This is a genomic window from Corallococcus sp. CA041A, from assembly GCF_003612075.1.
GTDB lineage: Bacteria > Myxococcota > Myxococcia > Myxococcales > Myxococcaceae > Corallococcus > Corallococcus exiguus.
Genome location: NZ_RAWF01000053.1, coordinates 1 through 41,355, shown reverse-complemented (window position 1 = coordinate 41,355; position 41,355 = coordinate 1). Strand labels below are relative to the sequence as shown.

The 41,355-nt window shown below is 68.5% G+C and carries 33 protein-coding genes; 15 read left to right on the top strand and 18 right to left on the bottom strand.

Annotated elements, in window-relative coordinates; genetic code table 11:
* Nucleotides 1–3: 3 nt before the first annotated feature.
* Nucleotides 4–597, bottom strand: a complete 594-nt coding sequence (locus D7V77_RS12065; protein ID WP_120576420.1) for a TetR/AcrR family transcriptional regulator — start codon at nucleotides 595–597, stop codon at nucleotides 4–6.
* Between the two features lie 92 nt (nucleotides 598–689).
* On the opposite strand from D7V77_RS12065, the gene D7V77_RS12060 reads away from it, so the two are divergent.
* Nucleotides 690–1,067: a DUF1304 domain-containing protein gene (locus D7V77_RS12060; protein ID WP_120576419.1), complete on the top strand. Its 378-nt coding sequence runs from the start codon at nucleotides 690–692 to the stop codon at nucleotides 1,065–1,067.
* 12 nt (nucleotides 1,068–1,079) lie between these two features.
* Here D7V77_RS12060 and D7V77_RS12055 read toward each other — a convergent pair whose 3' ends face one another.
* The 4 genes from D7V77_RS12055 to D7V77_RS12040 form a co-directional block, all read right to left on the bottom strand.
* On the bottom strand, nucleotides 1,080–1,604 hold the full coding sequence (locus D7V77_RS12055; protein ID WP_120576418.1) for an FmdE family protein: 525 nt from the start codon (nucleotides 1,602–1,604) through the stop codon (nucleotides 1,080–1,082).
* A gap of 85 nt (nucleotides 1,605–1,689) precedes the next feature.
* Complete coding sequence (locus D7V77_RS12050) at nucleotides 1,690–3,315, bottom strand: caspase family protein (protein WP_120576417.1); 1,626 nt, start codon at nucleotides 3,313–3,315, stop codon at nucleotides 1,690–1,692.
* Nucleotides 3,312–4,031, bottom strand: coding sequence for a hypothetical protein (locus D7V77_RS12045; protein WP_120576416.1), 720 nt, complete (start codon nucleotides 4,029–4,031; stop codon nucleotides 3,312–3,314). The genes D7V77_RS12050 and D7V77_RS12045 overlap by 4 nt, the downstream gene beginning before the upstream one ends.
* On the bottom strand, nucleotides 4,024–4,536 hold the full coding sequence (locus D7V77_RS12040; protein ID WP_120576415.1) for a sigma-70 family RNA polymerase sigma factor: 513 nt from the start codon (nucleotides 4,534–4,536) through the stop codon (nucleotides 4,024–4,026). The genes D7V77_RS12045 and D7V77_RS12040 overlap by 8 nt, the downstream gene beginning before the upstream one ends.
* Nucleotides 4,537–4,682: 146 nt before the next feature.
* Here D7V77_RS12040 and D7V77_RS12035 point away from each other — a divergent pair, with 146 nt between their 5' ends.
* Together D7V77_RS12035 and D7V77_RS12030 are read left to right on the top strand one after the other, a co-directional pair.
* Nucleotides 4,683–5,243 (top strand): hypothetical protein, encoded by a 561-nt coding sequence (locus D7V77_RS12035; RefSeq protein WP_120576414.1) that lies wholly within the window; start codon nucleotides 4,683–4,685, stop codon nucleotides 5,241–5,243.
* 13 nt (nucleotides 5,244–5,256) lie between these two features.
* Nucleotides 5,257–6,474, top strand: a complete 1,218-nt coding sequence (locus D7V77_RS12030; RefSeq protein WP_120576413.1) for an MFS transporter — start codon at nucleotides 5,257–5,259, stop codon at nucleotides 6,472–6,474.
* Here the strand turns inward: D7V77_RS12030 and D7V77_RS12025 are convergent.
* The 3 genes from D7V77_RS12025 to D7V77_RS12015 all read right to left on the bottom strand — a co-directional run bounded on the left by D7V77_RS12025 (nucleotide 6,455) and on the right by D7V77_RS12015 (nucleotide 9,785).
* Nucleotides 6,455–7,267: an SAM-dependent methyltransferase gene (locus D7V77_RS12025; protein ID WP_120576412.1), complete on the bottom strand. Its 813-nt coding sequence runs from the start codon at nucleotides 7,265–7,267 to the stop codon at nucleotides 6,455–6,457. The genes D7V77_RS12030 and D7V77_RS12025 overlap by 20 nt on opposite strands.
* A gap of 114 nt (nucleotides 7,268–7,381) precedes the next feature.
* Entirely contained in the window at nucleotides 7,382–8,245 is an 864-nt protein-coding gene (locus tag D7V77_RS12020; protein ID WP_120576411.1) for an ATP adenylyltransferase, read from the bottom strand.
* Between the two features lie 94 nt (nucleotides 8,246–8,339).
* Complete coding sequence (locus D7V77_RS12015) at nucleotides 8,340–9,785, bottom strand: hypothetical protein (RefSeq protein WP_120576410.1); 1,446 nt, start codon at nucleotides 9,783–9,785, stop codon at nucleotides 8,340–8,342.
* A 231-nt stretch (nucleotides 9,786–10,016) separates the two neighbouring features.
* On the opposite strand from D7V77_RS12015, the gene D7V77_RS12010 reads away from it, so the two are divergent.
* The 3 genes from D7V77_RS12010 (at nucleotide 10,017) to D7V77_RS12000 (ending at nucleotide 14,102) form a co-directional block, all read left to right on the top strand.
* Nucleotides 10,017–10,577, top strand: a complete 561-nt coding sequence (locus D7V77_RS12010; RefSeq protein ID WP_120576409.1) for a DUF2378 family protein — start codon at nucleotides 10,017–10,019, stop codon at nucleotides 10,575–10,577.
* A gap of 134 nt (nucleotides 10,578–10,711) precedes the next feature.
* Complete coding sequence (locus D7V77_RS12005) at nucleotides 10,712–11,791, top strand: hypothetical protein (RefSeq protein ID WP_120576408.1); 1,080 nt, start codon at nucleotides 10,712–10,714, stop codon at nucleotides 11,789–11,791.
* A 169-nt stretch (nucleotides 11,792–11,960) separates the two neighbouring features.
* A complete protein-coding gene (locus tag D7V77_RS12000) occupies nucleotides 11,961–14,102 on the top strand; it encodes an FUSC family protein (protein WP_120576407.1) in 2,142 nt (713 codons plus the stop codon).
* Here D7V77_RS12000 and D7V77_RS43685 read toward each other — a convergent pair.
* Nucleotides 14,077–15,168, bottom strand: coding sequence for an energy transducer TonB (locus D7V77_RS43685; protein WP_158624385.1), 1,092 nt, complete (start codon nucleotides 15,166–15,168; stop codon nucleotides 14,077–14,079). The genes D7V77_RS12000 and D7V77_RS43685 overlap by 26 nt on opposite strands.
* Nucleotides 15,169–16,087: 919 nt before the next feature.
* On the opposite strand from D7V77_RS43685, the gene D7V77_RS11990 reads away from it, so the two are divergent.
* Entirely contained in the window at nucleotides 16,088–17,791 is a 1,704-nt protein-coding gene (locus D7V77_RS11990) for a hypothetical protein (RefSeq protein WP_120576405.1), read from the top strand.
* 169 nt (nucleotides 17,792–17,960) lie between these two features.
* Nucleotides 17,961–20,426, top strand: coding sequence for a hypothetical protein (locus D7V77_RS11985; RefSeq protein ID WP_147452051.1), 2,466 nt, complete (start codon nucleotides 17,961–17,963; stop codon nucleotides 20,424–20,426).
* Nucleotides 20,427–20,436: 10 nt separating this feature from the next.
* On the opposite strand, the gene D7V77_RS11980 is transcribed toward D7V77_RS11985, so the two are convergent.
* Genes D7V77_RS11980 through D7V77_RS11965 form a run of 4 tightly spaced genes read right to left on the bottom strand, consistent with a single transcriptional unit; the run spans nucleotide 20,437 to nucleotide 23,583 of the window.
* On the bottom strand, nucleotides 20,437–21,561 hold the full coding sequence (locus D7V77_RS11980) for a hypothetical protein (protein ID WP_126933897.1): 1,125 nt from the start codon (nucleotides 21,559–21,561) through the stop codon (nucleotides 20,437–20,439).
* A gap of 24 nt (nucleotides 21,562–21,585) precedes the next feature.
* A complete protein-coding gene (locus tag D7V77_RS11975) occupies nucleotides 21,586–22,890 on the bottom strand; it encodes a glycoside hydrolase family 2 TIM barrel-domain containing protein (RefSeq protein ID WP_120576402.1) in 1,305 nt (434 codons plus the stop codon).
* 49 nt (nucleotides 22,891–22,939) lie between these two features.
* Nucleotides 22,940–23,269 (bottom strand): hypothetical protein, encoded by a 330-nt coding sequence (locus tag D7V77_RS11970; RefSeq protein ID WP_147452050.1) that lies wholly within the window; start codon nucleotides 23,267–23,269, stop codon nucleotides 22,940–22,942.
* Between the two features lie 8 nt (nucleotides 23,270–23,277).
* Nucleotides 23,278–23,583 (bottom strand): hypothetical protein, encoded by a 306-nt coding sequence (locus D7V77_RS11965; protein ID WP_120576400.1) that lies wholly within the window; start codon nucleotides 23,581–23,583, stop codon nucleotides 23,278–23,280.
* Between the two features lie 95 nt (nucleotides 23,584–23,678).
* On the opposite strand from D7V77_RS11965, the gene D7V77_RS11960 reads away from it, so the two are divergent.
* Nucleotides 23,679–23,990 (top strand): hypothetical protein, encoded by a 312-nt coding sequence (locus D7V77_RS11960; protein ID WP_147452049.1) that lies wholly within the window; start codon nucleotides 23,679–23,681, stop codon nucleotides 23,988–23,990.
* Between the two features lie 42 nt (nucleotides 23,991–24,032).
* Complete coding sequence (locus D7V77_RS11955) at nucleotides 24,033–25,712, top strand: RluA family pseudouridine synthase (protein WP_233596889.1); 1,680 nt, start codon at nucleotides 24,033–24,035, stop codon at nucleotides 25,710–25,712.
* A 9-nt stretch (nucleotides 25,713–25,721) separates the two neighbouring features.
* Here the strand turns inward: D7V77_RS11955 and D7V77_RS11950 are convergent, their stop codons facing one another.
* The 4 genes from D7V77_RS11950 to D7V77_RS11935 form a co-directional block, all read right to left on the bottom strand.
* Nucleotides 25,722–26,627, bottom strand: a complete 906-nt coding sequence (locus D7V77_RS11950) for an NADP-dependent oxidoreductase (protein WP_120576398.1) — start codon at nucleotides 26,625–26,627, stop codon at nucleotides 25,722–25,724.
* A gap of 131 nt (nucleotides 26,628–26,758) precedes the next feature.
* Nucleotides 26,759–27,865: an alpha/beta fold hydrolase gene (locus D7V77_RS11945; RefSeq protein ID WP_120576397.1), complete on the bottom strand. Its 1,107-nt coding sequence runs from the start codon at nucleotides 27,863–27,865 to the stop codon at nucleotides 26,759–26,761.
* Nucleotides 27,855–29,402, bottom strand: coding sequence for an FAD-dependent oxidoreductase (locus tag D7V77_RS11940; RefSeq protein WP_199733770.1), 1,548 nt, complete (start codon nucleotides 29,400–29,402; stop codon nucleotides 27,855–27,857). The genes D7V77_RS11945 and D7V77_RS11940 overlap by 11 nt, the downstream gene beginning before the upstream one ends.
* A gap of 12 nt (nucleotides 29,403–29,414) precedes the next feature.
* Nucleotides 29,415–31,775 carry a GMC oxidoreductase gene (locus D7V77_RS11935; RefSeq protein ID WP_120576396.1) on the bottom strand — a complete coding sequence of 787 codons (2,361 nt, stop codon included), beginning with the start codon at nucleotides 31,773–31,775 and terminating at the stop codon, nucleotides 29,415–29,417.
* Nucleotides 31,776–32,055: 280 nt separating this feature from the next.
* Here D7V77_RS11935 and D7V77_RS11930 point away from each other — a divergent pair, with 280 nt between their 5' ends.
* The 5 genes from D7V77_RS11930 (at nucleotide 32,056) to D7V77_RS43245 (ending at nucleotide 39,962) form a co-directional block, all read left to right on the top strand.
* The gene (locus D7V77_RS11930) at nucleotides 32,056–33,879 is read left to right on the top strand and encodes a serine/threonine-protein kinase (protein ID WP_233596882.1); all 1,824 of its coding nucleotides are present in this window, start codon (nucleotides 32,056–32,058) and stop codon (nucleotides 33,877–33,879) included.
* Nucleotides 33,880–34,114: 235 nt separating this feature from the next.
* Complete coding sequence (locus D7V77_RS11925) at nucleotides 34,115–35,959, top strand: serine/threonine-protein kinase (RefSeq protein ID WP_120576394.1); 1,845 nt, start codon at nucleotides 34,115–34,117, stop codon at nucleotides 35,957–35,959.
* Nucleotides 35,960–36,411: 452 nt separating this feature from the next.
* A complete protein-coding gene (locus tag D7V77_RS43255) occupies nucleotides 36,412–37,419 on the top strand; it encodes a hypothetical protein (RefSeq protein WP_147452048.1) in 1,008 nt (335 codons plus the stop codon).
* Nucleotides 37,420–37,959, top strand: coding sequence for a hypothetical protein (locus D7V77_RS43250; RefSeq protein ID WP_147452047.1), 540 nt, complete (start codon nucleotides 37,420–37,422; stop codon nucleotides 37,957–37,959).
* Nucleotides 37,960–38,024: 65 nt separating this feature from the next.
* Nucleotides 38,025–39,962, top strand: coding sequence for a hypothetical protein (locus tag D7V77_RS43245; RefSeq protein ID WP_147452046.1), 1,938 nt, complete (start codon nucleotides 38,025–38,027; stop codon nucleotides 39,960–39,962).
* 32 nt (nucleotides 39,963–39,994) lie between these two features.
* Here the strand turns inward: D7V77_RS43245 and D7V77_RS11920 are convergent, their stop codons facing one another.
* Nucleotides 39,995–41,233, bottom strand: a complete 1,239-nt coding sequence (locus tag D7V77_RS11920) for a nitronate monooxygenase family protein (RefSeq protein WP_233596866.1) — start codon at nucleotides 41,231–41,233, stop codon at nucleotides 39,995–39,997.
* Between the last annotated feature and the right edge of the window lie 122 nt (nucleotides 41,234–41,355).

The following is a 41,355-nucleotide window of genomic DNA, read 5'->3' as shown; positions in this document are numbered from 1 at the left end:
CCCCTACCCCGCCCAGCCCGCCACCTCGCTCGCCGTCGCCTGGGCCAACTTCGCCGCGGCCGCCGGGTCCACGCGCGCCGTGACGAGCACCCCGATGACCGCGCCCAGGAGCAGCTCCACCCGGCGCGCCACCGTCTTGCGCGGCAACACGCCCGCCCGGGCCGCGCCCTCCAGGGCCCGCGTCAGGTGGCCTCGCAGGAGCGCCCGGTAGTCCTCCACCGCCTGCTTTGCCTCCGCGTCATGCGGGCCCAGCTCCGTGGCCGTGTTCACCAGCAGGCACCCCCGCCGGGTCAGCGCTGGCGGCGCGGTGGCCATGGTCGCCGCGAGCGACTCGAAGTACTCCGTCACCTGTGCGAGGCCCGGCGCGTCCTTCGCGAAGACGCCCAGCCGGGGCCCGATGACCTCCTGGAGGTACAGCGCGATGGTCCGCGCGAACAGCCCGCGCTTGCTGTCGAACGTCTGGTACAGGCTGGAGCGGTTCAGCCCCGTCGCGGCCTCCAGGTCCGACAGCGACGTCGCCTCGTAGCCGCGCGACCAGAACACTCCCAACGCCGCCCGCACCGCCTCTGTCTCGTCGAACGCCCGCGTCCGCGCCACGTCACCCTCCTTGACAATTCTGAACTGACCGTTTCAATATGAATTCGGAACTGACTGATTCAGAATATCCCAACCCCGGAGGGGGAGTCATCATGTCGCCACTGGCACAGGTCTTCGCGGTCATCGCCGCGCTCATCCACGTGTTGTTCTTCGTGATGGAGAGCATCGTCTTCTCGCAGCCGAAGGTGTGGAAGCGCTTCGGGCTGAAGTCGCAGGCGGACGCGGACGTGGTGAAGCCGATGGCGCTCAACCAGGGCTTCTACAACCTGTTCCTCGCCGTGGGCGTGCTGGTGGGCGTGGCGGTGGTGCACTCGGGCGCGGTGGCGTCGGGCGTGGCGGCGGTGGTGTTCGGCTGCGGGTGCATGCTGGCGGCGGCGGTGGTGCTGGTGAGCAGCAACCGGAAGTTCCTCCTGGCCAGCATCGTCCAGGGCGCGCTGCCGGCGCTGGCCATCTCGCTCGTCGTCCTCTGAGCGGCGTTCCGCTCAGGGCGTGACGGTCTCGAAGACTTCGGCGTCTGGCAGGGTGAGGACGGCCCGGCCCGCTTCGCCCAGCTTCTCGCGCGGGACGTCCCGGAAGCGCTGCACGAAGCTGGCGGACGGGCGGAGCGTGAGGGACTGGCCGGTGTCGCGGTTGCGGAACGTGGTCGCGACATCCTCCGGCGAGGGTGTGGTCTCCAGCGACAGGTTGAGCTTGCCCAGGCTGGCGCCGGTGGCCGCCGCCGCGCCGTCCGCGACGCAGGTGTATTGGACCTTCGCCGGGCTGTGATGGACGACCTCCAGCTTGAAGCTGCCCCGGGGCAGGCCCAGTTGCTGGAGCGCGTAATCGCCCATCCGGTAGCCCGCGACCGCCCACGGCCCCGCGCCACCATGCACCAGCGCCACCCGTTCCAGCGCCACCCGTTCCAGCGCACCCGGCTCAGCGGACGGGGTCGCGGTGGGCTTCGCGCCCGCGCAGCCCAGGGTGAGGCCCAGCGTGACTGTGAGCAGGAGGTGGCGGCGCAGGGTCATCGGTGGCTCCGGTGAAAGACAGACGGAGCGTTCTACCCGCAAGCGGCGAGCCATGGCGACACATGGCTCCGGCCATACCGTCTGCTCAGAGCGCGTAGCCGACCATCAGTGACGCGGAGGCCCTGGGTACCAGCGCCGTGCCGGAGTCTCGCTTCGCCATGACGCCTCCGGCGGAGGCGCTCAGCAGCATCGACAGGCGGCTTCGCACGTCCAGCCGCACGCCCCCGGTGACGAGCCCCAGAGGCTCCAGCCCGAAGCGCGCATCTTCGTCCGGGATGCGCGACTGAAAGACGGCCAGTGCCCCGGCCTCCAGCGCGCCGCTGAACGTCCAGGCTCCGAGCTTCCAGTGCGGCCCCGCGCCCAGCCTCAACTCCAGCTCCGTCTGCTGAAAGGACACCCTGCTGCCCGTCCCCCTCCGCACCGCGAGCCCCAGGCCTGATGTGTCCACGCCCGGGAACAGCCGCCCTTCGCGAACCAGGCGCACGTCCAGGCCCGCGAGCGACGACAGGCCCGACACGATGCCCGACGTCAGCGATGGCCCTACCGCGACCAGCAGCGCCGACCCCGCGCCACCCTTTCGCGCGAGCCTCATCCTCGCGGCCTGCTCCAGGGGCTCGCCACCCACCGACACGGTTCCGTCGAGCGGCACCCTCACCGACCGCTCCAGGTATCCGTCCTCTGCTCGCAGCAGCAGCCGGTACGCGCCGGGCGCCACGGCCAGCGTCGTGGGGCCTTCTCCCTTCTCCAGCTCCGCCACCAGCGCGCCACTCTCCGACGCCATGACAAGCCAGCGCCCCGGGGCCTTCACGTCGAGCGTCAGGCGGCCTCGTGCGCGCTGGGGCTCGGAGAGGATCAACTCTCCGCGGCCGCTCAGGTCCATGCGGAACGTGGGGCGTTGCATGCCTCCCGGTGAGACGAGCGTGGACTCCAGCGTCCTCGCGTAGGCGTAGCGGTAGGCCTCTTCCAGCGTGACGCGACCATCTCGCGAAGCATCGGCCGCTCCGCGCAGGCCCACCGCCAGGTGGTGCGTGAAGAAGGAGCCCTGCAACGCATCCGACTCCTGCGCGTACTCATCCGCGCCAGACGCGCTGATGACGACCCGGCCCTCCAGGTCCGAGGCCTCCATCGTGATGGGCGCGGCCACCGGCTTCAGGCCCTTCAATCGCGTGGCGACACCGGAGCGGCACGAGTCCAGGATGAGCAACCCCACGCCCACCGGCGCACCCTTGAGGAAGTCCATCAGCTCGCGCATCGGCAGCTCGGTGCCGCGCAGGTGCAGGCTGCCATCTCCCGCGTGCGACGACACGTAGAGCAGGAGCCAATCCCTCGGCGAGGCTTCCACGGCCAGCCGCGCCCGGAAGCGCGCCAGGGCTTCGCGCAGCTTCGCGGCATCCGTGCCCAGCAGCGTCATCGTGCGCTCCGGAGGCACGGTGCCCACTTCCTGGAGCACCTCGCGCATCCGCTGCGCGTCCGTCTCCGCGAAGCGCAGCCGCTCCTCGTTGGCCAGGCCCTGGTTCTCTCCCACGACCAGCGCCCAGCGGCGCGGCGCTTCCTCCGCGGCGACGCCCGGAAGCGGTCCCAGCACCATCAACAGCACCGCGAGCAGCCGCCCACACACGCCCAGAGCCCAGCGGCGCAGCGCCTCCGCCTCACTCCGGAGCGGGAGCGATACCGCGAACACCCGAACGCCCAGGCCCACCGCGCGGCTCACGGCACGACCCTCAGCAGCGTGCGCGCCTGCGCCTTCCCGATGGCCTCCGGCGTCGCAACCTCCAGCGGGCCCTGCCCCTTCCCGCGCGCTTCGGCGACACGCGACGTGAGCGCCTCGCGCGCCTGCCCCACGTCCAGCGGCGCATCCGAGAAGAACGCATGCAACGCCACCGACCCTGGCGTCACTTCCAACGCGGGGAACAACCGGACCTCCGCCCCCGGCTCCACCGTGCCGCTCGTCTGGCCTTCCCTCGGCCAGAGCGGATCCACCGCGCCCGCTTCATCCACCGCGAGCACCAGCACGTTCCGGTACGGCCCCGTGCCCACCGCCAGCGTCACCTGCTCGCCGGGCCTCGCGTCCTGCACCGGCGTGCCCTGCACGGACAGCAGCCGCAGCGCCACGGGCCCCTTCAGCCGCACGCCGTCCTCCGCGCCTCGCGGCACGTAGACGACCAGCGCGAGCCCCACCGCCAGCGCGGTCACCAGCGGCACGCCCCAGCTCCACCAGGGCCTCGCGGACCGGGCGCGCTTCTCCTCCAGCCTCGCCAGCACCGCCTTCGCGCGGGGCTGGGACAGGCTCGACGCTCGCGCCTGCCGCATCCGCTCGGCGATCATCCCGCAGGCCGGGCAGGCGGCCACGTGCCGCTCCGCGCGCCCCGAGGCATCCAGTCCCGACAGCCACTCGTCCAACTCCAGCCGTGTCAGGTGCTCAGCCACGCTCTGCCTCCAACGCTTCCGGCAGCCGCCCCAGCTCCGCCGCCTTCTTCCGGATGGAGTCCAGGTCGCGGACGATGGTCTTTCGCGACACGTCCAGCATCCCGGCGATCTCCTCCTGGGTCAGCCCGTCGAAGAAGTGCAGCGTGGCCACTTCCAGCTCGCGCTCTCCCATCCGCCCCACGAGGTGGCGGATGAAGTCCGCGGCCTCCCACTGGCTGGGCGTGAGCGCCGCGGCCTCCGGCGCCTCCAGGAGCACCGGCTCCCGCAGCTGGCGCGAGCGCAGCGCGTTGAGACACAGGTTGGTGGTGACGCGGTACACGTACGTCATGGGACGGGCCTCCCGTCGGAACCGCGCGCCAGCCGTCAACATGCGCTCGAAGACCTCCTGGACGATGTCCCAGGCGTCGGCATCGCGTCCCAGCAGCGCGAGCGCGCGACGGTGCACCACGGGCGCGAAGCGCTCGTAGAGCTCCCTGAGCTCCTCCGCACCGAGCCCGCTCGCCATCCGATGGGTCCGACCTTCCTTTTCGTCCTTGAGACACCCGGCCCCGGCGGCCTGGGACATCGCATCGCATCCGCGATGGGCTGTGGGATACTAGTCGTACCCCGTCGGCATGTCCCAGGCCGGCCGCACCGGGTGTCCCAACCGCCGTGAAACGACTCGCCATCGCCATCCTCGTCGCGCTCCTGGGCGCCTGCTTCGACCCGCTCTACGAGGACCCCGACGAACCAGGCGAAGAGTCCTGGGCCGTCTGCTGCGTCCGCAACCAGGTGGACACCTGTCTCTGCGAGGACTCCAACGGCTGTGAGATCCGCTTCCAGGCGTGCTCGGCCGGCACCTGCACGCCGTCGCTCCGGGACAGCTGCGAGACCCTCCACGGCAGCCAGGACGGCGGCACGAGCTTCGACGGAGGCGCCGACGTCGACGCGGGCGTGGAGGCCGACGCGGGCACCGGAATCGAAGATGGCGGCGTCAGCACCGACGCGGGCACCGGAATAGAAGACGGCGGCGTCAGCACCGACGCGGGCACCAGCACCGACGCGGGCACCAGCACCGACGCGGGCACGCCGCCGGTGTCCTACGCGCCGTGCTGCGACCCGTCCACCCACCGGGTCACCACCTGCCGCTGCGAGGCCACGGGCTGCTCCAGCGCTTCCTTCACGCCCTGCGCGTCCGGCCGCTGCGCACCCAACGGGGAGTCATGCGGATAAGGTCTCCCGCGGAATGAAGGGCACCTTCCATTCGCTGCGCGGCTACAACTACCGGACGTGGGCAGCCGGGGCTCTCGTGTCCAACGTGGGCACGTGGATGCAGCGCACCGCCCAGGACTGGCTCGTCCTCACCCAGCTCACCCACAACAACGCCACGGCCGTGGGCGTGGTCATGGCGCTCCAGTTCGCGCCGCCGCTGTTGTTCCTTCCCCTGACGGGCTTCGCGGCGGATCACTTCGACCGGCGCAAGCTCCTGTTCGCCACGCAGGCGGCCCTGGGCGCGCTGGCGCTGGGCCTGGGGCTGCTCACGCTCTCCGGACACATCCGGCTGTGGCACGTGAACGTGTTCGCGTTCCTCCTGGGATGCGTCACCGCGTTCGATGCCCCCGCGCGCCAGACGTTCGTATCGGAGCTGGTGGGCGAGGAGGACCTCGCCAACGCCGTGGCGCTCAACTCCACCTCGTTCCACGCCGCGCGCATGCTCGGCCCTGCCATCGCGGGGCTGCTCATCTCCGCCGTGGGCTCCGGGTGGATGTTCGTCCTCAACGCGGCCTCGTTCGGCGCCGTGCTCTGCTCGCTGAGCCTGCTTCGCGTGAATGAGTTGCACGTGAGGGACCGGGCGCTCCACACGCGCGGAGGACTGATGGAGGGCTTCGTCTACGTCGGGAAGCGGCCCGACCTGGTGGCGGTGCTGACCATGTTCTTCCTCATCGGCACCTTCGGCCTCAACTTCCCCATCTTCATCTCCACCATGGCCGTGCGCGTCTTCGGCCAGGGCGCCAGCGGCTACGGGCTCCTCACGTCCATCATGGCCATCGGCTCGGTGACGGGCGCGCTGCTCTCCGCCCGGCGCGCGCAGCCTCGCATCGGACTGCTGGTGACGGGGGCCGCGGTCTTCGGAGCGGGGCTCACGCTCGCGGCGCTGATGCCCGTCTACGCCCTCTTCGCCATCACGCTCGTCGTCATCGGCGTGTCCGCGCAGACGTTCACCACCACCGCGAACAGCCTGGTGCAGCTGTCCACCGATCCGTCCATGCGCGGGCGCGTGCTCGCCATCCTCCTGGCCATCGCGCTGGGCGGCACGCCGCTGGGGGCCCCCATCGTCGGGTGGGTCGCGGACACGTTCGGTCCCCGCCAGGCGTTGGGCGTGGGCGCCGCGGCGGGCTTCGTCGCGGCGCTCATCGGACTGCGCTACCGCGCGAAGGCGGCGGCTACTTCTTCTCCAGGATGACGGCGTAGAACTCGATGCCCACGCCCTGCCGGTCCTCCTCGGTGATGGAGTCGTCCGGCAGCCCCAGGAACCGGCTCACGGTCTGCACGCCACCGGGGCCCGGCGTCCACGGCTTGCAGAGTTCCAGGTACTCCGGCAGGGAGAACAGCTCGAAGCTCTCCCCCATCTTCTGGAACATGCCCACGAACTGCTCCCACTGGGGCGTCGTCTTCGCGGGGTCCTTGGTCTCGAACGTGGTGAAGAGCCGGGAGCCCGGCGCGGCCCAGTCGTAGAGGTCGCGGAAGAACTTCTGGTTCTCCTCCGCCTTGAGGAACACGGTGATGCCGTTGGCGCCCAGGGCCACCTTGCGCTCGCCGCCCAGGAAGTCGCGCACGTCCGGGCGCTCCAGGAAGGACTTCGCCTGGCGGATGTCGCACTCCAGGTAGCGCACGCGCGGCTCGTTCCCCAACAGCACGCGCGCCTGCGCCATCGTCAGCGGATTGATGTCCGAGTACAGCACCTTCACGTCCGGCGGCAGCACGCCGTGCACATGGTCGTTGGTGGGCAGGCCGGACGCGAAGTCCACCCAGTGCGTGAAGCCCTCCGCGGACAGCCGCTTCGCCGCGCCCTGGAGGCATGCGCGCAACATCCGCACCCACTTCCGCGTGGAGGGCAGCAGCGAGAACATGTACTCCGCCGCCTGCCGGTCCGCGTCGAAGTTGTGACTGCCGCCCAGCGTGTAGTCGTAGATGCGTGCCGCGTCGGGAACCTGGGGATTCACGCCCGGCACGCGGGCCAGCTCGTTCACATCCATGGTCGTCGCTCCATACGGTTCGGGCCCCCCACCCGCGTCGTGCGACTGCCCGTGTCGACGGGTGAGCCTGCTGCCCGGGCATTGTGCCGGTCCGCTCGCGCGGTTGCACACTTCCTACGGAGTGACGCCCGCGACCTGGCGCAGCAATTCCAGCGGCCCCAGCGCGGCGACCGCGTCGAACTGCTCGGGCGTGCGCACCAGCAGCGACCCCGCGAAGCCCAGCGCGTTGACGTTGACGCCCAGGTGCTCCGCGCGGCTCCGAGGCACGAGCAGCATCCAGTCCCGGGTGACGAGCAGGTTGTACGGCGCGTGCTCCGCCAGGCCCAGCCCGTCCCGCAGGAGCCGGTACGCCGCCAGCATCCGCGCGCCCTGCCCCGGCGCGCCCCACGGCCCCAGGCCCGCCAGCAGGTGCGCGAACGGCAGTGACTCCGCGGCCACCACGCGGCCCGGCCCCGGCAGCACGGGGAACAGCGCCTCCACGGGCGCGCGCAGGCGGTCTGGCCCCAGCGGCGGCACCAGCTGCAGGTGCTTGTGGCGCTGGCTGGCGCCGGCCGTCTCCCCCGCGTTGTAGAAGGCCAGCCCGTCCAGCCCCTCCAGGCACGTGGAGAGCGCGTCGAAGTCCGCGGGCGTCAGCAGCGCGTCCTGCGACTCGAAGGCCCGCGTCACCAGCAGCAGGTGGTGCTCCACGACGTTGAACTTGTTGAGCAGGCACACGTGCGCGGGCGCCACGTCCCCCAGCACCAGGTCCGGCTCCGGGTTCGCGAACGGGTTGAACGGCTCCGAGCCAGACGGCGCCGGACGCTTGCGCTCCTTGAGCGCCACCCGCCCCAGCACGCGCACCTGGAACTCCGTGCTCGCGGCCGGCACCGTGCGCGCTTCCGTGGCGATGGGCTGGAGCGCCCCGGTCTCCAACGCGTGGCGGGTGACATCCAGCGTGCGGGGCCACAGGGCGGCGTGCGTCAGCGGTGTGGCGTTCACGGGCGGGCTCCTGGCGCGAGACCTTCCAGTCTGTGCCGTCCGCTCACGCCAGCGTCAACCCGCTTCCAGCAAGAGAGCGCTCCGGATGTCCGCCTCAGCGCGGAGGCGGGCGGAAGACGTACTGGTACACCTGCGGCTCGCTGCCGGGCGGGTACTGGGCGTCCATGAAGGCCACGTGTGCGCTGTGGGTGATGAGCACGTCCTGGAGGCTGTCGTAGAGCACCACCACGTTCGTGGCCTTCCCCGTGGGGTCCAGGTCCACGCGCACCTTCAGGTTGCCCTTGAGGTCCGGCTTCTCCATCAGGTGCTCCAGGTACAGCGCCACCAGCCCCAGCGACACCCGGTCGTAGATCTGCTCCACCGTGCCCTTCGCGGGCGAAGCGGGCAGGTGCAGCTTCCTGGTCAGCTGCGCGGCCTCCTCCGCCGCCTCGGGCACCGGCCGCTCCGGAGCGGCGAGCGCCGCGCGGTACGCCGCCATGGATTCGAAGTAGCGCTCCAGCTTGAGCAACAGCCGCGCCCGCCGCACCTGGATGTCCGCGCGCTCCGGGGCCAGCGCCGCCGCCTGATCCAACCGGGCTTCGGTGGCGGCCACGTCCTGTTTCGCTTCCGCCAGCGTCGCCAGCCGCAAGAGCGGTTCGGGGTCCTTGGGCGTCGCCGCGGCCAGGCGCACCAGGGCCTTCGCCTCGTCCTCCGGGCGGTCGAGCTCCACGGCGAGCTTCACCCACGTGGAGAGCACCGCGGGCTCCGCGCCCCCGAGCGTCGCGTAGCGCTCCAGCATCTTCACCGCCTGCGCCTTGTCGCCCGCGGCGAGCCACGCGTCCGCTTGCCGCCGGTGCGCCTCGCGGTCATGCGGCTGGAGCGCGACGAGCAGCGCCCCGGCCTCCGCGCCCGCCTTCGCGTCTCCGGCCTCGCGCGCCAGTCGCGACAACACCTGGAGCGCCTCCGGCTGCTCGGGCCAGTCCTTCACCGAGCGCACCAGCAGCGCGCGCGCCTCCGCCGCGGCTCCCGGCCGGCCCGCCAGGAGCAGCGCCAGGTCCGTGCGGAAGCGAGGGATGTCCAGCTTCGTCAGCGCCTCGCGCAGCCGGGCTTCCGCCTCCGCGGGCTTGCCCTCCGCCTGCAGCCGCAGGCCGTCCGCCCAGAGCGCGGGCGCGAAGCCGGGCACCGCCTTGCGCGCGGTCTCCAGCGGCGCGGCAGCGTCCTTCAACATGCCCCAGCGCACGTAGACGAGCCCCATCCCCACGTGCGGCCACGGGTTCTCCGGGTACACCACCGCCAGCGCCTTGAACTCGGCGAAGCTCTCGTCCGAGGGCAGCGCGAGGAAGGCCCGGTACACCCGGGGCATGGGGTCCTTGGGCGCCTTCGCCTGCTGCGCGTCCAGCTCCGTGCGCAGCGTGCTGGGGCTGCCCTGGACCCGCGCCGTGTCCACGCGCTGGAGCATCGCCATGCCGTCCGCGGCCGGCGCGGGCACCGGCCGGGCGCCCAGGGCCGGGAGCGCGCACAGCACGGACAGCAGCAGGCACGTCAGGACACGGGACGTCATCGGGAGGTCAGCCAGGGGGAGCCAGGGCGCCCGGACGCTACCAGATGGACGCTCCCCGCGAGGGCTGGGAGTGTTTACGCACCTTGCGTGGATTTCTCGGATACACGCGATGTTTCACGGGTGCCGGAACGGGTGGAATGGCCCTGGAGGACGACCGCGCTTTCGGGCGTTGGACGTCGCCCGGGCGGTAGGTCTTGACCAGAACGCGCGGTGCTGGGCGGAATGGCCCCCATGGCCACCGCCGAGAAACTCGTATTCCCGACCATCGTCGAAGGACTCTTCGTCCGGGGACTTTCCGGGAAGGTGCCCTTCTCCCTCAAGGAGCAGCTGCGCAAGGAGGGCCTGGACCTGGACCGGCCCCTGCAGCCCGCGTACTCGTTGGACACGTGGACGCGCTGCGTGGCGCTGACGGCGAAGACGCTGCACCCGGAGCAGCCGGATCCGGTGGCGTGGCGGATGCTCGGCGAGCGGATGATCGACGGCTACCGCGACACGATGGTGGGCCGTGCGCTGCTCGGCGTGCTGCGGCTCATCGGGCCCAAGCGGATGCTCCTGCGCACGCAGCACAGCTTCCGCACCGGCAACAACTACACCGAGGTGCGCATCACCGAGCGTGGCGAGCGCGAGGCGGACCTGTGGCTCAACGAGCCCGGCCTGCTGCGCTACTTCAAGCAGGGCGTGATGCTGGCCACGGTGCGCGCCGCCAGCGGCCCGGCCACGCAGGTGGACGTGGTGCAGTTCGACGACGACAGCGTCACGTACCGCGTGTCCTGGGGCGCTCCGGGCGCCTGAGTCACCGGCGTCCCCCTGTTCGCGGATCCGCGACCGTGGGGCCCCTTGCTCGCACCGGGCCCCATCTGCCAGCGTGAGGGTCTGCGCGCGGCGTCCGGGCCGTGAACGCCGCGCGAAGAGGGGGATTCATCCAAATGCCGTCGCGCAAGCGCGCCAACCTGCCGCGCTGGAACGGTCATCAGCAGGGGTTCTTCGAAATCTGGTTCCTGGTGGTGCTCGACCCGGGCGGAGACCGCGCCTGGTGGTTGCGCTACACCCTGTTCACGCCCGCGCCGGGCAGCGGCGGCGAGCCTCGCGCCACCCTGTGGGCGGCGGCGTTCGACTGCGCATCCCAGGACCGGCCCGCGGTGGCGCTCAAGGCCATCCATCCGGCCTCCGCGTTCACGGCGCTGCCGAACGGCGGCGTGCGAATCGCGGACTCGGAGCTGACGCCCGGCCACGTCCACGGACAGGTGGCCAGCGGTGGGCACTCCATCGCGTGGGACCTGCGCTTCCAGGGCGGACACCCGGAGCCCGTGCGCCGCGAGCCGCGAGGCACCGCGCTGTTGCCCCTGCCCACGCAGGTGGCCCACGTGCACGACGACGTCCTCTTCGAAGGCACGGTGACGGTGGACGGCGAGCGCATCGACGTGAAGGGCGCGCCCGGCCTGCAGAAACACCTGTGGGGCCACCGGCGGTTGGAGGAGCTGACGTGGCTGTACTGCCCGCGCTTCTCCGAGGACCCGGACGCGCGGCTGGAGATCATGGCGGTGCGCGCGAAGCGCAAGCGGGGCCACCCACAGCTGTCGCCCATCTACCTGCGCACGCGAGACGCCGAGCACACGTTCCATGAAATGCCCCACGTGCTCTTGTCGCGCGTGACGTCGCCCGCGTCCGGGGAGCTGTCCTTCCGCGCCGCGTCCGCCACCGTGGCCGTGGAGGGCCGCGCGTGGTGCGACCCGCGCACGCTGGTGGGCTACGCGTACCGCGACCCCAAGGGCTGGGACGTGATGGTGGCCCAGAGCGACGTGGCCCGCTGCGAGGTGCAGCTGTTCTCCCGGCCCCACCCCTTCGCTGCGTGGAAGCCCACCGGGAAGCTGACCTCCACCGTGGGCGCGCTGGAGTTCCATGGCCCGGAGCAGATGCCGGGAGTGCGCTACATCCCATGGGACGGCACCGCGCTCGAAGCGGAAGGCGCGCCCAACGAGGCTGCGCCGGCCCTGGGAACGGGCTGACGCCGGGCCACCCGCCTCCGCCTTCCGGGAGGGAGGGGCTTGTGGCGCGGGGCCCGGGGTACTGCCCGGGTGGCGCCCGGGCCTTGAGGGGGAGGACCTTCCCCCGCCTGTGGATGGGGACGGCCGTAGCCACCCTCTGGGGTGACGGCCCGCCGCTCCCCCGAAATCCATGCGCCATCGACTGCGGAGACACCTCCAGTCGCTCCTCCGGGTGGACCCCGGAAGACCGGCCCTGTGGGCGGGCATCCGGGCCGCCGTCGCCACCGCCCTGCCCCTGTGTCTGTCCTTCCTGACCACCGTGCCCCAGGCCGGCTGGGCGGGCCTCACGGGGCTGCTCGTCACGCTCGCGGACAAGGGCGGTTCCTACCGCGTGCGGGCGCGCGTCATGGGGGTGGTGACGGTGCTGGGGGCGCTGGTCGGCCTGCTCGCCGCGCCCGCGGGCCACACCTATGTGGTGGACGCCACGCTGCTGCTCCTGGGTGTCACCGCGGCGAACTTCGCGCGCTGCTACGGCGAGACAGCGGGCTCCGTGGGAGGGCAGCTCGCCGTCATCTTCGTCGTGTCGCTGGGCGCGCCCACCGCCTCGCCGCGAGAGGCGGTGCTGCGAGGCGCGGCATTGCTGCTGGGGGGCCTGTGGGCGATGGCGCTGTCACTGCTGCTGTGGCCGCTCAGGCCCTATCGCCCCGCGCGCCGGGCGGTGGCGCAGGTGTACGCGGGGCTCGCGATCGCGGCGGAGGACCTGGGAAGGGCCACGCGGGATGGAGCCACGGCCGAGTCGTGGGCAGCGGGGCTGAAGCGCCACGCGCGGATCCGCCCGGACATCGAACGGGCGCGCGACGTGCTCGCGGCCACGCGGCGCGGGAGGCCAGACGAGTCCCGGCGCGGCGAACACCTGCTGGTGCTGGTGGAGCTGGTGGAGCCCATGGTGGCGCTGCTCAGTGCTCTGGCGGAGGCGATGCAGGTGGTGGGGCGCGACCCGCACATGCACGCCACGCGCGAACGGGTCATCAGGCTGTGCGAGGCCTTCGGCGCGATGGACCAATGGGTATCGCGGGCGCTGAGGCAGGAGCGCAACGAGGGCATGCGAGCGCCGCCCCGGCTGGCGCTGAGACCCCGTCGCCGGCAGCCCGCGAGGATGGCCGTGCCCCCGGTGCGGCAAAGCTCGGAGGGGCCGCTGTCCACGCACGTCGCCACGCTGCTGGACCGGCTGCGCGAGCACGCGGGCGTGGCGCACGAGACAGCGTCGGGCCTGCTCTTCGGAGACCCGGTGTCGGCGCGAGGCAAGGGCACGGTGGGCGGTCCCAGACAGGCGCCGGGGTTCTCCCTGTGGCGGCCGATTCGCGACCACCTGCACGCGGACTCGGTGGTGCTGCGGCACGCGCTGCGCACGGGGATGGTGGCCACGGCGGCGCTGGGGCTGACGCGGGCATTGCAGGTGGGCGACGCGCACTGGGTGAGCCTCGTGGTCATCTCCATCCTCCAGCCCTACGCGGGCAGCACGGAGGAGCGCGTCCTCCAGCGCACGCTGGGGACGCTGGTGGGCGCGAGCCTGGCGGCGCTCATCGCGACCACGGTGCACACGCCGCCGATGATGATTGGCGTCATCAGCGTGCTGACGGCCATCTCCGTGGCGCTGCTGCCGCTGAACTTCGGCGCGTTCCAGGTCCTGCTCACGCCGGACTATCTCTTGATGGCCACGCTCAGCTCCGGGGATTGGACGGTGGCGTCGCAGCGCTCACTGGGCGTGCTCATCGCGGGGGCGCTGGCGCTGGTGGGCTCATGGACGCTGTGGCCCAGCCCGGAGCGGCGCCGTTTCCCGGACGCGGCGGCCTCCGCCCTGCGCGCGGACGGGAAGTACCTGCAACAGCTCGTCACCCACCGCAGCGGCACGGAGCCCGCGGTGAACGAGGAGCGCCGCCGCCTGGACCAGGCGCTGCTGGAGGCGGAGTCGTCCTTCCAGCGGTTGATGACGGAGTACCGGGGCCCGCCCGGGCACCTGGAGCCGGGCATGGCGCTGCTCACCTACGCGCGCAGGTTCGCGCTGGCGGTGACGGCGCTGGGCACGGGGCGCTTCGATGGGAGGACCTCCACGGTGCTGCCGCAGCAGCTGGCGCAGCGGGCCAGCGACAGCCTGGAGCTGCTCGCCAGCGCGTTGCAGGAGCGGCGCGAGCCCCCGCCTCTGCCGGCCCTCGCGCTGCCACGCACCAGTGACGACCCCGTGCTGGGCGCGCTCTTGGAACGCGTGCCCCGGCAGCTGGGCATCCTGCACGGCGCGGTGGCGCGGATCAGCGAGGATCCGTCGCTGCGCTGACGGCCTTGGGCGGGGCGCAGGCGGACTGGTAGTCCTGGAGCTTGCGCTGAAAGCGCTCCCGTTCCGGCGCGGGCCATTCCGCGGGCAGCAGCTCCACGGCCTTCTGTTGTTCGGCCAGTGCGGCGGTGCACTGCTTCAGCCCGAACCGCGCGGCGGCGGCGGTCTCCAGCACATAGGGATTGTTGCTGCGTCGCACGAAGGGACGCACCGCGCTGAGAGCCGGCGCGTACTGGCCTGACTGCACGAGCTGCCACGCGGCCTCGCTGGCGGCCCACCCGCTCCTGGGCGCCAGGAAGTAGGCGCGGGCGACGGCCTGGGGATAGAGCGGATCCCCTGGATTATTCTTCGCGAGCTCCCGGGCGAGGTTGAGCCATGCCGAACGGCTCTCGGGATTCTGGCGGACCCGCAGCCGGGCCCATTCCAGTTCTTGATGCCTGTTCAACGTGATCCCCTGCGGAACGAAGCGCACGTGGAAGGTGTAGTCGACACTCACGGGGTGCCCCGAGATGGTCGCGGGACGATATCGAGCCAATTGACACGCCGCGAGGTTCTGCTCGACGCCGGGCAGCCGCGCCCCTTCCACGATCTTGCAGTCACGCACCTGGCCATCCGCGCCGATGCGGCAGTGGAAGACCATGAAGGCGAACGCACCTGGCCTGAGCAGCGCCTCGGGATACGTGAAGGCCGCCGGCGAGATCACCTTCGGACCGGTGAATGCCTCGGACTCGAGCCTGCAAGCTTCGGCGAGACCTGCCACACACGCGGCCACGATGTCCCGGAATGCGCTGAGGGCTGCATCCTCGCCGGGGGTCCCACCCAGCGTCCTGACCGCCTCTTCGAAGACAAGAGGTGCCTGCTCTGGCTCCAGCTTGAGCGGCGGCTTCGGCGCCACCTCGGCCCCTATCGCGACGTCCCACATCCCCGACGACGGTAGGCCCTTCTTCAACTGGAAGGCCTCCATCTCGGACATCAGATGGCCATGACTCGCGGGCAGGGTCGGGACGCCCGAATGGGCACATCCGGTGAATCCAAGCAGCAGGGACAGGAACAGCCAGCTCCAACGCATGGTCCGCACTCTAGACCGCGAAGCAGCGCTGGCTGAAGTGGCCCCAGGAACAACCCGTGTCGCCGCGATGCTGCGTATCCTGGAATGGGTTTCCTTCCGGAACGCACACCTGGAGCTGTCTGCTTGAAAGACGCCTCGAACGCCGCGCCCCCTGGCTGGCCCCGGAACACCGTGCGGGCGTTGCCCCTCCTGGTGCTCGTCCTGGCCTCGGCGTGCGCTTCGAACAAAGCCTCCCAACAGGACACCTCCTGGGCCTCGCACTTCACCTTCGAGGCCGAGCGCATCGAGGCGCGGGCCCGCGCGGTGGAGCTGGCCCGGGTGCACGACGTGCGCGCGGAGCAGGCGGAGCTGCGCGGCTGGATGGCGACGTTGTCCAAGGAGATGGCGCTCGGAGGCGCCGAGGCCCAGGGGCCTGGACATGCCGCGCTCGGGCGGGGGGCATTGGCCCTGGGCGACCTGGACGCGGCCATCGAGCACCTGGAGGCCGCATGGAGCGCGGGCTTTCGTGAGCCCTCGGTGGTGTGGGCCCGGGCCCTGGCGCTCAGCCAGCGCTACCGCGAGCAGCGCATCACGGCGTTGACCGTGCTGGATCCGGAGGAGCGGAGGGTGCGCGAGGAGGACACGGAACGTCAGCACCGCGAGCCGGTGCTCGCCCTGCTCCGTCAGGCCCGCGAGAAGGAGGCCCCGTCGGCGGACTTCCTCGCGGCGCTCATCGCCTTTCATGAGGGCAGGCTGGACGCGGCGGCCGCCCTGCTGGAGCCCATGGCCGCCTCGCATCCCTGGCTCGTCGAGGCGCCACTGCTGCGCGCGGATGTGCTGCTGCTCCGCGCCGCCCAGCTGTGGGAGGAAGGACAGGAGGGCGCGGCTGGAGCACGGCCGCGAGGCCCTCGCCGCGGCCAGGACCACGGCGGAGAGCCAGATGCAGGCATACCTGGCGCAGGCGCGCTTCGAGGCCGCCGTCATCGCCGTCATCCGGACCGACCCGCCCGGCACCGTGCCGTTGACCTACGAAGCGGGTCTGGGGCCCGCGGGCAGTGCGCTCGGCGCCCTGGACATCGCGTCCCGGCTGGACCCCGCCGCCCCCGCACCGCCCTGTGAGCGGGCACGAATGCTCAATGCCCTGGCGGAGCATCCGCGTCGCAAGGATCACTTCCAGGGCCATCTGTTCAACGAAGCGGTCGAGACCACCGACGCGATATTGGCCCGGGACCCCACCAGCCGCTGCGCCTACATGGAACGGATCCGGACCCAGGTGTCCCAAGCGGAGAGGGCGAGGCAGGAAGGTTACGGCCCGGATATGCCCAAGGAGCAGGATCTGTTGAAGGCCGTGCCCCCAGCGGGGCGGGACCTCGCGTTCCACCTCCTGCACGCCCGGGTCCTCGGACTCTGGGTGATCATCGAGAACGACTGGGGACATACCCGGGTCGGTGACCGGCACGGCGCGCACCGCGACCAGGCGCTCGACGTCTGGCGGACCATCCTCGCGCTCGAAGCGCGCATCCCCGCGTATTGGATCCAGTTCGGGGAGCGGCTCGTGGAGCGGGGCATGGACCCGTTGATGGAGGACGGCGCCGCGGACCTGGAACAGGCGGAAGCCGCCTGGGCCAAGGCAAGCACCCTGCGCACGAAGGCGCCCGGGTGGTGGCTGCTGGGAGCTCACGTCCAGATGGCGAAGGCCCTGCGAAGCCGGGCCCGGGGTGAGGAGTCCGGGAAGGCGTGGGAGACCGCCAGGGCACGCCTCCGCGACGGGCTCACCCAGCAGCCCCAGGAATCGTCCATGCATCACGCCCTGGGGCGGATCCTCCTGGAGCAGGCGAAGGAGCGTTGGGCACACGGAGGCAATCCCGCGGAGCTGCTCGACGCGGCGGAGGCGGCACAGGCGGTAGCCACGAAGCTGGACTCCGGACATGGCCCCGGGGTGCTGGGGCGGGCGGACGTCGCCGCGCTCCGAGCGGAGTACGCCTGGCGGCGAGGAGAGGATCCCTCCCCCGACGTGGACAAGGCCGAAGCCCTCTACGCGCAAGCCATGTCCGAGAGACCCACGAAAACGGAGGCCATCCTGGGCCTCCTGCGGATGCTTCAAACCCAGGCGCGCTACGAGTTGGAGCAGGGCCGGGATCCAGAGCTCGCCCTCGACCGGCGGAGGAAGTCCATCGACCTGATGGCCATGCTGACCGTGCACAAGCGCGTCTCCTACCTGCGAACCCTCGGGGAGGACACCCTCGTACAGGCCCGATGGGTTGCTCGGACGGATCCGCCTCAGGCGGAGACGCTTTTCAACTACGCGCTGGCGGCCCTGACCGAAGCCCTGGGACAGCAGCCTCGGAGTCAGGAGGCCCGTCTGGCCATGGGTGAGTTGAACCGGTACCGGGCGGTGGCGATGAAGGCCGCGGGGCAGGACGCGGAGCCCTTGCTGGCAAAGGGGCTCGCGCTGGCCGACGCATTGGTGAATGAGCGCCCGAACTGGCCCGAAGCCCTGTTGCTTCGCGCGGCGCTCCTGCGCACGAAGGATCCGGCCTCGGCCCAGGCCCGCGCGGACCGCGATGCGGCGCTGAAGGTCAATGCCAACCTCGCGCCCGGATGGGTGCGTCAGTTCCCCGAGGATATGCCCAAGGTGCCTTGAGCGTGGCGATTCAGTGCGTCGCGCAAGCAAAATGCCCATGACCGCGTAAGGCTTTGTATCCTGGAATGGCACACGTTCCGGCCCGTCACGGAACGCACCAGGAGCCGCGCCATTGAATGACGTCCCGAGCAAAGCCACCTCTGGAAGGTCCAGGAGCGGCGTGCTGGCCTTGCAGGTCCTGATAATCATTGCGGCAACGGCCTGCGCGGCGGACAGACAATCCCAGCGGAGCACGACCTGGGCCGCGCACTTCATCAGCGCCGCGGAGCGCATCGAAGCCCGAGCCCGCTCGGTGGGAATGGCCCGCCTGCACGACGTGCGCGCGGAGCAGGCGGAGCTGCGCGGCTGGATGGAGACCGTCTCCCAGGAGATGGCGCTCGGAGGCGCCGAGGCACAGGGTCCTGGACACTATGCGCTCGGGTGCGGGGAACGGGCCCTGGGTCGCGAGGCGGAAGCGCTGACGCACCTCGAGGCTGCCTGGAACGCGGGCTTCCGAGACCCTCGCGTGGCGTGGGTCCGGACGCAGATCCTGAGCGAGCGCTACCGCGCGCTGCGGCTGGAAGCCATCACCGCTCCCGACCCGGACGAACGGAAGGCGCGCGAGCAGGACGCGGAGAGCAAGTACCGGGAACCGGTGCTCACGCTGCTGCGGCAGGCGGCGGGTGCGGAGTACCCGTCAACGGACTACGGCGCGGCGCTGGTCGCGATGCATGAGGACCGCCTGGACGCGGCGCTCGCGCTGCTGGAGGGCGTGAATACGAAGCATCCCTGGTTCGTGGAAGCGCGGCTGATGCGCGCGGACGTGTTCCTGCTGCGTGCCGCCTGGCACTGGAAGGGGAATAGGAGGAAGGAGACGGGCGAGGACATGACGGCCGCGTTCCAGGCGCTCAAGGATGCCAGGACCACGGCGGAGAGCTTCGCCCCGGCCCACCTGGGCCTGGCGCGGTTCGAGGCCGCCGGAATGAACCTCTTTCATCTCAACTCCGGGCCCGTGCTGCTGCTGTCCAGCGGGGACGACGAGGAGTCAGGCCCGGGGAAAGAAGGCCTCGCGGCGCTGGACGCAGCCGCCCGGGTGGATCCCGGCCATGCCGGGTTCGCCTGCGAAAAGGCGCGATTCCTCACCATGCTCGCGGAGCGCCCGAATACCTACGCGGCCTTCCTCTCCCTGCGCAGGAAGGCCGTCGAGACCGCGCAACGCATCCTGGAGCTGGAGCCCGCGAGCGCATGCGGCCGCATGGAACGGACTCGGGTGATGGTGCAGGAAACCGAGGCGGTCCTGAAGGAGAGCCGCGTGGACTTCTACAAGCTCCAGGAGGCCCTGGACCTGCTGGAGGCCGTTCCTCCGTCGGGACGCGACCTCGCGTTCCACCTCCTGCGCGCCCGGCTCCTCCAGCTCTGGACGGAGGCTGACCTCCAGGTCGGGAGTTGGAGGGTTGGCTCCAACGGATGGAAGCACCAGGAGCAGGCCATCGAAGCCTGGCGGAGCGCGGTCGCGATCGAAAAGCGCGTGGCCGCGTACTGGGTCCAACTGGGGGAGCTCCTCCTGGCCAGGGCTTCCAATCCCACGGCGAAGGATGTCGACCAGGACCTGGAGCCAGCAGACAAGGCCGTGTGGCATGCGATGGGTGGCGGCAGCACGAAGGCAGCCGAGGTGTGGCTCCTGTGGGCGCACACCGAAGTGGCGCACGCCTTGCGGAAGCGAGCCCAAGGCGAGACGGCCCCATGGAGGTTCGAGCAGGCCGCGCACCACCTCCGCAATGCCCTCCTCGACGGGGCCCACAATCCGACCCTGCATCACGAGTTGGGGCTCGTCCTCCTGGAGCATGCGAGGGAGACCTGGGAGCACGGAGGCGACCCCACCGCCCTGCTTCAGCAGGCGGAGGCAGCCCAGGCCCAGGCGGCGAAGCTGGCGCCCTCGCTGGACCTGAGCAAGTTCGGGCAGGCGGCGGTCCACGCGGCGCGAGCGGAATATGCCTGGTGGCGAGGAGCGGATCCCACCGAGCAGGCGGAGCGGGCGGATGCGTTCTACAGCCAGGCGCGCCCCTTCTTCAAAACCCATAAGAACCAGCAGTTCGCAGGCCGCATGAAGGTTTCCCACATCCTGGCGCGCCACCTGCTGGAGCAGGGCCGGGATCCCGACCCCGTGCTCAAGCGACCGTGGGAAAGCCTCGACATCATGGAGCGGATCGGCCAGGACCGCGTCCTGCGTTATCTCGCCACCGGGACGATGTTCAGCCTGCGTGCCCGCCATTCGGCCCGCACGGATCCGGAGAAGGCGGAGAAGGAGTTCGTCGAAGCGGAGAAGTCCTACGAGGAAGCCCTCCAGGTGGAGCCCCTGAATCGGGAGGTCCGTCTGGAGGAGGGCCAGCTGTTCCGTGAGTGGGCAGTGGCGCGAAACGCCGCGAAGCAGGATCCGGAGCCACTCCTGTCCAAGGGACTCGCGCTGGCGGACGCGTTGCTCAAGGAGCGTCCGAACTGGCCCGAAGCCCTGCTGCTGCGCGCGGCAATCCTTCGCACGAAGGACCCAGGCTCTGCCCAGGCCCGCGCGGACCGCGATGCGGCGTTGAAGGCCAATGCCAACCTCGCCCCTGGATGGGCGCGTCAGTTCCCGGAGGACGGGCCGCTCACTCCCTGAGCGCGGTGCTTCAGGGAGTGGCCGGAGACGTGGCGCAGGCGGACTGGTAATCCTGGAGCTTGCGCTCGAAGCGTTCCCGTTCCGGCGCGGGCCATTTCGCGGGCAGCAGCTCCACGGCCTTGCGCTGTTGCGCCAGCGCCTCGGTGCACTGGTTCAGCCCGAAGTGCGCGGCGGCGGCGGTCTCCAGCACGTAGGGATTGGGGTGCTCGCCCAGCGCAGAGCGGCGGATGGCGGGGCGCAGTGCCTTCAGCGCGTCGGAGTGCTGGCCCGCCTGGACGCGCTGCCAGGCCATCTCCGTGGCGATCCACCAGTATTCGGGCGCCATCGCGTAGGCCCGGGCCAGCACCCGGGGATAGTGCGGATGATCCGGTGCATGGATGGCGAGCTGCGCGGCCAGGTTGGTCCAGGCCGATGTGCTCGTAGGGGACCACCCCACCCGCTTCCGGGCCCACTCCAGCTTCAACTCCGTGGACAGGTCCGGGCTCCGGTTGCTGCCGTAGATGGGATGGAAGTTGACGGTGTACGGGCGGCTCATCGGATGCCCCGCCAGCATCCACGGCCTGTACCGGTCCTCTGAGAGCTGCGCGATGAGGTGCGCTGCTTCATGCTCCGGCCCACTCTCGATGACCTGACAGTCGCGCAGGCGGCCATCCACATCCAGCCGGCAGCCGAGGATGATCAGCGCGTACTGGGTGTGGGTGAACCGCGGCTCCCGCTTCATGGGGCGTACCGCCGCGGCCTCAAGGATGACCGAAGGCTGCACCTGCTCCTTCAAGAACACGCACGCCTTCTCGTAGTCCGCGTCGCATGAGGCTCGCAGCTCCCCGAAGGCGCGGCGAAGCTCCGCGTCGGAGGGATTTCCCTTCAGGACCTGGACGACCTCTTCGAAGACACGGGGCGCCTGGTCAGGCTCCAGCTCCACGGAAGGGGCCTTCAAGGAAGCAAACGCGTCGGTGGTGACGAACCCGAAGTTCGTGCCCTGGGCGATGCGGCGCTCATAGGAGCTCGGGTCGTCCAGGTAGGCATCCATGGCCAGCGACAGGTGACCATGACTCGCAGTGGACGGGGGAAGACCGTAGTGGCCACATCCCGTTGAAAGGCACAGCAGGAAGAGGGACAGCAGACGCCAGGACATGGCGCTGGACTGTAGCGCAGGGCCTCAGGGAGTCGCGGGAGCCGACACGGACGTCGTGGCCGCGACCAGGTTCCCCGCGCCGTCCTTCGCCAGGCCGTACAGCTTGATGGCGCCCGTCACGACTGGCAGACGCACCCGCCACGTACCGGGAGTGGTCCCCTTCCGGGACTCCAGCATCGTCACGCGGTCGCGCTCCGCTCGGGCTGACGCGCCCCGGAAGTTGTAGGCGAAGGACACGTCCAGCGGAGTGGCGGAGGTGACGTCGAAGGCCACGGTCGCCCAGTCTTTCTCCAAGCCCCGGACCTCCAGGCGCACCGGCACGGGCAGCTCGGGCGCTGGCTTCACGCCCGTGTACGCCTCCCGCACCGCGTGCCACGCCGGCCGCGTGGACGTACCGGACAGCATGCCCAGCCACAGGCCGGTGTGATCCAACGCCGCGCTGTAGTTGAAGACGAACAATCCCAGACACCGGCCCGCCTGGACGTGGGGAGCCAGGGCGTTGCGCCAGCCGTCCACGATGACGTCGTACTTCTCTCCGTCACCGGGTTCCTGGGGCACGCCGCGAGCGTCCTTGGGGGCCTCCCATTCGCCCTGCGCGCCGAACTCGGTGATGAACCACGGCTTGCGGCCACCAGCCTGTTTCACCGCATCCGCCAGCGCGTGGATGCCCCGGCCGTAGACGTTCAAGCCATACGCATCCAGCGAGGGCACGTACTTCTCCCAGAACGGGATGCCCAGCGTCCAAGCGTCCACGGACAGCACCGGGTGCGCGGGGTCCGCCTTCTTCACCGCGCGGACGACCTTCTCCAGGAAGCGCGCGTAGGCGACCTTGGACGGATCATCCGGCGAATTGAGGATGACTTCGTTGCCCACGCCCCAAGCGAGCACCGCCGGGTGCTCCTTGAAGCGGCGCACCTGCGCGAGAGTGGCCTGGAGTTGCGCCTCACGGCCCTTGGCGTCGCGCACGTAGTCGAACGCGTCGTCATTCTCCATGCCCGGGCGGCCCGGCCGCAGCCACAGTCCCACGAGCACGCGCAGGCCATGTTTGTGCGCGGCATCGAGCAGCGCGGCGGTTTCATCCCCCGTGCCCCAGGTGCGCAGCGTGTTGACGCCCAGGGCCTTGAGTTGCTCGCAATCCTTGTCGAAGTTCGCGGGCCCGCCCGTGCCACTGAAGGTGACTCCCTTCGCCACGTAGGGCTGGCCATCCACCTCCAGCTTCCAGCCCTCCCCTGCCTTCAGGATGGCAGTGCGAGCCTCTACGTCCCACGTGGGAAGCAGGAGCGCGGTCAACAGCAGGATGCCTGCGGCGATGGGGCGGGCAGTGGCCATGACAGAGAGTCTAGCGCGCGTCCGCACTCCCCGAGAGCCCAGACACGAATCAGGGGTCGACCAGTCCTATCAGCAAACTCTCGACATCGAGGACGATGGGGTCCCAGTCCGGCGGTTGTTTCGGCATCGTGCCGTCCCCCACGTGATTGACCAGCCAGGTCTCCATCCGGGCAACGATCACCTGCGCGGTTTCACGCCGGGTCACCAATCCATCCGTCGCCGCCAGCCAAAACTCTCTTGGCCCATACAGGACTTCATTCAACGCATGCTCAAGGTCCGAATCCGACACCTGCTCGAATGCCAGGAGGATCGCCAGTTTCCTGGCACATTCCACCAGGCGCGCCATTTCAGGCCTCGGACCTTCATCCTCAGTGCTCATGAAGCTCCTTATCGGACATGAAAAATCTTGCCCCGCTTCTGAGGCGTCATGTCGAGTACGTCTGAACCCGAGGCTTTCTCCAGAAAGGCCAGGGCTGATTCCAGCGTCTCGAATCTCTCCCTCAACTCAAGAGCATTCTCCTCAACAGCCATCAGCGCCTCAGGGATCTCAAAATAATAGGCAACAAAAACATCCCCTGATCGCTGAACCCCCATGGTCTGGTAGATCGCTTCTCCCTCTCGCACCAGGTCTCTACGCTTCCCCACCTGCTTTCCCGCGTAAATCCACTCACGTAATCGCGCAGGGATGTCCATCACTTCGCCTCCTTGAAACGCTCGCCCGGCCCGACTCTTGTCATTTTCACATCGGTCATCCGTGATGAACTGCGGCGCATTCAGGAGATCGTACCGTGAAGCTCGAAGGAAACGGATGGAGCGGTGACTTCGGCGGTTCCTGTCCGATGCAGGGCGACGGCGAGGTGGACGGCCTTCCGTTCTACTTCCGTGCGCGCTGGGATTCGTGGGAGCTGGACATCGCGCAGCCGGGCTGCGACCCGCTCGACGTCGACGAGGCTGCGATGGCGCGCGGTGAGGGCTGGCGTCACGAAGAGATTTGGCCCGGCGGCCCCTATGACGCGGGCTACATGGAATTGGATGACGTCCAGAGGTGCATGGACCGCGCTGTCGCCCTCTTCCGCGCCAGCCGGCCAGCCACTTCGTAGGCCTGCGTCCCCAGTCCCCAGGTTTCGTGCTACCCCGAAGCCGTGGACCCGCTTGTCACCCACCTCGAACCGGCGCCCCTGGCGGATGAATTGCCAGGTGCGTTCCCGAGCCCCTTCGACGCCGTGGGCCCGCACGCCCTCGCGCGCCGGGCCGCGGAGTCGCTGCAGGCCACGCTTCGCGAGGGATTCATCGCTCCCGGCATTACCAGCGCCGTCCTCCAGGGGCCGGACGGCGGAAAGATGTTCGGCGTGCTCGTGGTTCGGCAGCCGGACGGGACGCTCGGCGTGCTGCGAGCCTTCTCCGCGATGCTCGCGGGACGCTGGGACGTACCGGGCTTCGTGCCTCCCGTCTTCGACCGTGAGGCACGCGCCCGCGTGGAGCCGGTGGCCGACGCCACGGTGAAGTCCCTGCTGACCCGCGCCGAAACCTGGAGGACCTCCGAGGAATTGCGTCGCGTGCGAGAGGAAGATGACGCCCGACAGACACGCGAGGCCACGGAGCGCGAAGCCATGCGCTTGCGCCACGACACCCACCGCCGCCAGCGCCATGAACGTCGCGCCGCCATCGTGGCCATGTCCGCGCTCACGGAGACCGAGCGAGCCCAGGCGCTGCACACGCTCGACCAGGAAAGCCGAGGCGACAAGGCGGAGAAGCGTCGATGGGACGCAGCGCAGGAAGAAGCCCGTCGCCAACTCGCCCCCGCCCGAGCAAAGGCGGAACGACGTGTGCGCGCGCTGGACCGACTGCGGCGCATCGTCTCACGCGGCTTCATGAAGCAGTTCCACGACACCTACGCCATCACCAACGCCCGAGGCGAGACCCGCCCCCTGCGCTCGCTCTACGGTGGCGCGGAGCCCCCATCCGGCGCTGGCGACTGCGCGGGTGCGAAGCTGCTCGCTTACGCCTTCGCGCACGGACTCCAGCCCGTGGCGCTCGCGGAGTTCTGGTGGGGCACGCCTCCCGCGTCCGGTGGCCGCATCCAGGGCGCCTTCTATCCGGCGTGCCGCGACAAGTGCGGCCCCCTGCTCCCATTCATGCAGGAAGGCCTGGAGGTCTCAGCGCCCCGAGTCTTCGTCCCACCGCCCGCGCCCACGCCGGACCTCTCCATCGTCTTCGAGGACGCGTGGCTGGTCGTCATCGACAAGCCCTGTGGCCTGCTGTCCGTGCCAGGCCGGGATGCATCCCTCCTGGACTCGGTGCTCACCCGCCTGCGCGCGCGATACCCCAACGCCACGGGACCACTGCTCGCGCACCGGCTGGACCTGGACACATCCGGGTTGCTCGTCGCCGCGCTGGACAGCCGCACGCACGCGTCCCTTCAACGCCAGTTCCTCCACCGCGACGTGGCCAAACGTTACGTGGCGCTCATCGACGGTCCCGTGCACGGCGGCTCGGGCACCATCACCCTGCCCCTTCGAGTGGACCTGGACGACCGTCCCCGGCAGATCGTCGACCCCATCCACGGCAAGCCCGCGGTCACCGACTGGGAGGTCCTCCACCGCGCGGTGAGCCACACGCGCGTGGCCTTCCATCCACGCACGGGCCGCACGCACCAGCTCCGCGTCCACGCGGCGCACCCTCAGGGCCTGGGCGCGCCCATCATGGGAGACCCGTTGTACGGACACGCGGGCCTGCGTCTGCACCTGCACGCCGAAACGCTGTCCTTCGTGCATCCGGCGACGGGGCAGCGCGTGTCCTTCACCCGCGCCGCCCCGTTCTGAACTTCCGCGTCAGTTGACGAGCAGCACCTTGCCCACGCCGCCCTGCTCCGCGACCTTCTGGGCCTCGCGCGCGTCGTCCAGCTTGAAGGTCCGGCTGATGGGAATCACCAGGTCCCCCTTTGCCGCGCTCACCGCGATCTGCTCGAGCCGACGCGCATCCGGATGAGCCATGAAGCTGCGCACGACGAGGCCCTTCTCCTTCGCGCCCTTCGGCTCACCCAGCACGCTGCCCACGGTCCCGCCGTGCTTCACCTTGTCGAGCACCGCCGCCACGGCCTCACCGCCCACCGTGTCCGCCACCGCGTCCAGCGTGGGCAGCTTCGCGACGTCCTTCGGATCATCCAGCGCGACGACGCCGTCCACGCCCAGCTTCCGGGCCTCCTCCACCTGCGTCTTCCGCACACCCGCCCAGATCTTCGCGCCCCGCGCCCGCGCAGCGAAGACGGCCGAGCGCCCCACCGCGCCCAGCGCGCCAGTGACGAGCACCGTCTCCCCCTGCGAGGGCCGCACGTGCTCCTCGATGAGCTGCGTGCCCGTCAGCGTCACCAGCGGCAGCGCGGCGGCGGCCCGCAGGTCCAGGTTGTCGGGCACCTTCGCCCAGGCCTCCGTGGGCGCGACCACCGTCTCCGCGTAGCCGGCGTTCACCAGGCCCATCACGCGGTCGCCGGGCTCGAAGTCCTCCACGCCCGTGCCCACCTCCACGACCTCACCGGACACGTCGCGCCCGAGGATGGTGGGGAACTTCAGGTCCATCCGCCCCTTCATGTCCCCTCGGCGGATCTTCCAGTCCACCGGGTTGATGCTCGCGGCGGTGACGCGGACCTTCACCTCGCCCGGCCCCACCTTCGGCTCGGGCATCTCCTGCACCGCGAGCACGTCCACGTCCCCATAGCCTTTAAGCACGACCGCTTTCATCCGGGCCTCCACGTAAGCCGAGCGAGGGAAGAGACTTCCAACGTCGGCCCAACGGTAAGCACCCGCGAAGGGGCCGCCATCGTCCGCGACCGCTCGCCCCTCCTCCTGCTTCCCTGGACGGCCGAGGGCCGTCAGCGGGGCTGGAACTCCAGCGCCTCGCGCAGCACCGGATACGTGTCCTCCGCGGCGGTGCTGCCCATGAAGGTGTCCAGGTGGCCGTAGCCCGGCAACATGCGACGCTGGTACCAGCGCGCGCCGTTCGCCTCGCGCAGCCACTGGAAGGTGCGCTCCGTGGACGACGGCAGGTACGTGCGGTTCTGCTCGCTGGAGACGAACGTGATGGGCCGCTGGAAGGGCTCCGGGTCCAGGTAGTCCGGCGGCCGTGCCTGCCCGTAGCGCCGCAGGTTCTCCGCGCGGCCGTAGTCGAACTTCACCGCGTGACCGCCGCGCGACATCTGCCCCAGGTGGCGGAACGTCAGCAGGTTGCACCTACCGAACTGCTCCTCCAACCGCGCGTGCGTCTCCTGGTTGAGGCGCGCGTGCCGGTACAACCGGCCGTACATGAACGACAACCGGTGGCACACCGGGCTGTCACACTCCATCCGCAGGAAGCCCGCCACCTTCGTGAAGGCCGCCTGGAACAACGGCGTGCGGGACGCGTCATCCGGCGTGAGCGAGTCCAGCCCCGCGTCCAGCAGCTCCGGCACCCGCAGGAGCGCCTTGAAGCGCGTGGAGGCCGGCGTGTGGTGGTGCAGCGCCACCTGCGACGCCACCACGGTGCGCACGTCCTGCAGGTGGCCCGCGGCCATGGACATGAAGAACGCCGCGGACCCCGCGCAGTGCACCACCGCCTGCACCGACTCCGCGCCGGTGATTTCGCGGATGCGCCGCACCGCCGTCGGCATGTCGTGGTCCGCCGCGTCGTCCAGCGTGAACTGGCGCAGGGGCAGCTGCACGCTGGCGCGCCAGTCCAGGAGCCACGTGTCGTAACCGTGGCGCACCAGGTACTGGACGAAGTTCTCCTTCAGCGTGGGCAGCATGAACATGCCGCTCCACACGCCCGCGCCGTGCACCAGCAGCACCGGCCCCTTCGTGCCGCCCACGTAGCGGGTGAGCTTGAGGGGCACGCCGTCGCCCGCGAGGAAGTCGTACCGCTCCGCCATGGGCAGGCCCTGGAGCGAGACATCCTGGGACCGCGTCCGCGACACCGCCGCGCTGCTTCGGTAATCAAAAGCCATGGGCCACCGCCTCCGCGATGCGCTCGGCCACCGCGCTGATGGTCATCACCGGATGGAAACCGATGGACGTGGGGATGACGGAGCCATCCGCCACGTACAGTCCGGGGTAGTTGAACACTTCGCCCTCCGTCGACACGACGCCTCGGCCCGGCGACTCCGCCAGGTGCGCCCCGCCCAGCGAGTGCACCGTGAACGGCCGGCGGAACAGCTCCCACGTGACGAGCGGCGCGAACGTCCCGCCATACTGCGAGGCCAGCTCATGCATCGCTGAAGTCATGCGATTCACCAGCGCCACGTTCTCGTTCGCGTAGTCCCACTCGATGTCCAGCCGGTCGCCCTTGAGCACCATGTGTCCGTTGGCATTGTCCTGGCCAATGGCGAACAGGTTGCTCGTGCGCGCCGGATCCACGCCGGTGCCCAGCGGCTTGCTGAACAGCCCCTTGGCGAACGCGCCGTGCAACAGCGGCCATAGCTTCGGCCACAGCGGGGCCCCCATACCGCCCAGCAGGCCCAGCTGCGGCTGCCCCAGCCCCGCGAGCACCGCCGTCGCCGGCCGGTTGAACGTGGCCGTCACCATGGTGAAGCGCGGCGCGGCGTCGAAGAAGCGCATCACCGTGGCCACGTCCGGCCCCTCCCACGGGAGGATCTCCTCGCGGCTGCCGTGCAGCGAGCCCAGGAAGTCGCCGTTGCCGGAGTAGCCGCGGCCCAGCCAATCGCTCACCAGCGGCAGCGTGCGGGCGCGGTCGCGGCTGCGCAGCAATATCTCCACCGTGCCCAGCGCCCCGGCGGACAGCACCACGCGGCTGCCCTCCACGGACGTCTTCTCCCCGGTGGCCAGGTCCTTGAAGTGCACCCGGTAGCCGCCCGCCACGCGCTGCACGTGGGACACGGAGAGGCCCGGCCACACCGTGGCGCCCAGCTTCTCCGCTCGCGCCAGGTAGGTGAGGTCCAGCGTGTTCTTCGCGCCGGACTGGCAGCCGAACTCGCACTCCGCGCAGCGCTGGCACGCCTTGCGGCCCGGGGCGGAGGGCTCCGTCCAGGACACCGCCTGGTCCGGGTCGAACGTCTGGCGCCCCATGCGCCGCGCGGCCTGCTGGAACAGGTCTCGCTTGCGCAACGGGTCGGACGCGGGGAACGGCTTCACGTCCAGTTCGTGCGCCACCTTGTCGTAGTACGTGTCCAACGCCTCGCGGCTGAAGCCCCGGGGCCAGCGCGGATGGTCGAAGACGATGGGGTCCGGCCGCACGTGGATGTTCGCGTAGACGAGCGACCCGCCGCCCACGCCGCTCGCCGTCACCGTGCCGATGCCGGACAGGAAGCGCACGTCATAGAGCCCGCGCGCCTCCGGGCGGATGGGATTGCGCCAGAGCAGCTCGTCCGCGCGAGTGACGTCCCGGGGGAACTGGCCCGGGTTGTACCGGCGGCCCCGCTCCAGCACCGCCACGGACCTGCCCGCCTGCGCCAACCGGAGCGCGGTGATGGAACCGCCGAAGCCGGAGCCCACCACCACCACGTCGTACTTCTTCGCCATGCCCATGGTGTGTTCCCCCTAGTCGAACTTCGCGCGGGCGAAGACGTCCCAGAGCGTGCCCATGAACATGCCGCCGAAGCGCCGCATCGCGTCCGCCTGTTTCAGCGGCGAGGACGTTCCCAGCACGGAGAACGTGGTGAGCTGCTGGAGGAAGTCCGGCAGGTGCAGCCGGATGATGCCGGTGGCGACGATGGGGCCGGTGCGCTCGTGCCCCTTGCGCAGCACGGTGTAGAGCGTGGACGTGTCGCTCCACACGTCGAAGCCCGCGTCGTCGTTGACCTCCTTGTAGCCATCCAGGAGGTACGGCTGGCCATCCACGCCGGTGAAGGGCATCAGATACAGCATGCGCCGCTCGTAGAAGCGCTCCGTGCCCACGAAGAGGTTGAAGACGCCGTTCTCCACCGGCGCGCCCCCGGGCGGCGTGAAGCCGCGCACGTGCAGCGTGCCCTGCACGATGCCGCCGTGTGACTCCTGCGCGAGGAAGCGGTCCAGGTTGGGCAGCGTGATGGTGACGACGAACTCCGCCGTCTGCCCGCCGCGCTGGCCCGCCCGCGCAGCTCCGGCGAAGTCCTCTGGCGACGGGTGGTTCGGCTGGAGGAAGCCCTTCATCCGCTCCGTGAAGCGCAGGCCCACCACCGGCGTGGGGGACACCACCGTGCCTCCGGGCGGAATCACCACGTCGCCCAGCGGATCCGTTCCGGGCACCACCGGCGAGGCCACCGTCTCCACCTCCGGCATCATCCGCAAGCTGACGCGAGGCGGGTACGCGGGCGTGGCCTTCATGGGCGCGCGCTCCGGCGCCACCCAGCCCGGCGCGTCCTTCGCCTCGCGGATGGCCCGCTCCACGTTGAGCTCCGCCACCGCGGCGATGGTGGAGGACGGGTTGACGCCCACGCCCACCGGCAGCGCCGCGCCGTCCATGACGTAAAGGCCGGGATAGCCGTGCACCTGGCCGTCGGGCTTGAGGACGCCGTACGCGGGCTCCTCCGCCATCGCGCAGCCGCCCAGGTTGTGCACGGACACCGGCAGGTGCAGCCGCTCCCACAGCGGGTTGTAGGCGGCGCGCGTGCCCAGCGCTCGGGCCACGTCCTCGCAGAGCTGCTCCTGCGTGCGGTACAGCGGCAGGTTCGCGGGCACGTCCCACTGCACCTGGAGCTCGCGCGTGATGGGCGACAGCGTCAGCCGGCCGTTGGACTTGTCCCGGCCCATGGCCAGGAACACGGCCTGGAAGCGGCCGCGCTCGTTCTCGATGGCGGCCATCTCCTTGGAGCGCGTGCGCAGCACCTTCACCAGCTCGCGCTGGAGCAGGTCCGCCGGGAGCGACATGGCGCGGTCGGGGTCCATGGCCACCATCAGCCCCGCGGCCTGCACCGGGTGCCCGCCCTCCTGGAAGAGGAACCAGGTCTTGTCCTTGCCCTGCCCTTCGTCCACCACCATGCCGGTGGTGATGGTGGGGCCCACCGCGGGATCCCACGGCTCCTTCGTGTCGAAGGCGAAGGCGAGGAAGTCCCCGTTGGCGGAATAGCGCGTCCCCAGCCGCGCGCTCAGGTCCGGCAGCGTGCCGTGCACGTCGCGGTTGCGCAGCAGCAGCTCCGTGGAGTTCACCGCGCCCGCGCACAGGAAGACGCGGCGGGCGTCCACGGTGCGCTGCATGCCGGCGCTGGCGTGGTCGGTGAAGGTGACGCGGTAGCCCGGCGACAGGGGCTCGATGCGGGTGACCTCCGCCTGGGTGGTGACCTCCGCGCCCCGCTGTTCGGCGACGGCCAGGTAGTTCAGGTCCAGGGTGTTCTTCGCGCGGCGGTTGCAGCCGATGTCGCACTCGCCGCAGTAGTTGCAGCCCTCCTGGAGCACGCCGAACTTGTTGGGCAGGGGCTCGCCCGCGGGGGCGAAGCGCACGGCGAGGTTCGGGTAGAAGAACTGCGCCTCGCGGCCCAGCTTCTTCGCCACCTCCTGCATCCGCTTCGTCTTGGGCGGCAGCCCGCGCGCGGCGGCGGTGATGGGCTGCACGTCCAGCATGTGCGCGACCAGGTCGTAGTACGGATCCAACGACTCCCGGCTGTAGCCCTCCGGCCACCCGGACGCGAACACGTCCGGCGGCGGGCGCAGGTGCACGTTGGCGTAGATGAGCGAGCCGCCGCCGTACCCCGCGGCCTGAACCACGCTCATCCCCTTGAGGAGCTTGATGTCGAAGAGCCCCTGCCGGTGCTGCCACAGCCAGCCGTTGCGAGGGTCCTCGAAGTCGCGAGGGAAGCTGCCCTTCGGGTAGCGCAGGCCACGTTCGAGCACGCGCACGGTCAAACCCGCCTGCGCGAGCCGACAGGCCGCCACCGCGCCGCCAAACCCGGTGCCGATGACCAGGGCGTCGTATGCCGGTGCCATGTTCCCCCTCGGGTGCGGTCCCTGGGGAGCAGGGATCCGGAAGCGCGACCCGGGAACGTCCAGGTGAAGGACGGACCTGACTCTACAACGGGTCACCCCCGTTTCCTTGAGGCCGGCCCCCCTCCACGGATCAGCATTTTTCGCTCTGGAGAACTGGATTCCATGATCAGCACGGATAGGTTGGCGGGCGAGCGGGCAGATGGCTCGCTTGGACGCGCGACGTCATGGCCATGGCCCGGTACCATCGGCGCGGAACGACCTTTCCCATGAACGCGGACGAGTGCCAGAAGCGGGGTCACCGGAGGTGGTGACGGACGAGGAGGTCCCGGCGGCGCCGACGGCGACCGCGCCCTCGGTGGATCCGCTGGTGGGGTCGACGATTGGCGAGTTCGTCATCCGGGAGCGCGTGGGCGCGGGAGGGATGGGGGTCGTCTACCGGGCGGAGCACCCGCTGATTGGCAAGCACGCGGCCATCAAGGTGATGCGCGCGGAGCTGGTGTCCCCGGAGCAGGAGCAGCGGCTGCTGGTGGAGGCGCGGGCGGTGAACGCCATCCGGCATCCGGGCGTGCTGGACATCTTCAACTTCGGGACGCTGCCGGACTGCCGGCCGTACGTGGTGATGGAGTTGCTCCAGGGCCAGTCGCTCGCGGACCGGATGCGCGAGCAGGACCGGATGGACGTGGGGACCACGGCCTGGGTGTTGGAGCATGTCCTCGCCGCGCTGGGGGCCGCGCACCGGGCGGGAGTGGTGCACCGGGACCTGAAGCCCGCGAACGTGTTCCTGATGGAGCAGCCGGACGCGGCGCCGCTGATCAAGCTGGTCGACTTCGGCATCGCCAAGGTGATGCAGGAGCATGACGCGCTGGCGCGGGCGGACCGCTCCACGGTGGGGACGCCGGACTTCATGGCCCCGGAGCAGATTCGCGGCGGAGAGGTGGGCCCGGCCGCGGACCTGTACGCGCTGGGCGTCATGGCGTTCCACATGCTCACGGGCACCCGGCCGTTCCAGGGTGACAACGTGCAGGTGATGTTCGCGCACGTGGAGCAGATCCCTCCCCGGGTGTCGTCGCGGGTGGAGGGGATTCCGCCGGAGCTCGATGAACTGGTGTCGCAGTTGATGGAGAAGGAGCCCGCGAAGCGGCCCGCGACCGCGACGGCCGTGCGGATGAAGCTCCGGGGGCTGGCGCGACCGCCCGTGCCGTCCGTGAGCGTGGAGCCGGAAGCGCCACCGCCGCCGAGCGTGGAGTCGCGGACCGTACCGCAGGTGCCCACGACCCTCGTGCCGCCGGGGCGCCGGAACGGGGTGTCCGTCGCGGTGGCGGCGGTTGCCGGTGTGGCGCTGCTGGGGTTGGGGTACTGGTGGGGGACGCAGACGCAGGTGATTGCGCCGCCGCGACCTTCCGAGCCGGTGACGGTGGAAGCGAAGCCCGCGCCTCCGGTGGAGCCGCCGCCAGTCACTGCGACGCAGGCCCCTGCCGAAGAGCCGCCCGAGGTCATCGCGGAAGAAGCGCCTGTAGAGGAAGAGACCGCGACAGCGACCCTGGCGAAGTCCACGAAGTTGCCGCCATTGCCAGCGGGAACTGCCTCCGAGAAGAAGATGGAGCAGCGGCTCGCAGGTCTGTTCAAGCTCCTGCTGGCGCGGGCGAAGGACGTGGATGCGGAGGGAGCGCTGCGCGGCAAGCTGATCCAGCAGTACCGGGCCGCCACGGACGCGACGGACGCCGAGCGTGCGCGCATCCATGTCGCGCTGGATGACATCGAGAAGGACCTGACCCAGCGCATCGCACTGCACGACGCGCCCCCGGCGCCCGTCGTCGTTGTCGCGCCCCCGGAGCCGCCCAAGGTTCCGGCGCTCGTGATTCCCAAACTCCCCACCCTGCCCCAGGGCAATGCCTCCGAGCAGAAGCTGGCCCAGCGCATGGACAAGCTGGTCGCGGAGCTGCGCAAGCGCACGCAGAACCAGGACGTCGCGCCGGAGCTCACGAAGCAGTTGGTGGACATCTACAAGTCCGCGGCGAACGCCACGACCGCCACCGAGCGCATGACCGTGCATCAGGCCTTGGATGCGTGGCAGGAGCGGTTGACGACGCGCTTCCCGCGCTGAGCATTACGTCCAGGGGATCCACGGAAGTCCCAAACCCTCAACATCCCCATGACGGGCCCTGGCAGGAGGCGTCATGAGGGATTCCCCGGAGGTAACGGGGAGGAAAAGGACCGGCTCACTGCAAGTACAGGAGACCCCGCGTCGACTGGCGGACGAGCGAACAACCGGCAAGCCCACAAGGCACGCGACGGCGTCCCCGGGCTCACGGTACTGTCACCGCAAAACGAGCTTTTCAATGAAGACGCGAAGAATTCCGGAGACGGGGGCACACCGGGCGCTGACGGAACGGGAGGTGCCGGTGGCGATGGCATCCACTGCGCCGAAGGCGGATCCGCTGCTGGGGGCGCAGCTGGGTGAGTTCATCATCCAGGAGCGCATCGGCGCCGGTGGGATGGGGGTGGTGTACCGGGCGGAGCACCCCATCATTGGCAAGCAGGCCGCCATCAAGGTGTTGCGCTCGGAGTTGATGTCGCCAGAGCAGGCGCAGCGGTTGCTGGTGGAGGCGCGGTCGGTCAACGCCATCCGTCACCCGGGCATCCTGGACATCTTCAACTTCGGGTCGTTGCCGGACGGGCGGCCGTACGTGGTGATGGAGCTGCTCCAGGGCCAGTCGCTCGCGGCCGTGCTGCGCGCGCGAGGCCGGCTGGACGTGGGGACAGCGGTCTGGATGTTGGATCAGATCCTCTCGCCGCTGGGGGCAGCGCACCGGGCGGGAGTGGTGCACCGGGACCTGAAGCCGGCGAACGTGTTCATGGCGGAGCGGCCGGATGCGGCGCCCATGCTCAAGCTGGTCGACTTCGGCATCGCCAAGGTGCTGCAGTCGCACGAGGGACTGACGAACGCGGACGGGTCCGTGTTGGGGACACCGGACTTCATGGCGCCGGAGCAGGTCCGCGGAGGCGCGGTCGGCCCGGCCACGGACCTGTATGCGCTGGGCGTGATGGCATTCCAGATGTTCACCGGCGAGCGCCCGTTCCAGGGTGACAACGTGCAGGTGATGTTCGCGCACGTCGAACAGGCACCGCCGCCGCCCTCGTCGAAGGTGGAGGGTCTGCCGCCGGAACTCGACGCGCTGCTGCTCCAGTTGCTGGAGAAGGATCCGGCGAAGCGCCCTGCATCCGCGGAGGAGGTGCGGCACAGGTTGAAGGCGCTGTCGCTCGAGCGGCCGCCGGGCGCGATGGGGCCGTCCGTGCCGGTGGAGCCAAAGCGGGAGGAGCCCACGTCTCCGACGGCGCCCCAGCCGCCGGGGCTCGCGGTGATGCTCGCGGATCGCCGGAAGGTGGCACCGCTCGCGGCGGTGGCGGTCGCGACGGTGGCGCTGCTGGGCACGGGGCTGTGGTGGATGACCCGGCCCGCGGAGACGCCGCCCACGGTGGAGCAGCGTCTGCCCATGCCGCTCCCGCCCGTGGTGAAGGAGTTGGAGCCGGTGGTGCCACCCGCGCCGGAGACGGTCGTGAAGGCCGAGCCCGAGACCGAGGCCGAGCCCGAGACCGAGCCGGAGGCACCCGAGGAAGAGGCGCCGGAGACGGAGGTGAAATCAGGACTGCCTTCGCTGCCGCTCACGACGGCGTCGGAGAAGAAGCTGGCGCGGCGGTTGTTTGGTTTGTTCAAGCAACAGCGGGCGCGGGCGAAGGACGTGGACGAGGACGGAGCATTGCGCGGCAAGCTGATCCACCAGTACCGGGCCGCCGCGGATGCGACGACGGAGGCCGAGCGTGCGCGGATCCACGTGGCGCTGGATGGCATCGAAAAGGAACTGACGCAGCGCATCGCCTTGCATGACGCACCGCCCGTGGTCGTCGTCCCAGAGATGCCCAAGGTCCCGCCACTCCTGCTGCCCTCGCTGCCCTCCCTGCCCCGGGCCAGTGGGCCTGAGCAGCGATTGGCACAGCGGTTGGACAGACTGGTCGCGGAGCTGCGTAAGCGCACGAAGGGCCAGGACGTCGCGCCGGAGCTCACGAAGCAGTTGGTGGACATCTACCGGTCCGCAGCGAACACCACAACCGCCACGGAGCGCATGGAAGTGAATCAGGCGCTGGATGCGTGGCAGGAGCGATTGACGACGCGCTTCGCGAAGTGAATGGGCGGCAATTGCTGGCGGGTATGACTTCATATTCCGGCAGTCATTCACGACCCGTCGTTCGCATAGCTAGTGCCGACTATATCATCTGAGGAGCGAAGAGGCACCGCCATAGGCCATTCGCGCACGGCCCCTCATATAAAGTCCGTCATTCGCTCATCCCAGTCTGGACCGGCTAACCGAGAAACACCTCCTCGGCGGAGTTCTGCTCATCGTTCGGCTGTCCCCTCCGGACTGGAGACCTCTTTGGGCAGGTGCTTTGGCCCAAAAAGGGGGGGGGCAATCGGCCAAGCTCGCGCGCAACTCGATGGCACCACCTGTAGACCGAGTAGGTCCCCAGTACCGGCAAGGAAGAACAGCTGGCAGCAGGGCCTTGTCCTCTTTTAGGGGGACCCCCTGGTGGTATGATGTCTGCTGCACACTTAACTACCAAAACATGTCCCGGAGCCCCCTTGGCTTATCGACCAATCTGCGCTGAATACGCAAAGCGTCTTGCCACGCTTGAGGGAGATGACTTCCAACTCGAAGTGTGCACCTTGCTCAGTCGCAACTTCTTCGGATTCCAATTCATACCAGACAAACCAAGCGGCGACGGCGGGTTGGATGGGCTCTCCCACAACCACACAGTGGGCTATTGCTGCTATGGGCCAGAAATCGCAGGAGCAGGGCTCACATCCGCCGACATCAAAACCAAAGTACTCTCGAAATTCTACTCAGATCTTCGGCGAATATTCGAACTTGATTTCCCACCAAGTGCAAAAAAGAACGCCACGCCAATCCACTCGGAAAACAAGAAGCTCAGCAGCATAGTTCGCCCAGGATCGAAGCTCACCCAAGTCACCCTGTGCTGCTCTTGGTTCGAAGACAACACAATCATCGGCCCGCTAAACGCAAAATTCGATGAATACAAAAAAATCAGCAAACTCAACTATATCGACCCAGCCTGCACATTAACATTTCAAGGCCCCCATCAAATCTCAACCAGCTACGCAGTAGACGACCAGGCAATGCTACGCCTTGAGCAACCAGATCTCATGAAGGCACTAAACAAAACCCCTATAGCAAGTACACAGCCGCCACCAGATCTCAGCGCCTTTGAAGAAAAAATGCAGGTGCTTGCCGACACATTCCCTCAAAAGAAAAACAGCATCAACAGCATCAGGAAGCGCCTACTTGAAGATTGGGGCAAGAGCCTTCAGGTCTCAGAAAGCCTCAACAACACCGCCCCAAATATATACAAGAAATACGAAAATCTCATCAAAGACGTAGCCAACAAAGCCCTGGAGCAATCCATGACGGCAGGGCCATCCGACTTCAACACCATTCTATCCAAATTTCGCGAAGGGATTGCACTGCGCCTAAAAGACGAATTGCACTTTCCTCCCGAGGAAATTCAGAATATCGCCGCCCAGCTTACTGCTCAACTAGTCGGCGAATGCCCTATCGACTGGAGGCCCTAGGTGACTCATCCGCTCGACGAACTCTCTGAATTACTCCTCACATCAAACCTGCGGCCACAGCTCATTCCCAGCCGCATCTCTCGGCCTTTCTTCTATGACGCAACCTACAATTTCAGCATTATTTCTTGCGTCATCATGAATCTAGGCTCACCCCAAAAACAAGATCGGCAAACCTGGCAAATCAACAACTCCATTCTAAAATTCTGTCATTTTCTCGCAGTACGACCGGTCCTACTGAAAGACTTTCGCATCTGGCATGAGCACAACTCCCAAAAATCAAACCTTGAGCTTGAGACATGGCCAAGGCTTCCACGCGGATTTCTAACAGACGACACACAGGCCGCCGCGGCGACTTTCCTCGTAACAACTGGAGCCCTGCAGCGCACAGGCAAATACACCACACTCAAGGCAACCAGCGACAACAAACTCCTTCACCTCCTCAAAACAGTTGAAGAACAGCAGCTCTTCCAGAACGAAAGACGCACAATTCTCCAGCTCAAGGAGATGAAAATCACACAAACCATGCTTGGTGTCGCATGATAAGAATAAACAGCATCAAGGTCTCCGGAGTTGCCGGAGGGAAGCAATTCGCCGGACACATCAGCGTGAAATCCGGAATGCACGTTATTGCCGGCGAAAACGACTACGGCAAGACGCTAATCTCGACCGCCATCGCTTGGTGCCTAGCCCTAGAGCCGATGTACGGAGTAAGACCGGGAGACAATGCCATCTTCTCATCTGGGGTTCGCGAACGAATCGAACTGCACGGAGACAAGACATATCCAATCGAAACATCAGCCGCCGAAATAGAAATTACCATCCACGGCAAAGGCACATATCGCCTACGCCGTCCAATCATCGGAGAGAAAACGAACTACATCACAATCTCCGAACATAACGGCAAGACATTTGACACTGAGAGGAACTTGATTGTAGGCGGCGGAAGCCTCAAGAACGAGTCAACTGGCTTCCAACACTGGCTCTTCAAAATGGCCAATCTACCTCACGCCGAGGTGATGACATCCAAGGGGACTCCCAGCGAAATCTACATCGAGAACTTGGCTCCCCTTTTCTTCATTGAGCAAACCGAAGGCTGGAGCGATCTCCAAAGCCTTCAAATCTATCGATACGGACAAATATCAATAAATGAAGCAGTCATAGAGTATCTACTTGGCTTGGACACCCGCCTAGGACACCGCTTCGCAAAACAAGCAGCAGACTCCAGGAGCGGAGAAATAAGGCAGGAAGCAATCCACATCTTAACTCAGGTGAACAGATTCATTACCTCTAACGGTTGGGACGAACTACTTCCCACGAAGCTTTCGCTAGATACGTTAGGGGAGCGCCTTGGCGCACTTAAACTCTCAGAATATCTCCTAGAGAAATTCAACTGGTCGCCAGCAGAAGAGCACAAACAACTCACGGCAAAAACCGGGCAACTACGGACCGCGCTCAATAGAGATCGAACCGCCTCGCAAGGCGCCTCTCCTGTAGCGGCAGTCTCATCGCGCGCAATCCAACTCAAAGAGGCAATTCACCAAAAAAAACAGCTAATCAACACCCTGCGACAGCAACTTCTCGGCCAAGAGGAACTCATCCAAACAACTGAAACCAGAGTCTCATCGGCCAAAGATTTGCTACACCTAAAACGGAACAATATTGGCTTTCCACAGCACACAGAGTGCCCTACCTGCATGCGGGCCCTGGATGTTGAAGAACTAGACCTCGACAACCAAGGACTGGACACAATCACCAGGCATATTTCCACCCTTGAAAGGGACCGAGACGCACTAAGAACCTCTCTATCAGCGACGCGTACAGAGATAGAAGGAGCGGTTCGCGAACTCGCCAATGCAGAGGACGAGTTCTTCGCCGCAGAAAGAAATCTTGAACTCATGCAATCTGCCGCGGGCCCGCAGCGCGAAGCCCTTGTGGGAACAGCCATTCAGATTATTGACCTAGAACGCAGTATTGAGCGCAATCGCAAGGCGGCAAACGACCTGCTCGAACTCCAGAAGCTGATAGACGATTGGAATATCGTATTTTCGACTTTCTCGAGAACCCTGGAAGAGAAGGACTCTCGACTGGATGCGGCAAAAGAATCTGCGTTTATAGCAACCTTCCGGAACACACTGCTTGACTTGGGATATGCGAAGCTCTCAGAATCATCCGTGAAGACTGTTCGCCTAGATGAACATTATACGCCATACCTTGAACACCGCCGCTTGCGTTCAATCGGCTCAGGTAGCGATCGCGCACGACTAGTTTGCGCGTTTTCCGCTGCGCTTTTGCAAACCAGTCTAAATCTCGGAGGGCACCACCCAGGGCTGCTTTTGTGGGATGAGCCGCTTCAACAGAACCCTGATGATGCCCATCGAGCGATTTTTTGCGACACGCTCATAGGATTAGCCAAACACCTCACCGGCGGACAGCTCTTGATAATGACTCACCTTCGCGAAGATGAAGTGAAGGTGCTCAAAAGATCCGAGATAAACCTCACAGTGCTCCCATCTCACGAGCGTTTTTTGCGAGTCATTAACTAGAGAGCAGTTTTGATGAGGCTCAGCTAGACAGATTAGCCCCGGTCCTCCTCGTCCGCCTCATCCAGCCCCTCCGGCGACTCCAGCAGCCGCCGGGCCCGCTCCATCATCTCCACGACGATCTGCCCGGCGGGCTGCACGGTGTCGATGCGCGCCATGCTCGCGCCTCCCGCCGGGAGACTCATCTCCTCCAGGTCCCCCTGCGTGTCCGGCGTGGGCAGGAACGAGCTGAACTTCGGCATCACGTACTGCACGTCCAGCACGCCCGGGAACAGCCGCGTCGTCCCGATGGCGTCGGACTCCGCCGTGGGCGGCGCGCTCGACTCGCGCCCCGCCCACTCGCGCACCACGCGGTTGCGGATCACCCGCATTCGCTTGCCCGGCCACTCCGGCCCGAACAGCGTCGTCATCGCCGTGTCGCCCGCGTCCCCGTCCACCAGCCGCTCCTTGTAGAGCGGATGCGCGTACGCCTCCACCGACGCCACCAGCCGCGTGCCCACCCAGACGCCGTCCGCGCCGTGATGCAGCGCGCGCGCCGCGCTGAGTCCGTCCGCGATGCCTCCCGCCGCCAGCACCGGCACCGCGTCCGTCAGCTTCCGGAACTCCTTCAGCAACACCAACGTCGGCGTGCTGCCCAGGTTGCGCCCGCCCGCCTGCCGCCCCTGGGCGATGAGCCCCTGCACCCCGGCGTCCAGTGCCTGCCTTGCCAGCTCCACCGTGCCTGCCTGCACCCAGACCCGCGTCCCCGCGGCCTGCAGCGCTTGAATCCATTCGCGCGGCGGCAACGCCCAGTGGAACACCACCACCGGCACCTTCGCCGCGATGCACGTGTCCATGTGGTCCCGCGTCGTGAAGCCTTGCGGCTCCAGCCGGTCCACGATGAAGTCCACGCCGTAGGGGCGCTGCGTGCCCGCCTGGATGGCCTTCAGCCGCGCCTCCAGCACGCCCGGCGGCTCCGGCGCCGTACCCAACATTCCCAGGCCGCCCGCTTCCGACACCGCCACCACCAACGGAGGCAGGGACACGAACGCCATGCCCGCTCCGACGAAGGGATAGTGGATGCCCAGCTCGCGCGTCAGCCGCGTCCTCAGCGTGTTGCCCTCCAACACGTAGATGGGCTTCGACTTCGGACGGGCCTCCAGGCCCGCGGCATCGGACTCGCCGTCCGCCAGCGACGCCTCGTCCTCGGAGGAAGCAGAGGGCTGGCCGGGTCGTCCGTCGTTCGCGCCGTTCATCGCGTCTCCCGAAAGGGTGCTGACGTACCGAGCCTTCAAGATTAGCAGTGCCTCCCCCTGATTCAGCCGCGGCCGGGCGGGGCCGTGCTCACTGGCCAGCAGAGCGGCCTCACTCCTCCGGGATGAGGCCGCCGGGCCCCAGCCCCGCGTCCGTCAGAACC

Bases quoted from the DNA above. Each gene is read 5' to 3' on its own strand.
- D7V77_RS12060 (WP_120576419.1), top strand. From the start codon at position 690: ATGTCGCCACTGGCACAGGTCTTCGCGGTCATCGCCGCGCTCATCCAC.
- D7V77_RS12055 (WP_120576418.1), bottom strand. From the start codon at position 1,604: ATGACCCTGCGCCGCCACCTCCTGCTCACAGTCACGCTGGGCCTCACC.
- D7V77_RS12040 (WP_120576415.1), bottom strand. From the start codon at position 4,536: ATGGCGAGCGGGCTCGGTGCGGAGGAGCTCAGGGAGCTCTACGAGCGC.
- D7V77_RS12030 (WP_120576413.1), top strand. From the start codon at position 5,257: ATGAAGGGCACCTTCCATTCGCTGCGCGGCTACAACTACCGGACGTGG.
- D7V77_RS12025 (WP_120576412.1), bottom strand. From the start codon at position 7,267: ATGGATGTGAACGAGCTGGCCCGCGTGCCGGGCGTGAATCCCCAGGTT.
- D7V77_RS12015 (WP_120576410.1), bottom strand. From the start codon at position 9,785: ATGACGTCCCGTGTCCTGACGTGCCTGCTGCTGTCCGTGCTGTGCGCG.
- D7V77_RS12010 (WP_120576409.1), top strand. From the start codon at position 10,017: ATGGCCACCGCCGAGAAACTCGTATTCCCGACCATCGTCGAAGGACTC.
- D7V77_RS12005 (WP_120576408.1), top strand. From the start codon at position 10,712: ATGCCGTCGCGCAAGCGCGCCAACCTGCCGCGCTGGAACGGTCATCAG.
- D7V77_RS12000 (WP_120576407.1), top strand. From the start codon at position 11,961: ATGCGCCATCGACTGCGGAGACACCTCCAGTCGCTCCTCCGGGTGGAC.
- D7V77_RS43685 (WP_158624385.1), bottom strand. From the start codon at position 15,168: ATGCGTTGGAGCTGGCTGTTCCTGTCCCTGCTGCTTGGATTCACCGGA.
- D7V77_RS11990 (WP_120576405.1), top strand. From the start codon at position 16,088: ATGCAGGCATACCTGGCGCAGGCGCGCTTCGAGGCCGCCGTCATCGCC.
- D7V77_RS11980 (WP_126933897.1), bottom strand. From the start codon at position 21,561: ATGTCCTGGCGTCTGCTGTCCCTCTTCCTGCTGTGCCTTTCAACGGGA.
- D7V77_RS11975 (WP_120576402.1), bottom strand. From the start codon at position 22,890: ATGGCCACTGCCCGCCCCATCGCCGCAGGCATCCTGCTGTTGACCGCG.
- D7V77_RS11970 (WP_147452050.1), bottom strand. From the start codon at position 23,269: ATGAGCACTGAGGATGAAGGTCCGAGGCCTGAAATGGCGCGCCTGGTG.
- D7V77_RS11965 (WP_120576400.1), bottom strand. From the start codon at position 23,583: ATGGACATCCCTGCGCGATTACGTGAGTGGATTTACGCGGGAAAGCAG.
- D7V77_RS11950 (WP_120576398.1), bottom strand. From the start codon at position 26,627: ATGAAAGCGGTCGTGCTTAAAGGCTATGGGGACGTGGACGTGCTCGCG.
- D7V77_RS11945 (WP_120576397.1), bottom strand. From the start codon at position 27,865: ATGGCTTTTGATTACCGAAGCAGCGCGGCGGTGTCGCGGACGCGGTCC.
- D7V77_RS11940 (WP_199733770.1), bottom strand. From the start codon at position 29,402: ATGGGCATGGCGAAGAAGTACGACGTGGTGGTGGTGGGCTCCGGCTTC.
- D7V77_RS11935 (WP_120576396.1), bottom strand. From the start codon at position 31,775: ATGGCACCGGCATACGACGCCCTGGTCATCGGCACCGGGTTTGGCGGC.
- D7V77_RS11925 (WP_120576394.1), top strand. From the start codon at position 34,115: ATGAAGACGCGAAGAATTCCGGAGACGGGGGCACACCGGGCGCTGACG.